General features: G+C 73.3%; 58 protein-coding genes (1 of these 58 running past the window's edge). 23 read left to right on the top strand and 35 right to left on the bottom strand.

What is annotated here, in order from left to right; translation table 11 throughout:
• Window positions 1–101: 101 nt before the first annotated feature.
• The 3 genes from gcvH to ACZ55U_RS16675 all read left to right on the top strand — a co-directional run bounded on the left by gcvH (window position 102) and on the right by ACZ55U_RS16675 (window position 1584).
• Window positions 102–491, top strand: a complete 390-nt coding sequence (gene gcvH / locus ACZ55U_RS16665) for a glycine cleavage system protein GcvH (protein ID WP_465526850.1) — start codon at window positions 102–104, stop codon at window positions 489–491.
• Between the two features lie 63 nt (window positions 492–554).
• A complete protein-coding gene (locus ACZ55U_RS16670; protein ID WP_465526851.1) occupies window positions 555–1310 on the top strand; it encodes an alpha/beta fold hydrolase in 756 nt (251 codons plus the stop codon).
• 16 nt (window positions 1311–1326) lie between these two features.
• The gene (locus ACZ55U_RS16675) at window positions 1327–1584 is read left to right on the top strand and encodes a hypothetical protein (RefSeq protein WP_465526852.1); all 258 of its coding nucleotides are present in this window, start codon (window positions 1327–1329) and stop codon (window positions 1582–1584) included.
• Between the two features lie 226 nt (window positions 1585–1810).
• Here the strand turns inward: ACZ55U_RS16675 and ACZ55U_RS16680 are convergent, their stop codons facing one another.
• Window positions 1811–2674 (bottom strand): hypothetical protein, encoded by an 864-nt coding sequence (locus tag ACZ55U_RS16680; protein ID WP_465526853.1) that lies wholly within the window; start codon window positions 2672–2674, stop codon window positions 1811–1813.
• Window positions 2675–2920: 246 nt separating this feature from the next.
• Here ACZ55U_RS16680 and ACZ55U_RS16685 point away from each other — a divergent pair, with 246 nt between their 5' ends.
• Complete coding sequence (locus tag ACZ55U_RS16685) at window positions 2921–3715, top strand: Rossmann-fold NAD(P)-binding domain-containing protein (protein WP_465526854.1); 795 nt, start codon at window positions 2921–2923, stop codon at window positions 3713–3715.
• Window positions 3716–3868: 153 nt separating this feature from the next.
• Here the strand turns inward: ACZ55U_RS16685 and ACZ55U_RS16690 are convergent, their stop codons facing one another.
• The 3 genes from ACZ55U_RS16690 to ACZ55U_RS16700 all read right to left on the bottom strand — a co-directional run bounded on the left by ACZ55U_RS16690 (window position 3869) and on the right by ACZ55U_RS16700 (window position 6857).
• Window positions 3869–4240, bottom strand: a complete 372-nt coding sequence (locus ACZ55U_RS16690; protein ID WP_465526855.1) for a hypothetical protein — start codon at window positions 4238–4240, stop codon at window positions 3869–3871.
• 263 nt (window positions 4241–4503) lie between these two features.
• Window positions 4504–5403 carry a menaquinone biosynthesis prenyltransferase MqnP gene (gene mqnP / locus ACZ55U_RS16695; RefSeq protein ID WP_465526856.1) on the bottom strand — a complete coding sequence of 300 codons (900 nt, stop codon included), beginning with the start codon at window positions 5401–5403 and terminating at the stop codon, window positions 4504–4506.
• Window positions 5400–6857, bottom strand: coding sequence for a menaquinone biosynthesis decarboxylase (locus tag ACZ55U_RS16700; RefSeq protein ID WP_465526857.1), 1458 nt, complete (start codon window positions 6855–6857; stop codon window positions 5400–5402). Before ACZ55U_RS16700 ends, mqnP begins: the two co-directional genes overlap by 4 nt.
• Window positions 6858–6949: 92 nt before the next feature.
• Here ACZ55U_RS16700 and ACZ55U_RS16705 point away from each other — a divergent pair, with 92 nt between their 5' ends.
• The 4 genes from ACZ55U_RS16705 (at window position 6950) to ACZ55U_RS16720 (ending at window position 10568) form a co-directional block, all read left to right on the top strand.
• Complete coding sequence (locus ACZ55U_RS16705; RefSeq protein WP_465526858.1) at window positions 6950–7372, top strand: PLD nuclease N-terminal domain-containing protein; 423 nt, start codon at window positions 6950–6952, stop codon at window positions 7370–7372.
• 452 nt (window positions 7373–7824) lie between these two features.
• Window positions 7825–9426: an acyl-CoA carboxylase subunit beta gene (locus ACZ55U_RS16710; RefSeq protein ID WP_465526859.1), complete on the top strand. Its 1602-nt coding sequence runs from the start codon at window positions 7825–7827 to the stop codon at window positions 9424–9426.
• A gap of 73 nt (window positions 9427–9499) precedes the next feature.
• Window positions 9500–9709, top strand: coding sequence for an acyl-CoA carboxylase epsilon subunit (locus ACZ55U_RS16715; RefSeq protein ID WP_465526860.1), 210 nt, complete (start codon window positions 9500–9502; stop codon window positions 9707–9709).
• A gap of 244 nt (window positions 9710–9953) precedes the next feature.
• Window positions 9954–10568, top strand: a complete 615-nt coding sequence (locus ACZ55U_RS16720; protein ID WP_465526861.1) for a ScbR family autoregulator-binding transcription factor — start codon at window positions 9954–9956, stop codon at window positions 10566–10568.
• A gap of 146 nt (window positions 10569–10714) precedes the next feature.
• On the opposite strand, the gene ACZ55U_RS16725 is transcribed toward ACZ55U_RS16720, so the two are convergent.
• Window positions 10715–11356, bottom strand: a complete 642-nt coding sequence (locus tag ACZ55U_RS16725) for a ScbR family autoregulator-binding transcription factor (protein ID WP_465526862.1) — start codon at window positions 11354–11356, stop codon at window positions 10715–10717.
• Window positions 11357–11702: 346 nt separating this feature from the next.
• On the opposite strand from ACZ55U_RS16725, the gene ACZ55U_RS16730 reads away from it, so the two are divergent.
• Window positions 11703–12869 (top strand): ScbA/BarX family gamma-butyrolactone biosynthesis protein, encoded by a 1167-nt coding sequence (locus tag ACZ55U_RS16730; protein WP_465526863.1) that lies wholly within the window; start codon window positions 11703–11705, stop codon window positions 12867–12869.
• 6 nt (window positions 12870–12875) lie between these two features.
• Here ACZ55U_RS16730 and ACZ55U_RS16735 read toward each other — a convergent pair whose 3' ends face one another.
• The 7 genes from ACZ55U_RS16735 to hemL all read right to left on the bottom strand — a co-directional run bounded on the left by ACZ55U_RS16735 (window position 12876) and on the right by hemL (window position 20006).
• On the bottom strand, window positions 12876–13280 hold the full coding sequence (locus ACZ55U_RS16735) for a hypothetical protein (RefSeq protein ID WP_380730499.1): 405 nt from the start codon (window positions 13278–13280) through the stop codon (window positions 12876–12878).
• Window positions 13281–13404: 124 nt separating this feature from the next.
• Entirely contained in the window at window positions 13405–14595 is a 1191-nt protein-coding gene (gene ccsB / locus ACZ55U_RS16740) for a c-type cytochrome biogenesis protein CcsB (protein ID WP_465526864.1), read from the bottom strand.
• Between the two features lie 3 nt (window positions 14596–14598).
• Window positions 14599–16350, bottom strand: coding sequence for a cytochrome c biogenesis protein ResB (gene resB / locus ACZ55U_RS16745; protein WP_465526865.1), 1752 nt, complete (start codon window positions 16348–16350; stop codon window positions 14599–14601).
• A gap of 2 nt (window positions 16351–16352) precedes the next feature.
• Window positions 16353–17129: a cytochrome c biogenesis CcdA family protein gene (locus tag ACZ55U_RS16750; RefSeq protein ID WP_465526866.1), complete on the bottom strand. Its 777-nt coding sequence runs from the start codon at window positions 17127–17129 to the stop codon at window positions 16353–16355.
• Window positions 17126–17731, bottom strand: a complete 606-nt coding sequence (locus ACZ55U_RS16755; protein WP_465526867.1) for a TlpA family protein disulfide reductase — start codon at window positions 17729–17731, stop codon at window positions 17126–17128. Before ACZ55U_RS16755 ends, ACZ55U_RS16750 begins: the two co-directional genes overlap by 4 nt.
• Before the next feature lie 216 nt (window positions 17732–17947).
• Complete coding sequence (locus ACZ55U_RS16760; RefSeq protein WP_465526948.1) at window positions 17948–18598, bottom strand: histidine phosphatase family protein; 651 nt, start codon at window positions 18596–18598, stop codon at window positions 17948–17950.
• A 79-nt stretch (window positions 18599–18677) separates the two neighbouring features.
• Window positions 18678–20006 carry a glutamate-1-semialdehyde 2,1-aminomutase gene (gene hemL, locus ACZ55U_RS16765; protein WP_465526868.1) on the bottom strand — a complete coding sequence of 443 codons (1329 nt, stop codon included), beginning with the start codon at window positions 20004–20006 and terminating at the stop codon, window positions 18678–18680.
• Window positions 20007–20445: 439 nt separating this feature from the next.
• On the opposite strand from hemL, the gene ACZ55U_RS16770 reads away from it, so the two are divergent.
• Entirely contained in the window at window positions 20446–20928 is a 483-nt protein-coding gene (locus ACZ55U_RS16770) for a hypothetical protein (protein ID WP_074004012.1), read from the top strand.
• A gap of 338 nt (window positions 20929–21266) precedes the next feature.
• On the opposite strand, the gene ACZ55U_RS16775 is transcribed toward ACZ55U_RS16770, so the two are convergent.
• The 3 genes from ACZ55U_RS16775 to ACZ55U_RS16785 all read right to left on the bottom strand — a co-directional run bounded on the left by ACZ55U_RS16775 (window position 21267) and on the right by ACZ55U_RS16785 (window position 25209).
• The gene (locus ACZ55U_RS16775) at window positions 21267–22931 is read right to left on the bottom strand and encodes a hypothetical protein (RefSeq protein WP_465526869.1); all 1665 of its coding nucleotides are present in this window, start codon (window positions 22929–22931) and stop codon (window positions 21267–21269) included.
• Window positions 22928–23830, bottom strand: a complete 903-nt coding sequence (locus ACZ55U_RS16780) for an ABC transporter ATP-binding protein (RefSeq protein WP_465526870.1) — start codon at window positions 23828–23830, stop codon at window positions 22928–22930. The genes ACZ55U_RS16775 and ACZ55U_RS16780 overlap by 4 nt, the downstream gene beginning before the upstream one ends.
• Window positions 23831–24546: 716 nt before the next feature.
• Window positions 24547–25209, bottom strand: a complete 663-nt coding sequence (locus tag ACZ55U_RS16785; RefSeq protein ID WP_465526871.1) for a response regulator — start codon at window positions 25207–25209, stop codon at window positions 24547–24549.
• A gap of 176 nt (window positions 25210–25385) precedes the next feature.
• On the opposite strand from ACZ55U_RS16785, the gene ACZ55U_RS16790 reads away from it, so the two are divergent.
• Complete coding sequence (locus ACZ55U_RS16790) at window positions 25386–25565, top strand: hypothetical protein (protein WP_465526872.1); 180 nt, start codon at window positions 25386–25388, stop codon at window positions 25563–25565.
• 36 nt (window positions 25566–25601) lie between these two features.
• On the opposite strand, the gene ACZ55U_RS16795 is transcribed toward ACZ55U_RS16790, so the two are convergent.
• Both ACZ55U_RS16795 and ACZ55U_RS16800 read right to left on the bottom strand, forming a co-directional pair.
• On the bottom strand, window positions 25602–26096 hold the full coding sequence (locus tag ACZ55U_RS16795; protein ID WP_465526873.1) for a MarR family winged helix-turn-helix transcriptional regulator: 495 nt from the start codon (window positions 26094–26096) through the stop codon (window positions 25602–25604).
• Between the two features lie 64 nt (window positions 26097–26160).
• Window positions 26161–27441, bottom strand: a complete 1281-nt coding sequence (locus tag ACZ55U_RS16800) for a hypothetical protein (RefSeq protein ID WP_465526874.1) — start codon at window positions 27439–27441, stop codon at window positions 26161–26163.
• 133 nt (window positions 27442–27574) lie between these two features.
• Between ACZ55U_RS16800 and ACZ55U_RS16805 the strand changes: the two genes are divergently transcribed.
• Entirely contained in the window at window positions 27575–28165 is a 591-nt protein-coding gene (locus ACZ55U_RS16805; protein WP_465526875.1) for a DUF4291 domain-containing protein, read from the top strand.
• 17 nt (window positions 28166–28182) lie between these two features.
• Here ACZ55U_RS16805 and ACZ55U_RS16810 read toward each other — a convergent pair whose 3' ends face one another.
• Both ACZ55U_RS16810 and ACZ55U_RS16815 read right to left on the bottom strand, forming a co-directional pair.
• Window positions 28183–29859 (bottom strand): RICIN domain-containing protein, encoded by a 1677-nt coding sequence (locus ACZ55U_RS16810; protein ID WP_465526876.1) that lies wholly within the window; start codon window positions 29857–29859, stop codon window positions 28183–28185.
• 249 nt (window positions 29860–30108) lie between these two features.
• Window positions 30109–30348 (bottom strand): chaplin, encoded by a 240-nt coding sequence (locus ACZ55U_RS16815; protein ID WP_465526877.1) that lies wholly within the window; start codon window positions 30346–30348, stop codon window positions 30109–30111.
• A gap of 497 nt (window positions 30349–30845) precedes the next feature.
• On the opposite strand from ACZ55U_RS16815, the gene ACZ55U_RS16820 reads away from it, so the two are divergent.
• From ACZ55U_RS16820 to ACZ55U_RS16830, 3 genes are all read left to right on the top strand, one after another.
• Entirely contained in the window at window positions 30846–31088 is a 243-nt protein-coding gene (locus ACZ55U_RS16820) for a chaplin (RefSeq protein WP_465526878.1), read from the top strand.
• Between the two features lie 110 nt (window positions 31089–31198).
• Window positions 31199–31471: a chaplin gene (locus tag ACZ55U_RS16825; protein ID WP_465526879.1), complete on the top strand. Its 273-nt coding sequence runs from the start codon at window positions 31199–31201 to the stop codon at window positions 31469–31471.
• A gap of 111 nt (window positions 31472–31582) precedes the next feature.
• Entirely contained in the window at window positions 31583–31960 is a 378-nt protein-coding gene (locus ACZ55U_RS16830) for a hypothetical protein (RefSeq protein WP_465526880.1), read from the top strand.
• 74 nt (window positions 31961–32034) lie between these two features.
• Here the strand turns inward: ACZ55U_RS16830 and ACZ55U_RS16835 are convergent, their stop codons facing one another.
• Window positions 32035–32703 (bottom strand): hypothetical protein, encoded by a 669-nt coding sequence (locus ACZ55U_RS16835; protein WP_465526881.1) that lies wholly within the window; start codon window positions 32701–32703, stop codon window positions 32035–32037.
• Window positions 32704–33001: 298 nt separating this feature from the next.
• Between ACZ55U_RS16835 and ACZ55U_RS16840 the strand changes: the two genes are divergently transcribed.
• The 3 genes from ACZ55U_RS16840 to ACZ55U_RS16850 all read left to right on the top strand — a co-directional run bounded on the left by ACZ55U_RS16840 (window position 33002) and on the right by ACZ55U_RS16850 (window position 34262).
• Window positions 33002–33346 carry a rodlet layer protein gene (locus ACZ55U_RS16840; RefSeq protein WP_465526882.1) on the top strand — a complete coding sequence of 115 codons (345 nt, stop codon included), beginning with the start codon at window positions 33002–33004 and terminating at the stop codon, window positions 33344–33346.
• A gap of 74 nt (window positions 33347–33420) precedes the next feature.
• Window positions 33421–33765: a rodlet layer protein gene (locus ACZ55U_RS16845; protein ID WP_465526883.1), complete on the top strand. Its 345-nt coding sequence runs from the start codon at window positions 33421–33423 to the stop codon at window positions 33763–33765.
• A 227-nt stretch (window positions 33766–33992) separates the two neighbouring features.
• Window positions 33993–34262: a hypothetical protein gene (locus ACZ55U_RS16850; protein WP_465526884.1), complete on the top strand. Its 270-nt coding sequence runs from the start codon at window positions 33993–33995 to the stop codon at window positions 34260–34262.
• Between the two features lie 79 nt (window positions 34263–34341).
• Here ACZ55U_RS16850 and hemB read toward each other — a convergent pair whose 3' ends face one another.
• The 7 genes from hemB to ACZ55U_RS16885 all read right to left on the bottom strand — a co-directional run bounded on the left by hemB (window position 34342) and on the right by ACZ55U_RS16885 (window position 41732).
• Window positions 34342–35322, bottom strand: coding sequence for a porphobilinogen synthase (gene hemB, locus ACZ55U_RS16855; protein ID WP_465526885.1), 981 nt, complete (start codon window positions 35320–35322; stop codon window positions 34342–34344).
• Between the two features lie 68 nt (window positions 35323–35390).
• Window positions 35391–37037, bottom strand: coding sequence for a bifunctional uroporphyrinogen-III C-methyltransferase/uroporphyrinogen-III synthase (locus tag ACZ55U_RS16860; RefSeq protein WP_465526886.1), 1647 nt, complete (start codon window positions 37035–37037; stop codon window positions 35391–35393).
• A 73-nt stretch (window positions 37038–37110) separates the two neighbouring features.
• On the bottom strand, window positions 37111–38118 hold the full coding sequence (hemC, locus tag ACZ55U_RS16865; RefSeq protein WP_465526887.1) for a hydroxymethylbilane synthase: 1008 nt from the start codon (window positions 38116–38118) through the stop codon (window positions 37111–37113).
• 41 nt (window positions 38119–38159) lie between these two features.
• Window positions 38160–39503 (bottom strand): glutamyl-tRNA reductase, encoded by a 1344-nt coding sequence (locus ACZ55U_RS16870; RefSeq protein ID WP_465526888.1) that lies wholly within the window; start codon window positions 39501–39503, stop codon window positions 38160–38162.
• A 25-nt stretch (window positions 39504–39528) separates the two neighbouring features.
• Window positions 39529–40434: a redox-sensing transcriptional repressor Rex gene (locus tag ACZ55U_RS16875; protein WP_465526889.1), complete on the bottom strand. Its 906-nt coding sequence runs from the start codon at window positions 40432–40434 to the stop codon at window positions 39529–39531.
• Between the two features lie 112 nt (window positions 40435–40546).
• A complete protein-coding gene (locus tag ACZ55U_RS16880) occupies window positions 40547–41293 on the bottom strand; it encodes a 3'-5' exonuclease (protein WP_465526890.1) in 747 nt (248 codons plus the stop codon).
• Between the two features lie 163 nt (window positions 41294–41456).
• A complete protein-coding gene (locus tag ACZ55U_RS16885; protein WP_465526891.1) occupies window positions 41457–41732 on the bottom strand; it encodes a glutaredoxin family protein in 276 nt (91 codons plus the stop codon).
• Window positions 41733–41861: 129 nt separating this feature from the next.
• On the opposite strand from ACZ55U_RS16885, the gene ACZ55U_RS16890 reads away from it, so the two are divergent.
• The 3 genes from ACZ55U_RS16890 (at window position 41862) to ACZ55U_RS16900 (ending at window position 45791) form a co-directional block, all read left to right on the top strand.
• Window positions 41862–42863 (top strand): HAD family hydrolase, encoded by a 1002-nt coding sequence (locus tag ACZ55U_RS16890; protein ID WP_465526892.1) that lies wholly within the window; start codon window positions 41862–41864, stop codon window positions 42861–42863.
• 536 nt (window positions 42864–43399) lie between these two features.
• A complete protein-coding gene (locus tag ACZ55U_RS16895) occupies window positions 43400–44239 on the top strand; it encodes an ECF subfamily RNA polymerase sigma factor, BldN family (RefSeq protein ID WP_465526949.1) in 840 nt (279 codons plus the stop codon).
• A 265-nt stretch (window positions 44240–44504) separates the two neighbouring features.
• The gene (locus tag ACZ55U_RS16900) at window positions 44505–45791 is read left to right on the top strand and encodes a DUF5667 domain-containing protein (RefSeq protein ID WP_465526893.1); all 1287 of its coding nucleotides are present in this window, start codon (window positions 44505–44507) and stop codon (window positions 45789–45791) included.
• Between the two features lie 168 nt (window positions 45792–45959).
• On the opposite strand, the gene ACZ55U_RS16905 is transcribed toward ACZ55U_RS16900, so the two are convergent.
• The 5 genes from ACZ55U_RS16905 to ACZ55U_RS16925 all read right to left on the bottom strand — a co-directional run bounded on the left by ACZ55U_RS16905 (window position 45960) and on the right by ACZ55U_RS16925 (window position 50155).
• Window positions 45960–46967: a lysophospholipid acyltransferase family protein gene (locus ACZ55U_RS16905; RefSeq protein WP_465526894.1), complete on the bottom strand. Its 1008-nt coding sequence runs from the start codon at window positions 46965–46967 to the stop codon at window positions 45960–45962.
• Between the two features lie 7 nt (window positions 46968–46974).
• Window positions 46975–48084, bottom strand: coding sequence for an NAD-dependent epimerase/dehydratase family protein (locus ACZ55U_RS16910; protein WP_465526895.1), 1110 nt, complete (start codon window positions 48082–48084; stop codon window positions 46975–46977).
• Window positions 48085–48233: 149 nt separating this feature from the next.
• On the bottom strand, window positions 48234–48350 hold the full coding sequence (locus ACZ55U_RS16915; RefSeq protein ID WP_425311139.1) for a 30S ribosomal protein bS22: 117 nt from the start codon (window positions 48348–48350) through the stop codon (window positions 48234–48236).
• A gap of 173 nt (window positions 48351–48523) precedes the next feature.
• Window positions 48524–48733, bottom strand: coding sequence for a helix-turn-helix domain-containing protein (locus tag ACZ55U_RS16920; protein ID WP_045699258.1), 210 nt, complete (start codon window positions 48731–48733; stop codon window positions 48524–48526).
• A gap of 225 nt (window positions 48734–48958) precedes the next feature.
• Complete coding sequence (locus ACZ55U_RS16925) at window positions 48959–50155, bottom strand: acetoin utilization protein AcuC (RefSeq protein ID WP_465526896.1); 1197 nt, start codon at window positions 50153–50155, stop codon at window positions 48959–48961.
• 245 nt (window positions 50156–50400) lie between these two features.
• Between ACZ55U_RS16925 and ACZ55U_RS16930 the strand changes: the two genes are divergently transcribed.
• Window positions 50401–50925 carry a hypothetical protein gene (locus tag ACZ55U_RS16930; protein WP_465526897.1) on the top strand — a complete coding sequence of 175 codons (525 nt, stop codon included), beginning with the start codon at window positions 50401–50403 and terminating at the stop codon, window positions 50923–50925.
• Here ACZ55U_RS16930 and ACZ55U_RS16935 read toward each other — a convergent pair.
• On the bottom strand, window positions 50918–52138 hold the full coding sequence (locus tag ACZ55U_RS16935; protein ID WP_465526898.1) for an MFS transporter: 1221 nt from the start codon (window positions 52136–52138) through the stop codon (window positions 50918–50920). The genes ACZ55U_RS16930 and ACZ55U_RS16935 overlap by 8 nt on opposite strands.
• A gap of 94 nt (window positions 52139–52232) precedes the next feature.
• Window positions 52233–53060: a pyrroline-5-carboxylate reductase gene (proC, locus tag ACZ55U_RS16940; protein WP_465526899.1), complete on the bottom strand. Its 828-nt coding sequence runs from the start codon at window positions 53058–53060 to the stop codon at window positions 52233–52235.
• 174 nt (window positions 53061–53234) lie between these two features.
• On the opposite strand from proC, the gene ACZ55U_RS16945 reads away from it, so the two are divergent.
• On the top strand, window positions 53235–53684 hold the full coding sequence (locus tag ACZ55U_RS16945; protein WP_465526900.1) for a hypothetical protein: 450 nt from the start codon (window positions 53235–53237) through the stop codon (window positions 53682–53684).
• 127 nt (window positions 53685–53811) lie between these two features.
• Here ACZ55U_RS16945 and ACZ55U_RS16950 read toward each other — a convergent pair whose 3' ends face one another.
• Window positions 53812–54335 carry the 3' portion of a hypothetical protein gene (locus ACZ55U_RS16950; protein ID WP_465526901.1) on the bottom strand. The gene runs 7 nt beyond the window's last position, so 524 of the gene's 531 nt are visible here — the last part of the coding sequence; its start codon lies off the right edge, out of view — the gene reads right to left on this strand; the stop codon is at window positions 53812–53814.

Consider the following 54335-nt stretch of genomic DNA (forward strand, 5'->3'; position numbering starts at 1 on the left):
TCCCGGAGGACCGGGCGGCCATTCTCCTTGAGCCATCAACGGCAAACCGTCATCAGCCACACCCGGTCCTCCCGGACCGCCTCACATTCTTAGGGCCCGTCATGACGCACATCCCGCCGAACCTCAGGTACACCAGGGACCACGAGTGGGTGGAGACGATCGGGAAGGACCGGGTCCGCATCGGCATCACCGACTACGCGCAGAAGCAGCTCGGCGACGTCGTCTTCGTCGAACTCCCCAAACCGGGCCAGACGTTCGACGCCGGTCGGCCGTTCGGCACGGTGGAGTCGGTGAAGTCGGTGAGCGACCTCTTCGCGCCGCTCTCCGGGACGGTGGCCGCGGTGAACGAGACGCTGAACGACGAACCGGAGGAGGTCAACTCGGACCCGTACGGCGACGGCTGGTTCATCGAACTCACGCCGAGCAAGGCCACCGAGTCGAAGGAGCTGCTCTCGGCCGCCGAGTACGAGGCACTCCTCGCCGAGGAATAGCGGCCGGAGGTTCGCCGCGGACCGTCCGTTCGGGCGGGCGGTCCGCGGGGAACGACCGAGGGCATGACGACCCCCCACCACCTGATCGGCACCGGCGACCACCACGTCCTGGTCCTCCACGACTGGTTCGGCACCAGCGCCGGCTGGGGCCCGTTCCTCGACTACCTCGACGGCGGCGCCTTCAGCTACGCCTTCCTCGACTACCGCGGCTACGGGCGGCGCAAGGACGTCCCCGGCGCCTACACCCTCGCCGAGATCGCCTCCGACGCGCTCGCCCTGGCCGACCAGCTCGGCTGGGAGCGCTTCTCCCTGGTCGGCCACTCGATGGGTGGCAAGGCCGCCCAGCAGGTGCTCGCCGAGGCTCCGCTGCGGGTGCGCAAGCTGGTCGGCCTGGCCCCGGTGCCCGCCGGGGCGTACCCGCTGGACGAGGCGGGCGAGGCGCTGTTCTACGGCGCCGCCGAGGACCGGGAGAAGCGCTTCGCGATCCTCGACCTGGTCACCGGGCAGCGGGCGGGCCGGGTCTGGCTGGACCGGATGGTCGACCAGTCCCTCCGGCTGTCCACCCCCGAGGCCTTCGGCGGCTACGTCCGCGACTGGACGACGGCCGACCTGGAGCGCCGGATCAGCGGCAACCCGGTGCCGGTCAAGGTGATCGTCGGCGAACACGACCTGGCCCTCACCGCCGAGGTGATGCGCGGCACCTTCCTCTCCCACTACCCCAACGCCGAGCTGGAGGAGCTGGGCGGCAGCGGGCACTACCCGATGTACGAGACCCCGGTGGCCCTGGCGGCGTCGCTGGAGGGGTTCCTCCACAACTGATCGAGACGGCGCCGAGGTGACGGGCGGCTCCCGGCTCGGCGACGGCGCCCAGGTCCTCGGCCCGATCTCCGCCCGCGCGGTCGAGCTGGCCGCCGGGCGCCCGTACACCCACCCGGACCCGGACGGCCGCGGCGGCGTCCTCAAGGGCCACGGCCGCGCCCGGGGCGTCCGGGTCGGCGTCGGCGAAGTCCTCAACGGCAACGGCGACTTCGCCACGGCCCCGCTCGAACGCCAGCGGACCTACCACCCGGACGCACCCCGGCTGGGCGGCTGACCGCCCGCACGAGAAGTCGGACCGGCCGACTTCCCGCGCACCGCCCCTCGCGGGCACCGCCCCTCGCGCCCGCCGCTGACGGGCCCCGCAGCCCCGCCAGCGCCAGAAGTCGGACCCGCCGACTTCCTGTGGCCCCACCCCCACCCTCACCACCGGCCAGACCTCACAGCCCCCGCCGCACGAGAAGTCGACCAGGCCGACTTCCCGCGCACCGCCCCCCACAGCCTCAGGTGGCGGCGGGCCGCAGGGCGAGCCTGCGGGTGGCGAGGAGGGCCGTGCGGGCCCTGGCGGCGCCGGTGCGGGCGACGGCCGGGTCCGACACGGGTCGGCGTGGGACGAGGCCCGCGCAGGCGCGACAGATGCCCGGGCGGGGCACCGGGTCGCGGCACTCCGGGCATTCGGCGCGCGGGGCCGGGGCCACGGTCGGCTCGCAGAGCGGCGGCAGCTTGCGCCGCAGGCGGTCACGGAGGATGCCGACCGACGAGATCACGGGGTACGGGAGGCCCTGGAGCAGGGCGACGGAGAGGTCCGCTTCGCTACTGCCCCGGGCCAGCCAGTCGGCGACCAGGGGCGCGAGGGCGAGCGCCTCGCGCTCCCCGAGGCGCAGCCGGGGCTCCGGGCGGATCACCCGGAAGAGCACGGCGACGGCTTCCGCGATCTGCGGGTCGAGGGGCGTCAACTCCTCGGCGGGCGGCGCGGGTACTTCGTCCGGGTTCTCTCCGGAAGGGGCGTCGAGCGGCTCGGCCTCCGGCCCGTCGCCCTTGGCCGGGGGCTCGCTCGGCGGCGCGTCGAACCAGGGCCGGTCGAAGACGTGCGCCTCGGAGCGGAGCGTGCCGTCGGGCATCCGGATCGTGTCGACGCGGTAGTACCCGGCCGCCGCGAGCTCCTTGAGCGCCTTGCGGACGGCGGTGCGGCCGATCCCCAGGGTCCTGTCCGCGATCTGCTGCCCGGTCTCGCTCCAGCCGTCGGGGCGGGAGAGGAGGTCCAGCAGGATGATCCGGGCGATGGCACTGAGGCGGACGCCGCCCTGGACGATGTCGTTGGGAAGAAGCGCGAAACCGCGCGTGAGGACGCTACGATGAATCTGCATTTGGGAGTTGCTGCTCCTGGTGCCAGACCCCGGGGTGTTGCGAGCACCGCTGGGGTCTTCTCTTTCCGCTTACGGTGCGGAACGTAACACGACGGTTGCGTTGGGTGTTAACCGGATTGACGGTTGGTCAGAGCGCGGGGTCACTTAGGGGCGCGCGCCAACTCCCGCGCGCCCCCTAGACGCTGGCGCATGGACCGGAGACCCACGCACATTGGGCGTCTCATGCTTCTCGTTTACGTTCGAGGCATGACAGAAAAGCGAGTTGACGGTCCGTCGCCGGTGCTGGTGGTCGGCGCTTCCGGAGCGGTCGGGCGGCACGTCGGGCTCCAGCTCGCGGCCGCGGGCGTACGGGTGCGGACGCGGGCGCCACGGGACCTGCTCGATCCCGCGTCGCTGGAGGCGGTGGTGCAGGGCACGAACGCCGTGCTGCTGGGATGGCCGTACTCGACGGCGGACGGCGCCGCCGAGGTGGTGGGGGTGCTGGCCCGGGAGGTCGGGCGGGTGGTGTTCCTGTCCTCGGCCGTCCCCGGCCGGCCGGAGGGCCGGATCGAGGCGCTGCTCGCCCGCAGCGGAGTGCGGCACACCGTGCTGCGGGCGCACGGCTTCGCCGCCGCGCTGCGGTGGGTCGAGGACATCAAGGCAGGCCGCCCGGTGCGGGGCTACGGCGGCGCGGCCCGGCTGAACCCGGTGGACGAACGGGACGTCGCGGCGGTCGCCGTCCGGGCCCTGGTCGAGGAGGGCCACGACGGCGCCCGGTACGTGCTGACCGGCCCGGAGTCGCCCACCCGGGCCCAGCAGGTGGAGATCATCGGCGCGGCCACCGGCCGGCCGCTGAGCTGGGAGGAGGTCCCCCGCGAGACCGCCCGCCGGCACCTGCTGACCACCGGCCGCTCCCCCGCCGACGCCGACGCCGCCCTGGACTTCCTCCACTCCCGCACCATCGCCCCGCAGCCCGCCACGACGACCGTCCAGGACCTCACCGGCCACCCCGCCCGCAGCTTCCGCGCCTGGGCGAAGGAGCACGCCGCCCTGTTCCGCTGAACCGGCCGGAGCCCGGGCAAGGACCTCGATGCCGCCGCGTACCGCGTCGCCACCCGGCTCGAACCCGTCGCACCACCGTGACGCGCGCCGATCCCCGGCGCCACGGAGCCGCGAGCGGGCGGAGGGTGGGGAGGGGGGTTCTTTCCCCCGGTCTTACAGGGGAGCGACAGGGCGGCCGATATCCGCCGGGCCGGCACCCGGTCGGGGCGGCAGGAGCGGCTGCGCGGACTCGAAGACGCGTACGCGGGGGCGGGGGGTGCCGTCGGGCGCGCGCTCCAGGACGACGCGGTAGAGCCCGGCTTCCGTCAGCTCGCCGATCGCCCGCAGGATCTCCTCCAGGTCCGGCGCGCAGCTGGGGTCGGTGAGGGGCCAGTCCGCCTCGATCCACTCGTCCGGGCGGCCGAGGAGGTCGAGGAGGTCGAGCAGGACGGTCAGGGCCGCGTAGCCGAGGCGGCCGTCCATCAGCTCGGTCGGGACGGTGGTGACGGGGCCCGGGTTGTCGCTGCGGTGAACGATGATGCGCACGGTGTCGCTGCTCCTGGTGGCGTGGCCCGGGCCGGTGGCGCCGCCGGGGCGTTCCCTCGATCGCGCCGCGGAACGCAGCACGCGTGCGGGGCCCGCCGTCCGGCCGAGCGGCCGATTGCCGGAGCGTGGGGCGGCCCGGCGGCGCGCGAACGCCGACGCGCGCCGGGTCCGACGCCTTCGGGGCATCGGTCGGCGCGCGCGGGTCGGAGGGTGCCGGGTCGGAGGGTGCCGGGTCGGAGCGTGGCGGGTCGGAGGGCGTCGGGTCAGACCCCGAGGCCTCGGACGACGAGGTCCACCAGGGCGAAGAAGAACAGCGAGACGCCCACGAAGCTGTTGGTCTGGAAGAACGCCCGGTTGAGCTTCGACAGGTCGTTCGGCCTGACGATGGTGTGCTCGTACACGAACGCGCCGGCGACGACCGCCAGCCCGATCCAGAACGCCACCCCGGCGTGGGTCAGCAGCCCGAACCAGCCCAGCAGCAGCGTGGTCAGCACGTGGCACACCCGCGCACCGCGGATCGCCGCCGGCACGCCGTACCGGGCCGGCACCGAGCGGACCCCGTGCTCCCGGTCGGACTCGACGTCCTGGCAGGCGTAGATCAGGTCGAACCCGCCGATCCAGATGCCGACGGCCGCGCCCAGCACGACCGCGTCCCAGGACCACCGGCCGGTCACCGCGAGCCAGGCGCCGCCCGGCCCCATCGCCTGGGCCAGGCCCAGGATCACCTGCGGGAAGTCCGTGAACCGCTTGCCGTACGGGTAGACGACCATCGGCACCACGGCCACCGGCGCGAGCACCAGGCAGAGCGGGTTCAGCATCGCGGCGGCGCCGAGGAAGACCACCAGCGCGACGGCCGAGCCGACGTACGCGGTCCTCAGCGACACCGCGCCGGTGACGAGTTCGCGCGAGGCGGTCCGCGGGTTGCGGGCGTCGATCTCGCGGTCGATGATCCGGTTCGCCGCCATGGCGAAGGTCCGCAGCCCGACCATGCAGACGGTGACGATGAACAGCTGTCCCCAGTGCACCCGCTTGTCGGTGAGGAACATGGCCGTCAGGGCGGCGATGTAGGCGAAGGGCAGGGCGAAGACCGAGTGCTCGATCATCACCAGGCGCAGGAAGGCCTTCGCGCGCCCCGGGGTCTCGACCGCAGCGGCGGTGCTCACAGTCCGTACTCCTTCCAGCGGCGCGACACCAGCGCGGCCGTGGCCGGGTCCGAGGACACCATCTCCGGCCAGCCGCCGTCCCGGGTGTACCCCTCCTCCGGCAGCTTGCGGGTGGCGTCGATGCCCGCCTTGCCGCCCCAGAACTGCTGGTACGAGGCGTGGTCCAGGTGGTCCACCGGCCCCTCGACCACCGTGAGGTCACGGCTGTAGTCGACGTTGCCGAAGGCCCGCCACGCCACCTCCTGGTAGTCGTGCACGTCGCAGTCCGAGTCCACCACGATGATCAGCTTGGTGAGCGACATCATGTGGGCGCCCCAGATCGCGTGCATCGTCTTCTGGGCGTGCTTGGGGTACTTCTTGTCGATCGAGACGATCACGCAGTTGTGGAAGCCGCCGGCCTCGGGCAGGTCGTAGTCGACGATGTCCGGGATGATGATCTTCAGCAGCGGCAGGAAGAACCGCTCGGTGAACTTGCCCAGCGGGCCGTCCTCCGTCGGCGGGCGGCCGACCACGATGGACTGGAGGATCGGACGGCGGCGCATCGTCACGCAGTCGATCTTCAGTGCCGGGAACGGCTCCTGCGGGGTGTAGAAGCCGGTGTGGTCGCCGAACGGGCCCTCGGGGAGCATCTCGCCGGGCTCCAGCCAGCCCTCCAGGACCACCTCGGCGTCGGCCGGGACCTGGAGCGGCACCGTCTTGCAGTCGACCATCCGCACCCGCTCCCCGGCGACGAAGCCGGCGAAGAGGTACTCGTCGATGTCCCCGGGCAGCGGTGCGGTGGCCGCGTAGGTGACGGCCGGCGGGCAGCCGAAGGCGATCGCGACCGGGAGGCGCTCGCCGCGCCTGGCCGCCACCGCGTAGTGGTTGCGGCTGTCCTTGTGGATCTGCCAGTGCATGCCGATGGTGCGGCGGTCGTGCCGCTGGAGCCGGTAGAGGCCCAGGTTGCGGACGCCGGTGTCCGGGTCCTTGGTGTGGGTCAGGCCCAGGTTGAAGAAGGAGCCGCCGTCCAGCGGCCAGGTGAAGAGGGCGGGCAGCGCGTCCAGGTCGACGTCGTCGCCGGTGAGCACGACCTCCTGCACCGGGGCGTCGCCGGACTTCACGTTCCGGGGCGGCACGTGCGCGATCGAGGCGAGCTTGCCGAAGGCGTCCCGGAAGCCGGTGAAGCCCTGCGGCAGCTCCGGCTTGAGCAGCCCGGCGATCTTCTCGGAGATGTCGTCCGGCCCCTTGAGGCCGAGCGCCTTGGACAGCCGCCGCTCGGTGCCGAAGACGTTCATCGCCAGCGGCATCGACGAGCCCTTGACGTTCTCGAAGAGCAGTGCGGGGCCCTTGGCCTTCTGCACCCGGTCGACGATCTCGCCGACCTCCAGGTGGGGGTCCACCTCCGCCTTGATGCGCTTGAGGTCGCCTTCGCGGTCGAGGGCCCGGAGAAACGAGCGGAGATCGTCGTATGCCATGCCTGTCAGTATCCGCCACCAGATAGCCTGGCTCGGTCAAGGGCCCCTGCCAGGCGCCCGTCACTACCGCCGTTGCGGGGGAGATCGCGGCCATGTTGCGGATTCTGCTGACCATCGTCCTTCCGCTCGCGCTCTGGGTCTGGGCGTTCGTGGACTGCCTGACCACGCCCGAGGACGAGGTGAAGCACCTGCCGAAGGTGGTCTGGGTGCTGATCGTGCTGCTCTTCCCGCCTCTGGGCCCGATCGCCTGGCTGATCGCCGGCAAGCAGCGCGGCTTCCTGCCGGCCGCGTCCGCCGGGGCCCGCCCGGGGCACCCGGCCGACGACCGCGCGGGCCGTCCGGCTCCGCGCGGCGGGCGCCCGCTGGCGCCGGACGACGACCCCGAGTTCCTCGCCTCGTTGAAGAAGAACAACAAAGAGCACGAGGACATGCTGAAGCAGTGGGAGGCCGACCTGCGCCGTCGCGAGCGGGAGCTGCGCGACCGCGACGAGCCCGAGGAGGGCAGGAAGCCCTGATCGGAGCCGGTCCGCCCGCTCGCTCGGACAGCCCACCCCCACGGTTCGGGGTGGGCTTCGGCGTTTTTGGCGCTTCCCTACGAGAATCCGCGCTTCGAGCCGGACGGGGGCCGGACGGCCACACCGCTTGAGCGGCCCTTGAGCGCCACCCCAGACTGCCGCCTTACCTTACTGGAAGACGGTCCTGACCTGCGCTTTTGTTAACGCTCAGATCATCGGACCATCACCCGTCCGACAACCCCCGGTACCCGTGTGAACACCGAGCGCTCAGGAACCGAACGGACCGCTTCTGTACAGGCCTGACAGCTAAACGAACTCGACCTTGTACGGAATCGACGCCGAAACCAGCGCACGGCCCCTCGTACAGTCATAAGTGAAGAAAGTGATTCGCAGCCGGGGGCACAGTAGACGTTGGCTGTCGGACAGTTCCCTCACCCTTGGAGTGGTTCGAGATGACGGTTGTGCATGAGGCGCCGGTCGACGGCGAGGTCCACGAGGTCCCGGCCGACGCCCGGGGGCGGGTCGCCGAGCTGCACGAGCTGCGCGAGAAGGTCCGCCGGGGCCCCAGCGACAAGGCCACCGAGGCCCAGCACGCCAAGGGCAAGCTGACCGCCCGCGAGCGCATCGAGCTGCTGCTGGACGAGGGCTCCTTCCACGAGGTCGAGCCGCTGCGCCGGCACCGCGCCCAGGGCTTCGGCCTGGAGGCCAAGAAGCCGCACACCGACGGCGTGATCGTCGGCTGGGGCACCGTGCACGGCCGCACCGTCTTCACCTACGCGCACGACTTCCGGATCTTCGGCGGCGCGCTGGGCGAGGCCCACGCCCAGAAGATCCACAAGATCATGGACATGGCCATCGCGGCCGGTGCCCCGCTGGTCTCCCTCAACGACGGCGCCGGCGCCCGCATTCAGGAGGGCGTCACCGCACTCGCCGGCTACGGCGGCATCTTCCAGCGCAACACCAAGGCCTCCGGCGTCATCCCGCAGATCTCGGTGATGCTGGGCCCGTGCGCCGGCGGCGCCGCGTACTCGCCCGCGCTGACCGACTTCGTCTTCATGGTCCGCGAGACCTCCCAGATGTTCATCACCGGCCCTGACGTCGTCCAGGCCGTCACCGGCGAGAAGATCACCCAGAACGGACTCGGCGGCGCCGACGTCCACGCCGGCGTCTCCGGCGTCTCCCACTTCGTCTACGACGACGAGCAGTCCTGCATCGAGGAGGTCCGCTACCTCCTCTCCCTGCTCCCGCAGAACAACCGCGAGATGCCGCCCTCCGTCGTCACCGAGGACCCGGTCGAGCGCCGCAACGACAGCCTCCTGGACCTCGTCCCCGCCGACGGCAACCGCCCCTACGACATGCGCAAGGTCATCGAGGAGATCGTCGACCACGGCGAGTACCTCGAAGTCCACGAGCGCTGGGCCACCAACGTCCTGTGTGTCCTCGCCCGTGTCGACGGCCACGTCACCGGCATCATCGCCAACCAGCCCCAGTCCCTGGCCGGCGTCCTGGACATCAACGCCAGCGAGAAGGCCGCGCGCTTCGTCCAGATGTGCGACGCCTTCAACATCCCGCTGCTCACCCTCCTCGACGTCCCCGGCTTCCTGCCCGGCGTCGACCAGGAGCACGGCGGCATCATCCGCCACGGCGCCAAGCTCCTGTACGCCTACTGCAACGCCACCGTCCCGCGGATCTCGCTGATCCTGCGCAAGGCCTACGGCGGCGCCTACATCGTCATGGACTCCCGCTCCATCGGCGCCGACCTCTCCTACGCCTGGCCCACCAACGAGATCGCCGTCATGGGCGCCGAGGGTGCCGCCAACGTGATCTTCCGGCGCGAGATCAACGCCGCCGAGGACCCGGACGCCATGCGCGCCCAGAAGATCAAGGAATACAAGAACGAGCTGATGCACCCGTACTACGCGGCCGAACGCGGCCTCGTGGACGACGTCATCGACCCCGCCGAGACCCGCCAGGTCATCGCCTCCGCCCTGGCCATGCTCCGCACCAAGCACGCCGACCTGCCCAGCCGCAAGCACGGCAACCCGCCGATGTAGTAGCGACACGCTCCACCGCGCAGCCCGTACCGGCAACCACCTCAGACCTAGCAACCGGGGGAGAAACCAGGACATGACCGCTTCCGCCGAACCCCTCGTCCGCATCGTCCGCGGCAGTCTCACCGACGAGGAACTCGCCGCCCTGACCGCCGTCCTCGCCGCGCGCGCCGCCGCCGCGCAGCAGGCCGCCGCCAACGCGCCGCTGGAGCCGATCGCCAGCTGGCGTCGTCTGGAGCGCCGCCCGGCGTACTACTCGCCGGTCAGCTGGCAGCAGGCCGCCTGACGGCCCAGGCCCGCGCCGACGGCCGGTCACCCCACCCGGGTGACCGGCCGTCGCGCGTTCCCGGTCCGGGGGCGCTCCGGCCCTGCTCAGACGCGTGCGCCGTGGGTGTGCGCGGGCTTCCACGCCGTCCGGGGGAGCGCGAAGCGGCTCGGTAGAATACCTACTGGACGGTATGCGTCCGCCGCCCAGTCCGCCCCCGTAGGATCGGCCGCTGCCGTTACCAGAACTTTCCAGGGAGGCTGCGATGGCCAGGCAGGCCCGCGCGCTGGCGACCCGCCAGGCGGTACTCATCGCGGCGGCCGAGGTGTTCGACGAGCGGGGCTACGCCGCCGCCACGATGTCCGGAATCCTGGACCGCGCCGGCGTCACCAAGGGCGCGCTGTACTTCCACTTCCCCTCCAAGGAGGAGCTGGCTCTCGCCGTCATCATCGAGGGCCAGGGCGCCTGGATCTCCGGCTGGAAGCCGACCTCGGACAGCGCGGTGCAGAACCTGATCGACCTCGGCTACGCCTTCGCCCGCGCGCTCCAGACCGACCCGCTGGTGCGCGGCAGCATCCGGCTGACGATCGAGCACGGCAGCTTCACCCAGCCGCAGACCGCGGCCTACCAGGGCTGGATGGACACCACCCGTGCGCTGCTGGAGCAGGCCCGGGAGGCCGGCGACCTCCACCCGGGGATCGACCTGACCGCGGCCGCCGGGGTGATCACCGGAGCCGTCACCGGCATCCAGCTGAGCTCCCAGGTGCTGGCCGACCGGAAGGACCTGATCCAGCGGATGTCCGACCTCTGGACGCTGGTGCTGCCCGGTCTCGTCCAGCCGCACGCGCTCGCCCGGCTGAGCGTCGCCGAGCGGACCTGAGGCCTCGCACGCGCCCGCCGCGGACGACGACGCGGGCCGTGATGTCGACGCGGGGCCGTGACGTCGGCACGGGGCCGTGACGACGACGCGAGTGCTGTGACGACGACCCGCGCAGCGCCCTGACACCCGACCGCCGCCGGGGCGGCTCAGACCCGGTAGTCGACCCGGCTCTCGGCCGCCACCAGGGCCGGCAGCGCGGCCGTCCAGAGCCGGCTCACCGCCTCCGGCCCGGGCCGGCCGACCCCCTCCCCCGCGATCAGCACCTGACCGGCCGCCGCCGCGGTGAGCAGTTCGGCGGCGGCCCGCCGGTCCACCTCGGGGCACAGCTCGCCGGCCTCGGCGGCCCGGTCCAGCAGCCGGTGGACGACCGCGGTGAGGCTGCGCCAGGCGATCTCCGGGCCCGTCGGGGGCACGCCGGGCGGGCCGTCCGGGGCGCCGTCCCGGCGCGCTCCCTGGCAGCCGAGCCGGACGCCGGCCCGCACCACCAGGTCCTCGCGCAGCATCCGGGCCAGCTCGTGCGAGAAGTCGATCAGGCCCTGGAGCGCCGGGCCGTCGGCCCGCAGGGCCCGGAGCGCGGACGAGCCGATCTGCCGCCCGGCGGCGCGCCGCACCCCGTCGGCGAGGGCCTGCTTGGACACGAAGTGGAAGTAGAGGGCCCCCTTGCTCACCCCGGCCCGGCGACTGATGTCGACCAGGCTCGCGGCCTCGAAGCCCACCTGCGCGAAGGTCTCCGCGGCGGCGAGCAGTACGGCCTGCCGGGTCCGCCCAGCCCTTTCCTGCTTGACCACTGGCCCCTCCGGACTCCGCCGGGCGCGATCCCCGCCCCACCCGGCTGCTGTCGGCGCGCCCTGCGGGGCGGCGCTCGCATGCGGACGGGACGCCCCGAAACCGCATGGTTGGTATCTAATCTAGCGCCTGCCCGGTTTCGGCCGTCCAGCAGGGACGGCACCGCCGCCCACGGCCCGAGTCGGCCCGAACGGGCATTCGCCCAGTCCACGAGAAGGGTGGCGGGAACGGGCCGCGGAGCCCGGCCGAGGGGCACCCCAGTCAGATAAGCAAACCGGGTGGTCTGTATGTTTTCCCGGGACGGCCGTGGCGGCCGCTCCGACCGACACCCTGAAGCGGGGGCCAGTCATGCCATCGATCGTAGAGCCGGGCCCCCACGGCCTGTACTCCCACCCCGGCCCGGGCAGCGGCCGCGGCGGCGGCTTCGACTTCGGAGGCTTCGACTTCCACGACGGGCCCGCGACCGGCTACGACTTCCACGACCGGACCGTCTCCCGGCACCTGGTGCACCGCGCCTCCGTCTCCGAGGTGTTCATCACCGGCTGGCAGGCCACCGGCCCGTACGACTTCCTGCTCGGTGCCCAGTGGCCCCGGCTGCACGGCTTCTACCGGCTGCCCGGGGACCGCTACCACGACCCGGTGCTGATGGCGGAGACCATCCGGCAGGCCGGGCTGCTGATCGGCCACGCCGGGTTCGGGGTGCCGCGCGGCCACCACTTCGCCATGGAGGACCTCTCCTACGCGCTCGGCGAGCCTGGGCTGCCGGGCCTGGCCGTCACCGCCGGCCCCGCCTCGCTGATGCTGGCCGTCGACTGCGAGGACGTCCGGATGCGGGGCGGCGAGCTGTCCTCGCTGCGGGTGCGCGTCGAGGTCACCCGGGACGGCGCGCCGATCGGCCACGGCTCCGGCCGGCTGCGGGTGATCTCCCCCGCGTCGTACGCCCGGCTGCGCGGCCCGGTGCGGCGCACCGCCGCACCGCGGCCTCCGGCGCCCGCCGCGCCCGAGCTGGTCGGCCGGGCACAGCCCGCGGACGTGGTGCTCAGCCCGACCCTGGCGCCGGACACCTGGCTGCTGCGCGCCGACGCCACCCACCCGGTGCTGTTCGACCACGAGCTGGACCACGTGCCCGGCATGCTCGTGCTGGAGGCCGCCCGGCAGGCCGCCCAGCGGCTGCGCCACCCCGAACCGGTCGTGCCGGTCGAGCTGGTGACCTCCTTCGACCGCTACATCGAGCTGGACCGGCCCTGCTTCGTCCGGGCCGTCCCCGAACCGGCCTCGGGCCCGGGCACCGGGCCGGGCACGGCGGCCGACCGGCGGCCGGTGCGGGTCCGGCTGGTCCAGGACGGCCGGACGGCGGCCGAGTGCCGGGTGCTCACCGCACCGGTGGACGGCCCGGCCGAGAGCCCGGCCGAGAGCCCGGCCGAGAGCCCGGCCGCACCGGACCGGCGGGACGCCCACGACGGCCGCCCCGCCGCGCCGGGCCTCGGCGGCAGCCGGCTGCCGCTGGCCAGCTGACCCCGGTCAGGCGGCCATCAGGGCGGCCGGACGGCCCGCGTGCATCACGCTCAGGTTGGTCGCCAGCCGGACCTCGTCCTGGGCCAGCCAGAGCCGCAGCGCCGCGCCCAGGGCCGCGCTGGCCGACTCGATCCGGACGTCGGTGATCTGGGCGATCCGGGCCGCGCCGGGCACCAGCAGGTCGGCCAGCGGGGTCGGCAGCCAGACCGTCAGGGCGCACGGCGCGGGCACCGCCAGGGCCCCCAGCAGCCGGTAGGCGTCCCCCGGCGCGCTGAGCGTCGGGATGATGTCCAGCAAGGCGTCCGACACCACCTCGGACACGTCGCTCCGGTGTCCCTGGGCGAGCCGGCGGAGCAGCATGCGCTCGGCGGCGGTGATTCGGACGGTCAGCATGACCTCGTCGCACTCCATCGCGCGATTTCCTCCTCAGTTCCCTCTCGCACCGGCCGGCGGCCGGCGCGCACTACCCCTGTTCGCACCTCGGCCCGGCTACCTGTGGGAGAGAGCCGGGCCGGTGGGTGATCGTGTGCCCCGGTCAGATCCCCGCGTAGGAGTGCTTTCCGGTGACGAAGATGTTCACGCCGTAGTAGTTGAAGAGCCAGCAGGCGAACGCCGCCAGCGCCAGGTAGGCGGCCTTGCGGCCCTTCCAGCCGGCCGTCGCGCGGGCGTGCAGGTAGCAGGCGTAGGCGACCCAGGTGATGAACGACCAGGTCTCCTTCGGGTCCCACTCCCAGTACTTGCCCCAGGCCGCCTCGGCCCAGATCGCGCCCGCGATGATGGTGAACGTCCACAGCGGGAAGACCAGGGCGTTGATCCGGTAGGACAGCTTGTCGAAGGTCGCCGCGGCGGGCAGGCGGTTGCCGACGGACACCCGGACGCGGGCCAGCAGGATCCGGGCCCGGGAGTACTTCTGCCCGTCGAGCGAGCGCACCGCCCCCGGACGCAGGAAGTCGTACGCACCGGCCTCGACCCGCTTGTGGTACGAGTCCTGCCACAGGTACAGCAGGGTGGCGATGAACGCCGCGTAGAAGGCGCCGCCGCAGAAGATCGCGGTGGAGACGTGGATCGCCAGCCACGGCGAGTGCAGCGCCGGGACGAGCTGCTCGGAGTCGGTGTACAGCACCGTGGTGGCGATGCCGAGGGTCAGCAGCACCGCGAGCACGACCGGCAGGCCGAGCCAGCGGACCCTCTTCCTGGCGGCCAGCAGCACCAGGTACGCGGCCGTCATCGCGAAGGCGAAGGCGCAGGAGAACTCGTACATGTTGCCCCACGGCCAGCGGGACACCGACAGGCCGCGGGTGACGATCCCGCCCGCGTGCAGCAGCGCCGCCAGCACGGTGAGCGAGATGGCGATCCGGCCGGCCAGGTCGGCCTTCTCGCTGGTGCCGGCCGCGCCCGGGCCGTCCTGCTCGTCGGTGCCCCGGCCGGTGGTGACCACCGTCGCGCCCTCGCCCGCGACCGCGGTGCGGGTGAGCGTGGTGGTGCCGCCGCCGGCCCCCGCCACGGTGACGGTGACCTTCTTCGCGCCCTTCGGCGCCGCCGTCGCGACGGTCTCGCCCAGGCTGCCGGACTGCTCCTTCGAGCGGACCGCGACGGCGCCCCTGCTGCCGAAGGTCCACTCGATCATGTGGGCGAACATGGCGAGGGTGTAGACCACCATCGCCGAATAGATCAGCTTGTTGGAGAGGTCGGCCAGCTGGGGGTCGACCGCCGAGGCGAGTTGCACCGTCTACTCCTTGGAGTTCTGGTCGGCAGGGACTGCGGGGGCTGAGGCCTCGGCCTCGGGGTCGCCGGGTGCCGGGCCGGGGTCCTCGGCGTTGGCGTCCTCGGAGCCGTCCTCCTCGGAGGCCGGGGCGTCGTCCTGGAGGTCGACCGCGAGCTCCGCCAGCTCCTCGGCGATCTTCGCCGACTCGCTGCGGGCCAGACCGGCCAGCTCCACCTGGGTGCCGCCGCCCGGCAGGGCGACCGCGCGCACCCAGATCCGGCGGCGCTGGATGAACAGCGAGCCGACGAGGCCGAGGATCGCCAGCACGGCGCCGGTCAGGGCGATCTCGTTGCCGGGGCGGTGCGTGATGTTGAAGCTGGCCCACTGCTTGTAGCCCTCGAAGGTGACGGTGCCGTAGCCGTCGGGCAGGGTCCAGCCCTGGCCGGGCTTGAGCCGGGCCTTGGCCGGCTGGCCGTCCTGGGTCAGCTGGGTGAGCTTGCGGGTGTTGAGCTGGTAGACGTTCTGCGGCAGGCCGGAGTCGGTGCCGAGGTCGCCCGCGAAGGCGTTCAGCACCAGTTCGGGAGCGGCGTCGCCGGGGAACAGCGAGATCGGGCCGGTGCCCTCGAAGCTCAGCGGGGCGGTCGGCAGGAAGAAGCCGGAGAAGCCCAGCTGGGTCCTGTCGCCGGAGGGGCCGACGCCGTAGTCGGAGACCTTGACGACACCGGTGGAGGTCAGGTTGCCGTCCTGCGGCAGGAACGGGACGGCGCCCTGGTAGACGACGTCGCCCTTGCCGTTCCGGACGGTCACCATCGGGGCGTAGCCGTGGCCGATCAGGTAGACCTTGCTGCCGCCGACCTCCAGCGGGTGGTTGACCTCGATCGTCGACTTCTTCAGCTTCGACTCGTCGCTGCCCTCGTAGTACGAGACGTTCGCGGTGAACTGCCGGGCGGCCCCGATCTGGTCGCCCTTGTCCTGGAACTTCGAGGTGAAGCCGTCCAGCTTCAGGTAGAAGGGGTCGAGGTCCTGGCTGCCGTAGAACCGCGTACCGGTGAAGTCGTCGAGCTGGGTGATGGTGTTGGAGTAGCCCTCGCCCTCGACGATCAGCTTGCCGCCCGTGCCGGCGGCCAGGCTGGACCAGGCGAAGCCGCCGAGCAGGGCGAACAGCGACAGGTGGAACAGCAGGTTGCCGACCTCGCGCAGGTAGCCCTTCTCCGCGGACACCGCGCCGCCGGACAGGTGGGCGCGGAAGCCGCGCTTGCGCAGCAGCCGGTGCGCGGCGGCGTTCACCTTCCCGGCGTCCGCCTCGGTGCGCCAGGCCGCGTGCACCGGCATCCGGGTCAGGTTGCGCGGGGCGGCCGGCGGCTGGGAGCGCAGCACGCCGACGAACTGCCAGGTGCGCGGGACGATGCAGCCGGCCAGCGAGACGAACAGCAGGATGTAGATCGCGGAGAACCAGACCGAGCTGTAGACGTCGAACAGCTGGAGCTTCTCGTAGATCGGCGCGACCGTGGTGTGCTGCGCCTTCCAGGTCTGCACCTTGAACTGGTTCTGGCCGTTCTGCGGGATCAGCGAGCCCGGGATGGCGGCCAGCGACAGCAGGAACAGCAGGATCAGGGCGACCCGCATCGAGGTCAGCTGGCGCCACATCCAGCGGGCCCAGCCGAACGCGCCTATGCCGGTCGGTCCGTCCGACTCGACCGGCGCGGTGCTGAGCCGCTCGGCGGCGGTGTCGTCCGGTGCCGGGGCCTGCTCGGTCTCGGTCGTGGTCTTGCTCACGGTCAGATTCCGATCTGGAAGTCGGCGGTCCAGGACTGCAACTGGCTCATCATCGAGTCCCAGATCCCGGTGACGAGCAGCAGACCGACCACGACGAGCATGCCGCCGCCGATCCGCATGACGAGCGGGTAGTGCCGCTTGACCCAGCCGAAGGCGCCCAGCGCCCTGCGGAAGGCCACGGCGGCCAGGATGAACGGTACGCCGAGGCCCAGGCAGTAGAAGGTGGTCAGCAGCGCGCCACGCTGGGCGTCGGCCTGGTTGAGGGCCAGGTTCTGCACGGCGGTCAGGGTCGGGCCCATGCACGGGGTCCAGCCGACGCCGAAGACGACCCCGAGCATCGGGGCGCCCAGCAGGCCGACCGCCGGGCGGCGGTGCGAGCGGACCTCGCGCATGCTCAGCCCGGGCACCAGGCCCATGAACGCCAGGCCCATCACCACGGTGAGCGAGCCCAGCACGATGCTGATGATCCGCTTGTAGTCCTGGAGCTCCTGGCCGAAGTAGCCGAACAGGGCCCCGGTGGAGACGAACACCGCGGTGAAGCCGAGGATGAACAGCACCACGCCGAGCAGCATCCGGCCGCGCCGCGAGCCGCGGGCGTCCGCGAGGTCGGCGGCGGAGAAGCCGGTCACGTACGAGAGGTAGCCGGGGACCAGCGGCAGCACGCACGGCGAGAAGAAGGACGCCAGCCCGGCCACCAGCGCGACCGGGGCGGCGGCCAGCAGCGCGCCGCTCTGGACGGTCGAGGTGGTGTCGGCGAGGTACTGGGAGGGCAGGCTCACTGCTTCTGCTCCGCGACCACCGGCTGGAGGATCGACTCCAGCGCCTCCTCGGTGGTGCCGCCGACGGCACGGGCGGCCAGATTGCCGTCCCGGTCGACGATCAGGGTGGTCGGGATGGACTGCGGGTTGAGGCTGCCCTTGGCGAACTTCAGCAGCTGGGTGCCGGCCGGGTCGAAGATGCTCGGGTAGGTGACGCCCTGCTCCTGCTCGAAGCGGACGGCGTTCTGCTTCTCGGTGTCCCGGGTGTTGATGCCGAGGAACTGGACGCCCTGGTCCTTGTACTTCTCCGAGACGGTCTGCAGGCTCTTGGCCTCGGCCCGGCACGGGCCGCACCAGGAGCCCCAGACGTTCAGCACGACGACCTTGCCCCGGTAGTCGGAGAGCTTGGCCGGGGTGCCCTCCAGGGTGTCCCCGGTGATGTCCGGCGCTTCCCCGCGCCGGCCGGCCTCCGCCTTCGACAGGTTGGTGCCCTTGACCGTGACGAAGCCGACCTGGCCCTCGCCGCTCGACGAGCCCGAGGAGGAGCAGCCGGTGAGGGCGAGCGCGGCGGCGGCGACGGTGGCGGCGGCTGCGGCGGCGACACGGGGACGGGGGCGCGTCATGGCAGACATGTGAAAAGTTTCGCATGGAGTTCCGGGCGGGTTCGCCGGGGTCCTGCCTTGCGCGTCACACCCCATCTGACCTGCGACGAAACCGGGTCACCCGGCGCTCGCCAGGTGACCCGGAGTCATACTTACGCACCGCTTACGCGACGTGCGCGCGGGCGCCGCGGGGCGCGCGCGGGCGGCGTGCCGCCGCTTGCGCGCCCCGGGCGGGGGCTACGCGCCGAAGCTCTTGCCCACCGGCTTGTCGCCCTTGCGGCCCTTGCCCACCAGGTGGGCGGGCAGCAGGTCGCGGGCCGGCTCGCGGTAGCCGACCGAGACGATCTTGTCGCCCTCGAAGGTGAAGCTGGTGAGCGAGGCCAGCGAGCACTGCCGGCGGCGCGGGTCGTGCCACAGCCGGCGGCGCTCCACGAAGGAGCGGACGATCCAGATCGGCAGCTGGTGGCTGACGCAGACCGCCTCGTGCCCGCGCGCGGCGTCCCGGGCGGCACCGAGCGCGCCCATCATCCGCACCACCTGGTCCAGGTACGGCTCGCCCCAGGAGGGCTTGAACGGGTTGGTGAGGTACTTCCAGTAGCCCGGGTTCCTCAGCGAACCGTCGCCGACGCCGAAGGTCTTGCCCTCGAAGACGTTCTCCGCCTCGATCAGCCGCTCGTCCGCCGCGACGTCCAGGCCGTGCGCCTCGGCGATCGGCGCGGCGGTCTCCTGCGCCCGCTCCAGCGGGGAGGCCACCACGTGGGCGATGTCCCGGTCGGCCAGGTCCTCGGCGACCCGCTCGGCCATCTTCCGGCCCAGCTCGGACAGGTGGTAGTCCGGCAGGCGCCCGTACAGGACGCCCTCCGGGTTGTGCACCTCGCCGTGGCGCATCAGGTGGACGACGGTGATCTCTTTGGCGCTCACTTCTCGACTACTCCTGGGATCGGATTTCGGGCCGGTACGGGCCGGTTCAGGCCGTGGCGGCGGCAGCGGCGCGCGCGGCGGCCGGCAGGGCGGCGGCGATCCGCTCGATCGCCCGCTCGTCGTGGGACGCCGAGACGAACCAGGACTCGAAGGCGGACGGCGGCAGGTAGACGCCCTCGGCCAGCATCGCGTGGAAGAAGGCGGTGAAACGGTACGCCTCCTGGGTCCTGGCCTGGTCGTAGTCGGTGACCGGGGCCTCGGTGAAGAACACCGAGAACATGTTCCCGGCGGTCTGGAGCCGGTGCGCCACGCCCTCCTTGGCGAGCGCGTCGGAGACCAGGCCGGAGACCTCGGCGGCGACCTTGTCCACCGTCGCGTACACCTCGTCGGTGCAGCCGCGCAGCTGGGCCAGGCCGGCGGCGGTGGCGATCGGGTTCCCGGACAGGGTGCCCGCCTGGTAGACCGGACCGGCCGGGGCCAGGTGGGCCATCACGTCGGCACGGCCGCCGAAGGCCGCGGCCGGGAAGCCGCCGCCCATGACCTTGCCGAAGGTCAGCAGGTCCGGCGCCCAGCCCTCGTTCGCCGCCTCCAGGCCGTACCAGCCGGCCCTGGAGACGCGGAAGCCGGTCATCACCTCGTCGGAGATGAACAGCGCGCCGTTCTCCCGGCAGAGCCGGGCCAGGCCGCCGTTGAAGCCGGGCAGCGGCGGGACGACGCCCATGTTGCCGGGCGAGGCCTCGGTGATCACGCAGGCGATCTCGCCCGGGTGGGCGGCGAAGGCCTGTTCGACGGCGGCCAGGTCGTTGTACGGCAGCACGATGGTGTCGCCGGCCTGGGCGCCGGTGACGCCCGGGGTGTCCGGCAGGCCGAAGGTGGCCACGCCGGAACCGGCGGCGGCCAGCAGGGCGTCCACGTGGCCGTGGTAGCAGCCGGCGAACTTCACCACCTTGGCCCGGCCGGTGAAGCCGCGGGCGAGCCGGATCGCGGACATGGTGGCCTCGGTGCCGGAGGAGACCAGGCGGACCTGCTCGACCGGGGCGACCCGGGCGACGATCTCCTCGGCCAGCTCGACCTCGCCCTGGCCGGGGGTGCCGAAGGAGGTGCCGCGGGAGACGGCCTGCTGGACGGCGTCGAGGACCGCGGGGTGCGCGTGGCCGAGGATCATCGGACCCCACGAGCACACCAGGTCGACGTACTCGCGGCCGTCGGCGTCGGTGAGGTAGGGACCGCTGCCGGACACCATGAAGCGCGGCGTGCCGCCGACCGCGCGGAAGGCGCGCACCGGGGAGTTCACGCCGCCGGGCGTCACCACGGAGGCGCGGTCGAACAGCGACTGGGACTGGGGGGCTTCGTAGGGGTAGCTCACAAAGGACATGGTCTCAAATCGTGTCCTCGCGCTCTGCATGTCCGACCCGATCATCTGGAACGATGATCCGGGCACCGTTGTCTGTACGGTTGTCCGTACAGCGGGGGCCGCTGACTGCACCGGACCGGGGACCAGTCAGACTGTGTACACAGAGTGCGCAGGCGTTCCGGTTGTGTGCAGGGGTGTGGAGAGGACTGCCGCGTACCGCGAGTGGGTACGGCGGCGCATGACGGGTAAGGAGCACGGCCGGTGGGACGCCGGGCGTGCGGGGGTCTGTCGATTCCGGCGAATTCCGGTGAGGATGGTCCGAGTGTCCGAGGCGCAGGACGGCTACGACGAGGCCGCGGGGGGCTCCCGCCGACCCGCCGAGGCCCCACGCGGGGGAACGGGAGCGGGTACCGGCCGTGGTCGTCGCGGCGGTGAGAGGCGGGGTGAGGGACGCGTGGGGGTGACGTACAAGTACTTCGGCGCCCCCGACCGCGCCACCGCCGCCAGGGTCCCCACCGCCCTCGGCCCGGGCGGGCTCGGCCTGGAGGCCGGCGAGCTCGGCGCGCTGGGGCGGCTCGGGGACCTGATGGAGACCAGCGGCTCCCCCACCGGCCACCTCTCCACCAAGATCAAGCCGGAGACCATGAGCGCCATGGTGCTCACCGGCATCCAGGGCGTCCCGCTGCACCAGGTGCCGCCGCTGGAACTGGTCGTGCTGCACCCCGACTACGCCGTCGTCCAGCTCCCCCACAACGTCGTCGAGCCGCTGCGCAAGGCCGACGAGACCGAGCTCGGCGCCGCCGCCTTCATCTGGTCCACCGTCCCGGACCGGCGCGGCCCGCGGGACGCGTTCGTGATCTACAGCATGCTGCACGAGTGGCAGGACTTCGCCAACCGGCTGCACGAGGCGGGGCACCAGCTGTACTGCCTGGTCTGGCCGTAGCGCCGGCGGGCCGCTCCCCGGCCTCCCACCGGTCGCCCGGGGGAGGCCGTTCGTGCGCTCGGCGGCCTCCGGGCGGAACGGGACGGACCGGTACGGGAACGGGCCGCCGCCCTCGCGCGGAGGTTCGCGAGGGCGGCGGCCCGACCGGTCGGGGCCCGCGGTCGGCGGGTGCCACCGGTGGTACCTGGCGGTCCGTCAGCCTCGGCCTCCTCAGCACGTCGGCGGCCGGGCGGAGTTCCTCGCTCCCGGACTCCCGCCGGGCGATCCGCCGGGCGCGGGCCCCGCACGTGCCGTCCTCCTCCGGCTCGGGCCTCGCTTCCGCGGTTGCCCCTGGACAGCTATCCCTTGACGTTCCGCCGGGCCGACCCGACCAGGAACACCACCGCGAGCATCACCGCGGACAGCGCCACGACCAGCAGCGGGCTGGGACCGGCCGGCCTGCCGTGCACCCGCACCGCGCCCATGAAGTCCAGCGCCGCGACGTTGTTGACGAGGACGTACCAGATCGGCAGGTAGACCGCCTGGAAGACCCGGTGGGTGCGGCTCAGCACGCCCGACGACATGGCCAGCGAGGGGATGAACAGCACGCCGCCGGCCCAGCAGGCCACGCCCGGGCCGTCACCCGCCGCCAGCATCCGCGCCAGCGGGGCGACGCCCGTCACCGCGGTGAGCACCAGCCCGGACGCCCACTCGGCCAGCAGCCTGCGCCGGGCCGCCGGGTAGGCGCCCAGCAGCACCTCCAGGCCGTTCTCGACCTGCTGGCTGCCCAGCCTCGACCAGATCAGCACCGGCCAGAGCCAGACACCGGGCAGCAGCAGGCCGGTCACCGTCTCCATCGGCAGTGCGAAGCCGGCCGCGGTGAGCGCGCCGGCCACCGCCCACCACCAGGGCGAGACGCCCTGGAGCAGGATCCGGACCTCGCCGGCCAGCAGGCGCCCGAAGGCTCCGGCCCGCGTCGGCGCGGTCCGCGGGAGCTCGCCCGGGGCGGCGGCGGCCGGGACGGTGCACCAGGCGGCGGCCGGGGCGGTGGACCGGGCGGCGGCCGGGGCCGGCTCCGGCCCGGTGGCGGTGCCGAAGGGATCGGCCGCCGGAGCGGCGGGCTCGCCGTCCGCCGACGCCTGAGCCGGGAGCAGCGAGCCGGCCGCGCGGGCCGGGTCGAAGCGGCCGAACCACAGGGCCGGCAGCAGGGCGACGGCGCAGGCCAGCAGGACCAGCGCCACCCGGCCGAGGACGAAGCCGCCGGACGGGTCGAAGCCGTCCCAGAGGAAGGTGCCCAACGGCTCGGTGACCTTGGTCAGGCCGAGGCTGAACCCGCCCTCGCCGGACCGCAGCCGCCGGCTCTCCATCGCCGCGTTCATCGACTGCGCGACCTCGTGCACACCGAGGCCGCCGAGCGGCGCGGAGCCGGACTGGCCGACGATCGAGATCGCCAGGGCCAGTACGAACCAGACCACGTTCCCGAAGCCCGCCCGCAGCAGCGGCACCGTCTCGAAGAGGATCGCGACCGCGGCGGTCAGCGTCATCACCGGCAGCGAGAGCAGCACGAACGGCTCGACCAGGGCGACCACGTCGACGGAGCGGTTCTCGCCCCGGGCCAGCTGCATCACCAGCGCGGTGACGGCGAGCACGCCGAGCATCGAGGCGAGCACCAGCAGGTTGCTCAGGAACTTGGCGAACAGGTAGCTCGACGTCCGCAGCGGGGTGGCCGCGAGGATCTGGCCGACCCGGCTGGTCCCGTCCCGCGCGATGCCGGCGCGCACCACGTAGAAGCCGCCGAAGGTGAGCCAGAGCGCCCCGGCCAGGGAGGTGACCGCGCCGACGTAGGCGCTGTTGTAGATGCCGCGGTTGCCGCCGACGTCCATGATCACCCAGGTGCTGTCCACGTCCGGGACGGCCAGGTAGCCGAGGCCGATCGCGGCCAGCAGGGTCACCGCGTACGCCGGTCGGCGCACCCGGTCCCGGAAGTCGCCGACCGCCAGCCCGGCGAGCGCGCGCCCGTTCACCGCCGCACCGCCGGCTGCTCGGCCGGGGTGCGCCCGGCGGACCCGTGGACGATGCCCAGGTAGGCGTCCTCCAGGTCGGGCGCGACCCGGACCGCGTCCTGGGTCGGCGGGACGGCGGCGAGCAGCCGCAGCCGCACCCCGTTCGCGGTCCGCACCATGCGGCTGACCACGTGCCGGGCCTGCACCGCCGGCACCTCGGCGGGGGCGACCACGGCCTCCCAGACCTGTCCGTCGATCTCCCGGAGCAGCTCGTCGGGGGCGCCCCGGCGCAGCAGGCGGCCCCGGGCGACCACCGCGATGTCGGAGGCGACCGACTCGACGTCGGAGACGATGTGGGTGGAGAGCATGACCACCCGGTCGGCCGCGAGGTCGCTGAGCAGGTTGCGGAAGCGGACGCGCTCCTCCGGGTCGAGGCCGGCCGTCGGCTCGTCGACCACGATCACCCTGGGGTCGGCGAGCAGCGCCTGGGCGATGCCGACCCGGCGGAGCATGCCGCCGGAGTACTTGCCGAGCGGGCGCTTGACCGCCTCGGTGAGGTTCACCAGCTGGATCAGCTCGTCGATCCGGGCCCGGGCCGAGCGCGCGGAGAGGCCCTTGGCAGCCGCCAGGCAGGACAGGAACTCCCGCGAGGTCAGGTTCGGGTAGACCCCGAAGTCCTGTGGAAGGTAGCCGAGTTCGCGGCGCAGCCGGTCCGGGGCGGCGACCACGTCGGTCCCCTCGTACCGGACCTGGCCGCTGGTGGGCTTGGTGACCGTGGACACGATCCGCATCAGCGAGGACTTGCCGGCGCCGTTGGGCCCCAGCAGGCCCAGCATGCCGGGGTTCAGGTGCATCGTCATGCCGTCGACGGCGCGCTTGCCGCCCTTGTACACCTTGGTGATGTCGATCAGTTCGAGCATTGTCGTCGTCTTCTTCCCTGTCGGACCGGTCGGCCTCAGCCCTTCGGATCCGCCCCTCCGCCGTCGCGCGTCACGGCGACGCCGCGCGGCCTCCACCCGGAACCCGGCGTCGCGGTCGGCGAAACCGGTGCGCTGCGCCCCCGGCCTCGGCGCATTCGGCCAGCGGCACGAGGGCCGCGGCGGCGAGGGCGGGCGGGCCTGGTGCGGCTTCCCCGCACGAGGCCACCGGTTCCTCCGGAGAGCCGGGATCGGGCACGTCGAAAGCCTGGCCGGTCCGCGCTCCGCTGCCATCTGCCGTTCGGCAGATATCGCCGGTGTCACCGGCCCGGCCGGCCGGCCCCGCCGGGTCGGGGCACAGCGGGTCGGGGCGCAGCGGGTCGGGGCGCAGCGGCAGTACGCCGCGGACGCGCCAGCGCCCACCGCGGGGGGCCGGAGGGCGAAGCGCGGCGGGAGCGCCATCAGCGCCGCTCGCCAGGTACGTGACGGCTCGTCAGGCATTTGGCGTTCGGCAGATCTTTCGAGCGCCCCCGGACGGCACGATGGCCGCACGGGCGGTCACACCGCCCCGTCCACCGGGGCCGGCGCACCGGCGGTCGCCCGGACCGGCGCTGGACGGCCGGCCGTCCCACCAGGACGTTCATCACCCAGGCCGGCGAATCCGCACCGGACCGGCCTCCTTGCCACCGGGTCCCTGCGCACCCGGCGCCGGGGATCCCTCAGTCCGCCGACCGGCCGGTCGCATATCCCATCTCGAATGCGCGCACGGCGATTCCGACCCGGTTCCTGACGCCCAGCTTCCGCTGGATGCTGGCCACGTGCGTCTTCACCGTGCCGACCGAGATGAACAGTTCACCGGCGATGTCGGAGTTGGTCTTTCCCTCGGCCACCTTTCCGGCGACCTCCGCCTCCCGGCCGGTGAGCGACTCGACCATGGCCGGGCCGCCCGGACGGCCGCCGGTGACGTGCTTGAGCAGCCGGACCGTGACGGAGGGGCTGATCAGGCTGTCGCCCGCCACCGCGGCCCGGACCGCCTCGACCAGCAGCGTCGGGCCCGAGCGTTTGAGCAGGAATCCGGAGGCGCCGTGGCGCAGCGCCGGGTACACGTATTCGTCGAGGTCGAAGGTGGTGACGACGACGACCTTGACCGGTGGCGCCGCCGAGGGGCCGGCGAGCCGGCGGACGACCTCCAGACCGTCCATGCGCGGCATCCGGATGTCCACCAGTGCCACGTCGGGCCGCAGCAGGCGCGCCGCTCGCACCGCGGCGACGCCGTCCTCGGCTTCGCCGACCACCTCCATGTCCGGCTGGCTCTCAAGGATCCGCCGCATGCCTCGGCGGACCATCTCCTGGTCGTCCGCGAGCAGTAATCGAATGGTCACGGCCGGGGATTCTGTCACACGCCCATCAACCGGAGGGCTTCCGTCCGACGGCCGGGGCCGGTTCCGGTCGGCCCCGCCGGGCCGGCGCTTGACGAGTTCACCTCCACCCTCTGGTTGATGCCGCATCAGACTTCCGGCGGACCCGGGCACCGGGCACGGCTGCCTAGCCTGAAGAGGTGGATCGACTCGACGTCCGGTTGCGCACCCGCCCGATGACGGTCGATGCCGGTTGGGCCGGGCTGCTGCTGGTCGCCGGCCTGCTGCACGCGGCACAGTCCGGCGGCCCGCAACCGGCCTGGCGGGCGGCGCGCTGGCCGGCCCGCTGGCGACCTGGTGCTTCGCCCCCGACGGGCTGACGGACCGCTGGACGACGGCCGCCCCGCTGACCCCGGTCACCGCCCCCGGGGGCGGCGGGCGCGGCGCACGGTGCGCTCGACCTCGACGGGCTCCGCGAGGTGGCCCTCGACCAGGTTCGTCAGGGCGGTCAGGAACACCTCGCGCTCGGGCTGCGGCAGCGTCTCCAGCAGCTCGCGGTGCACCCGGTCGGCGATCGCGGTGCCCCGCACCACGGCCCGGGCGCCCGCCTCGGTGACGGAGACGATCCGGGCCCGCCGGTCGGTCGCGGACGGGCGGCGCTCGGCCAGCCCCGCCTTCTCCAGCTCGTCGACGGTGACCACCATGGTCGTCTTGTCCAGGTCCGCCAGCTCGGCCAGCTGGATCTGGGTGCGCTCGGCCTCCTGCGCGTGGAACAGCACGCAGTAGGCGCGCGGGGTGATCCCCAGCTCGCTGAAGGCGGCCGCCATCCGGGTCGCCAGCACGTGGCTCGCGTGGTCCATCAGCCCGGAGATGTCGCGGATCTGGCGCACGGGCGGCGGGGGCGTCGTCATGCTTCCGAGGTTAGCAACGACCCGTCTGCTCCCGGATGATCCCGTTGCCAACGAATCGCGCGGTCTACGGGATGCCCAACTCGAACAGCGCGTACCCGGCGTACCAGCCGGCCGCGAGGACCGGCATCGCCAGCAGCCCGGCCAGCGAGGAGGTCCGCACCCGGCGCAGCGCGATCGCCAGGCCGATGCAGAGCGGGAAGGCGGGCAGCAGGTAGCGCGAGATGTTGCCGAAGATCTGGTTGCTGCTCAGCGCGGTGAAGACGGTGAGCGCGGTGTAGACCCAGAGCACCAGCGGCGGCCGGGTGCGCCAGAGCAGCACCAGCAGACCGGGCAGGGCGATCAGCAGCGCGATCGCGATGAGGTCCGGGACGGGGTTGGACTGCCAGAAGTCCCAGTGCCCGGTGATCACGTCCATGATCGTGCGCAGGGTCGAGGCGCCGCCGTCGAAGTAGCGGTTCCAGGCGCCCGACTGGAGCTTGAAGTAGCCGCCCCAGTCGCCCATCTTCCAGCCGACCCAGGCGACGTAGCCGAGCAGGCCCCAGGGGGTGATCAGCATCGCGGTCAGCGGGCGGGCCACCCCGTCGGTGCGGCGGACCAGCGCGACCAGCGCGGCGATCGAGACGGCGGCGATCAGCGCGGCGGCGGTCGGCCGGTTGAGGCCCGCCACCAGCGCCAGCAGGCCGGCCGCGAGCCAGCGGCGGGTCATCACGCAGTAGCAGGCCCAGGCGGACAGCGCGACGAACAGCGAGTCCGAGTAGACCGCCCACTCCACCCCGGAGCCCGGGAACAGGCCCCAGAGCACCGCGGCGATCACGCCCGCCCGGAAGCCGCCGAGCCGCTCGGCGACGGCGAAGATGCCGGCCGCGGCGACCAGCGAGGCGAGCACCGAGACGGCGATCCCGGAGCCGTACGGGCCGAGCCCGGTGACCGCGCCGACCAGCCGCATCAGCCAGGGGTAGAGCGGGAAGAAGGCGGCCGAGTTCTCGTAGTAGGTGGCCAGCGGGAAGCCGTGCAGCGGGATCAGCTGCGGGTCGTACCCGTTCTCGGCGATCCGCTGGTACCAGACGCCGTCCCAGGTGCCCAGCACGTCCCAGGCGTGGGCGCCGCCGCCGCGGCCCGGCTGCTTCTTCAGGTAGTCGCCGGTGTGCGAGAGCAGCAGCAGGAAAACGGTCAGCCCGATCGCCTTGACCACCGCGTAGGCGCCCAGCGCGGGCCCGAAGCGGTCCACCAGCGCCCCGAACCGCCCGGGCGCCCGGCCCGTACGCTCCTCGACTGCCTCCGCCGGCGCCGCCTCGGGCGCTCCCGGCTCGGTGCTGGACGACTCGGTGCTCGGTGCCGTGCTCATCTGCTCTGGGTACTCCCCGCCCCGCTCGTGGTCCGCGCGGCTTCGGCGCAATGATGTTCACGTGAGCCTACGGCACGCCCCGGAACCGAAAACCCCTGGCGCCCCCGGCACCCCTCCCAGCACCATGCCGCCCATGCCGAACACCCCGCCGCCCCCACGCCACCTCCGCGCCGCCTGGACGCCGGAGACCATCACCGTCTACCAGGCCTTCCGCCCGGAGATCGCCGACCACGCGGCGGCGGACGGGCGCTTCCCGGAGGCGTTCCGGCGCGACCGGATGACCTGGGTCAAGCCCTCGTTCCTGTGGATGATGCACCGCAGCGACTGGGGCCGCGCGCCGGGGCAGGAGCGGGTGCTCGCGCTGGAGATCAGCCGGGAGGGCTTCGACTGGGCGCTGGAGCGGGCCGTGCTGAGCGCCTACAGCGGGCGGGTGCACGCCTCGCGAGCCGAGTGGAAGCGGGAGCTGCGGTGGAGCCCGGTGCGGGTGCAGTGGGATCCGGACCGCGATCTGCGCTTGCGGCCGCTGCCCCACCGGGCGATTCAGGTCGGGCTGCGCGGCGAGGCGGTGCGGCGGTACGCGGACGAGTGGATCCGGCGGATCACCGACGTCACCGAGCTGGCCGAGCGGGTGCGGCTGGAGCGGGACCCTGCGCTGTTGCCGGTCGAGGTGCCGTATCCGGTGAGCGCGGCCGTCGCCGCCCGGTTGGGGGCGGCGACGGCCTGAGGGTGGTGCGGGGCGGCTCAGCCGTGGACATAGAGGATGCCGAGCTTGGTGAGCTGCCAGAGCTGGTTGGCGGCGCCGGTGTCGGTGGCCAGCTCGACGTACGGGTTGCCCTTGGCGTCGAGGGTGCTGCCGGCGGCCAGGACCTTCGTCTGGTCCTGGGAGTCGGCGATCTTGTAGCGGCCGTCGCCGGCCGGCTTGAAGACCCAGTGCTGGTTGCCGCCGCCGGTGCAGCGCCACTGCTGGATCCGGGTGCCGGGGGCGGTGGACGCCGCGTTGGCGTCCAGGCACATGTCGCGGTTGCCGCTGAAGTCGACCTCGAAGCTGCCGCCGGCCTTGGCCTCCAGGACGAAGGACTGGTTGAGCCCGCCGCTCGCCGGATAGGTGATCGCGGCCCGCCCGTTGGTGGCGTCGCCGTAGGTGCCGCCGCCGGTGAGGTCGAGCACGTTGCCGCTCGCGGCGTTGGTCAGCTGGTACCAGGAGCCGTCCTCGGGGCCGTCGCCGAACGGCTGTCCGGGGCTGAGCGGCTGGATCGAGGTGGTGTTCTGCTGGTTGAGCGTGCAGTACGCCTGGGGCAGCTCGGGCCGGGCGTAGAACTGGCCGAGGCAGACGCCCTCACCCCGGTAGCCGGCCACCCGCAGGTGGTACGACTGGCGGACCATGTTCATGCACAGCCCGGGGATGCCGATCTGCGAGTCGCAGCCGTTGCGCGTCCACTCGGCGAGGTTGATGACGTCCCCGTTGGTGTACTCGTACGGGGAGGTCGTCCACTCCGCGCAGACCTCGTGCCCGAAGGCGACCCTCCGCTGGTCCAGGTAGCGGACGCCGGGCACCTGCTCGGCCGCCCCGCGCAGCGCGTCGCTGAGCGTCGGCACCACCCAGTTGTGGCCCCAGGCGAGGTCCTCCGGGAAGGCCGGACAGCCGTCGGCGACCTTGCCGACGTAGTCGTTGCGCCGGATGTCCGGGGTGATCGGGTTGAAGTACGACTGGTAGACCAGCTGGTACGCGGAGTCGGCGTAGCCCGCCCTGCGCATGGTCTGCCGGACGTTCTGGAGCGCCGCGACCACCTTGGGCTGGACGCCCTTGGCGCGCCGGCGGATCTCGTCGCTGCCGATGGTGTCCCGGCAGCCCTGGTCCTTGGGGATCGGGAAGTACTGCGAGAGGCAGTGCATCATGATGCCGCTGAAGTCGAAGTCGTCGTTGGCGCCGATGGTGACGACGACCATCTTGACGTCGTACCTGGCCGCCGTGTCGGCCAGTTTGACGTCCTGCTTGGGCTCGCCGAAGTCGCCGCTGCCGGGGCCGGTGATCTTGGCCAGCTCAGGGTCGCTGACCAGGTCCCCGGTCTGGGCGCCGGAGCAGGCCAGGTCGATCGGGGTGACCCCGGGGATGTCGGTGACGAAGATCTCCGACTTGGGGTGCCGGTGGCAGTAGTTGGTGGAGCTGTCCGTCTCCGGGAAGTAGCCGTCGTTGGTGTCGGTGCCGGCGCCCTCCCCGGAGATCGCGCTGTCGCCGAGGGCGACGATCGCGGCCGGACGGGTGGCCGCCGGCGCCGCGGCCGGGGCGGGGTCGGCCAGGGCGACGGGCGCGCCGGCCAGGCCGAGGGTGGCGAGGAGGGTTCCGGTGGCGAGCAGCGCCGCGCAGCGGGAGGACCCGGTGCGCGTTCGCCGTGCCGCCGGCCGTGGGGACCTGGTCACACGCGACTCCTTGCGGGGGTGGGGGAAAGCCGCCCGGGCGGGGGCGCCGAGCGGCGCGGAGCAAGGGAGGAGCAGAAAAGGTGAGCAGGTCTCGCATTCTAGGTACTGACAAGTAACGCAACAAGGCTCTTGACACGCCCCGGATCTGACGACCCGACGGCCGGCGGGCACACGGCGAAGAGCCGCCGCCCCGCGCCCCAGGAGGGAAGCGCGGAGCGGCGGCTCTCACCGGCCGAACCGGGTGCGGGCTCAGCCCACGTTGGCGCACTTGTTGCCGAAGGCCGGGTTCAGCAGGCCGATGATGTCGATGGTGTTGCCGCAGACGTTCACGGGAACGTGCACCGGAATCTGGATCTGGTTGCCCGAAACGACACCGGGGGAGCCGGCGGCGACGCCCTGGGCGCCCGCGCTGGCCATGGCGGTGCCCGCGCCGGTGGCCACGATGCCCACCACGGCCGCGCCGACGGCGGCGGTCTTCTTGATGCTCATAGCGAGCCTCCTGACTGTTCGACGGATGTGCACGGGGAGTGCGACATCAAGAACGAGACCCGTCCGGGGCGGTTGCGACGGCCCGCGCACTGTCACCCATCCGGCGCAACAGCGCGGCCGGACACCGGCATTCGGGTGATGGGCCGACCGGGCCGTTTCCCCTCCCCCGGTGCCTCGTTCTCCCTGACGGAACCCGGTCTCCACCCCGGCCCCCACGCGGCGGGCCTCCAGAAGCCGGCGCCCGGCAACCCGTGCCGGAGCGTCCGACCGGAATTCCACCGGTCGCGCCTTTGTCCAAGCCTTTCCCGGCCGTGCGGGAATTGCCGCGGAAGGCACCGCGACCCGGCGACGCGGCCACGCCCGAGCCATGGGCGGAACACGCCGGAATACGCCGACCGAGTGACAATCACGGCGAACCCTGAAGTCATCGGGTGAGTATTCGTGCTCGCCCGGCTCCCGACATTCCCTTTCCGTCGGGCAGAAATCGGAGGAATGACATGCGTAACCTCAAGAAGGCCGCCGCCCTGGGCCTGGCCGCCAGCGGCCTGGTGCTCGGCTCCGCCGGTGGCGCGTTCGCCAGCGCGGGCGCCGAGGGCGTCGCCGCCGGCTCCCCGGGCGTGCTGTCCGGCAACCAGATCCAGGTGCCGATCCACATCCCGATCAACCTGTGCGGCAACACCATCGACATCATCGCGCTGCTGAACCCGGCGTTCGGCAACGAGTGCGCCAACATCGGCTGAACCCCGCTCTCGCCGCACCGGCGACAGCTGATTCACCGAGCCCGTGCCGCGCCCCGCAGCGCCGGGGCACGGCACGCTCCACCCGTGTGTGATCGAGGAGATCAACCCCCATGCAGAACATGAAGAAGGCCGCCGTCCTCTCCGCCGCCGCTGCCGGTCTGGTGCTCGGCGCCGCCGGTGGCGCCGCCGCCAACTCGACCGCCGAGGGCGTCGCCGCCGGCTCCCCCGGTGTCATCTCCGGCAACCAGATCCAGGTGCCGCTGGACATCCCGATCAACCTGTGCGGCAACTCCATCAACCTCGTCGGCCTGCTGAACCCGGCGTTCGGCAACTCCTGCGCCAACGTGGAGCTGCCCCCGCCGCCGCCCGGCGACGACTGCTGATCCGATCGATACGCGTTCCGACCGTCCTGCCCCCCGACCAGCCGGCCGGGGGGCAGTTCGGCATCCCCGGACGGCCGTCCGGGCCCCCCGATCCACCGAAGGGTGATCACGATGGTTTCGAAGAAGAACGCGGCCGGCCTGGCCGCCGCCGTGGGCGCCGCGGTGCTGCTCGGCGCCGGTTCCGCGCAGGCCGCCACCGTGCCGGGCGAGTCCGTCCCCGGCCAGGCGACGCTGGCCAAGACCGACGTCGGCCAGGCGCTGAACGGGACGACCTCCGGCCTCGGCTACGGCATCGCCCCGATCAAGAGCCTGCGGCTGGACCCGTGGGCCAACTCCTCGGCCGACTTCCTCAACAACGGCGCGGCCCTCCAGCCGGACCAGGGCCTGCCCGAGATCGGCACCGGGACGCTGACCGGCCCGCTGAGCGCCGGCGGCGGCGTCAAGGACCTCCCGCTGGTCGGCGGGCTGACCGGCCTGCTGCCGGGCTGAGCGTCCGAACGCGCGGGAGCCCGGCACCCCGGCCGTACGGCGGGGGTGCCGGGCTCCCGCGCGCCCGGGGTGCGCTAGAGGCGGGTGAGGTCCGTCAGGCCGGTCTGCTGCACCACGCCGGCCGTCATCCCGGCGGTCGTCCCGGTCAGCGCGTTCGCCGCGTCGCTGAGGGAGATCCGGCTGTGCTCCTCGTCGCCCAGGCTGGCCTTGGCGCCGGGGATCACCTGGACCGCGCCGGTGACCAGGCGCGGGTCGATCTCGTCCACCTTCAGCCGGCCGTCGGCGAGCTGGCCGGCGCCGTCCTCGGCGAGCGCCAGCGGCTTGCCGAGGGTGAGCCCGGGGGTCTTGGCGTGCAGCGGCGAGGCCGGGGCGTCCAGCAGCACCTTGCCGACGTCGGCGCTCTGGTCGAGCAGCGGCACCGGCAGCTCGGCGGTGGCGCTGGGGCCGACCTTGCCGGTGCCCAGCTGGGGGACGATCTGCTCCGGGAGCAGCGCGCCGTCGGTGCTGGCCGTCGGGCCGGGCACCGGAGGCATGAGCAGTGAGGTCGGGATGCCGGCCGTGAGATGGCTGCCCAGCGGGGCGAGCGGGATGTCCGCCGGGACCTGCTGGGTGGCCAGCGCGTCCTCCAGGGCGCCGACCTGTTCCGGGCCGATCGGAGCGGCCGCGGAGGCCGCCCCCTGGGAGGCGAGCACACCGGCGCCGACCGCCAGCAGCATCGCGCCGGCCCGCTTGGAGAACTTCATGCTTTTCACCGTTCTGCTGTCCGAACTGGGGTCACTGGGAAGGCTGCGGAAGCCGCAGCCGGAAAGCGATGTGCTCAACGAGTGACCGGGGGCGCGGATTGCGGCGATTAACCGGTTCGGGTTAATAATCCGACCGGAAACCACCCGCCGCCGCGCCTCCGGGACTCTTTTCAAAAATCCCCGTAACCTTCCGTGCCGTCGTTCTTTGATCTGGACGTCAGTGACTGCAGACCGGGTCTGAGCGTTCTCAGCGTTGTACGCACGGAATCCAAAGAGCATTTCAGAGAGGGATCTCGCCATGATCCAGAAGTCCTTCGCCGCCGCCGGCCTGGCCGTCGCCGCGCTGGCCGGTGCCGCCGGGCCCGCCGCCGCCATCGGCGACTCGGATGGCGCGGCCGCCTCGATCGAGGGCAACGGCGGCACCAACTTCACCGGCACGGTCGGGAACAACAGCCCGAACTTCCACTTCCTCGACAACCCGAACATCTGCCTGCCGGAGATCCACAACATCGCCGTCGGCGTGCTCGGCGTGGCCGTCCCGGTCGAGGTCCCGATCGCCAACAGCGGTGGCAAGCAGTACTGCACCATCGGCCAGGGCACCCAGACCACGGGTGACGGAGGCATCTCCCACCTGGTCGGCTGACCGTTCCCCGCGCTGCTCTCCCTGTACCACCCGTCTGATCCACCCCTGATTCACCCCCGAGAGGAAAACCGGAAATGATCAAGAAGTCCTTCGCCGCCGCCGGCCTGGCCGTCGCCGCGCTCGCGATGTCGGCCGGCTCGGCCTCCGCCATCGTCGACTCGGACGGCTCCGCCACCTCCGTCCAGGGCAACGGCGGCACCAACCACACCGGCACCCTGGGCAACGACAGCCCGAACAGCCACGTTCTGGACAACCCGAACATCTGCCTGCCGGAGATCCACAACATCGCCGTCGCCGTCATCGGCGTCGCGGTTCCGGTCGAGGTCCCGGTCCTGAACAACCAGCCGAAGCAGATCTGCGACGTGGGCCAGAACACCCAGTCCTCGGGCGACTCGGGTGTCTCGCACCTGATCGGCTGATCAAGGGGCACGGCACGGTCGGAGGGCCCGGGGAGGAAGGTCTCCCCGGGCCCTCCGGGCTTGGGCCGGGTCCAGTGGAGGGAAGTGTCCGGCCGGCCGCCGCCGCAGCGCGGTCCGGCCGGGTGACCGGCGGTCCGGTCCGGCGCGTGGGGCGCCCGGCCGGGCCACCGGGTGTGATCACGTGTCAGAGCGCCCACGGGGGCGCTCCCAGAGAGAGGGGCAGTTCCATGAAGAGCAAGCTGGCCAAGGCCGCCCTGACCGCCGCCGCGGCGCTGGCGCTCGCGGGCGCCGGCACCCCGGCCTTCGCGCACGTCGGCGTGGCGGGCGGCGGCGAGTTCGCCGCCTCCGCCTCCGAGCCGTTCGCGGCCGCCGCCGGCTTCGGCGTCGCCCACGCCGGTGACACCGCCGCCGGCGGCTTCGGCGGCGGCGCGGCCACCTCCACCGACCTGATCGGCGGCGGCGCGGGCTTCGCGCACGCCGGCGACGTGGGCATCTAGGCGCCGAGCGCCCGCGGAAACCGGAAGGCCGGGCCGCTCCCGTTCGGGGGCGGCCCGGCCTTCCGCCGTGCGGTGTCCGCTACTTGAGCATCGCGGCGGCCTCGACGGCCCAGTAGGTGAGGATCTGCTCGGCGCCCGCGCGGCGGATCGAGGTGAGCGTCTCCATGATCATCCGCTCCCGATCGATCCAGCCGTTCGCGGCGGCCGCCTCGACCATCGCGTACTCGCCGGACACCTGGTACGCGGAGACCGGCACCGGGGAGGCGTCGGCGACCTGGCGCAGGATGTCCAGGTACGCCATGGCGGGCTTCACCATCACCATGTCCGCGCCCTCGGCGAGGTCCTGCTCCAGCTCGCGCAGCGACTCCCGGGCGTTGGCCGGGTCCTGCTGGTAGGTCTTGCGGTCGCCCTTGAGCGAGGAGCCGACGGCCTCGCGGAACGGGCCGAAGAAGGCCGAGGCGTACTTGGCGGTGTAGGCGAGGATGCCCACGTCCTGGTGCCCGGCCTCGTCCAGCGCCCGGCGGATCACGCCGATCTGGCCGTCCATCATGCCGGACGGGCCGACCAGGTGGACGCCGGCGTCGGCCTGCACCCTGGCCATCTCGGCGTAGCGCTCCAGGGTGGCGTCGTTGTCGACGCTGCCGTCGGCGGCCAGCACGCCGCAGTGGCCGTGGTCGGTGTACTCGTCCAGGCAGAGGTCCGACATGACCACCAGGGAGTCGCCGACCTCGGAGACCACGTCCCGGATCGCCTGCTGGAGGATGCCGTCCGGGTTGGTGCCCTCGCTGCCGACCGCGTCCTGCACCTCGGGGACGCCGAACAGCATCAGACCGCCGAGGCCGGCCTCGGCCGCCTCCACCGCGGCCTTGCGCAGGCTGTCCCGGCTGTGCTGGACGACACCCGGCATCGACGTCACCGGGACGGGCTCGCTGACGCCCTCCCGGACGAACACCGGCAGGATCAGCTCCGCCGGGTGCAGCCGGGTCTCGGCCACCAGGCGGCGCATCGCCGGGCTCCGGCGCAGCCGCCGGGGGCGTACGTACGGGAATTCAGCGGTCACGGCTTCTCTCTCCGAACGGTTGTGCAGTGCCGGGGGCGACGGTCGGCCGCCCCCGGCCATGAGGGGTTTCAGCGGGCCTTGCGGCGCGAACCGGGACGGCGCTCGCTGGGCCGGTAGACCGGCTCACCGGCGGCCGTCGCGGTGTCGCGGCGCTTGGCCCCGAAGTCTGCCAGCGCCTGGGCCAGCGCGGTCGCCGACGGCGCCGGGGCCATCACGTCGACCCGCAGGCCGTGCTCCTCGGCGGTCTTGGCGGTGGCCGGTCCGATGCAGGCGATGACCGTCACGTTGTGCGGCTTGCCCGCGATGCCGACCAGGTTCCGGACGGTCGAGGACGAGGTGAACAGCACCGCGTCGAAGCCGCCGCCCTTGATCGCCTCGCGGGTCTCGGCCGGCGGCGGCGAGGCGCGCACCGTCCGGTACGCCGTCACGTCGTCGACCTCCCAGCCCAGCTCGACCAGGCCGGCCACCAGGGTCTCGGTGGCGATGTCGGCGCGCGGCAGCAGCACCCGGTCGATCGGGTCGAAGACCGGGTCGTACGGCGGCCAGTCCTCCAGCAGACCGGCCGCGGACTGCTCCCCGGAGGGCACCAGGTCCGGCTTCACGCCGAAGTCCACCAAGGCCTGGGCGGTGGTCTCGCCGACCGCCGCGACCTTGATCCCGGCGAACGCCCGGGCGTCCAGGCCGTACTCCTCGAACTTCTCCCGGACGGCGCGCACCGCGTTCACCGAGGTGAAGGCGATCCACTCGTACCGGCCGGTGACCAGGCCCTTGATGGCCCGCTCCATCTGCTGCGGGGTGCGCGGCGGCTCGACCGCGATGGTCGGCACCTCCTGCGGCACCGCGCCGTACGAGCGCAGCTGCTCGGACAGGCCGGTGGCCTGCTCCTTGGTGCGCGGCACCAGGACGTTCCAGCCGAACAGCGGCTTGGTCTCGAACCACGAGTGCGAGGCGCGGTGGGCGACCTGCTCGCCCACCACGGCTATCACCGAGGTGGCCGGGTCGACCGGGGCGGAGACCGGCGAGGGCAGCACCCGGGCGGCCTTCAGGTCGGCCGCGATGCCCGACAGGGTGGAGGTGAAGGTCCGCTGGCGGGTGGTGGTGCCGGAGAGCGTGGCGCTGAGCGCCGACTCCGGCTTGCGGCCGCCCGCGACCAGGGCCGCGGCGGTGGCCGGCAGCTGGCCCAGGGTGGTGCGCACCACCAGGGTGGTCTCCGGCGCGCCCAGGTCCACCGGGCCGCCGGCCAGCAGCGCGGCGCCGTCCACGAAGCGCACGTCGGTGCCGGCGCCGGCCCGCAGCGGGACACCCGCGTACGCCGGGACGCCGACCGACTGGGCGACGCCCGGGATCACCTCGAACGGGATGCCGTCGCCCGCGCAGCTGAGCATCTCCTCGGCGGCGCAGCCGTCCAGGCCGGGGTCCCCGTCGACGGTGCGGACCACGTGCTTGCCCGAGCGGACGGCCTCGGCGACCAGCTTGGCCAGGTCGAAAGCGGCGCCCTCGGCGGCGGGGGTGTGCACCTGCACGGCGGCCGGGCAGTGGCTGCGCACGGCGGCGGCCGTCAGCGGGTCGGCGACCAGCACGTCGGCGGTGGACAGCACCTCGACCGCGCGCAGGGTCAGCAGCCCCGGATCCCCGGGGCCCGCGCCCAGGAAGGTGCACCGTCCGGTGGCGGGCTGACCCGGGAACAGGGCGTCGGTGGCGGCGGTGGGGCTCATGCGCGCACCTCGCTGCGCTCGGCGGTCTCTTCGCGAAACGCGCAGCTCTTCATGATTCGCTCGCTTCGCTCGCTCATCGGGCTCGCTCCCCCATCAGGGTGGCCGCGCCCGCGGCGAGCAGCCGGTCGGCCAGCGCGCGGCCGAGGGCCACCGCCTGCCGCTCGGCGGTCTCGTCGAGGACGATCGGACCGTTGGCGGACATCTTCAGCAGGGCGGATCCGTCGGGGTCGCCGACCACGCCGTCCAGCCGCAGTTCGTTCTCCCGGCCCCAGGTGGCCAGCGCGGCCACCGGCGCCGAGCAGCCGGCCTCCAGGGTGGCCAGCAGGGCGCGCTCGGCGGCCACGGCGACCCGGGTGGGGGCGTGGTCCAGCGCGGCGAGCGCGGCGGTCAGCTCCGTGTTCGCGGAGGTGCACTCGACCGCCAGCGCGCCCTGGCCGGGGGCCGGGATCATCAGCTCGGTGTCGAGGTGCTGGGAGATCTCGGCGCTGCGGCCGAGCCGGTTCAGACCGGCCGTCGCCAGCACCACCGCGTCCAGTTCGCCGCTGGTCACGAAGCCGATCCGGGTGTCCACGTTGCCGCGGATCGCGACCGTCTCCAGCTGGGCGCCGCGGGCGGCGGCCCAGGCGTTCAGCTGCGCCATCCGGCGGGGCGAGCCGGTGCCGACCCGGGCCGGGCGGCCGGCGCCGGCCAGCTTCTCCACCAGTTCGTCCAGCGTCAGGCCCTCGGCCGAGACCAGGGCGTCGCGGACGTCCTCGCGCACCGGGACGGCGGCCAGCGCCAGGCCCTCGGGGGCGGCGGTGGGCAGGTCCTTGAGCGAGTGCACGGCGAAGTCGATCCGGCCCTCCAGCAGCGCGTCGCGCAGCGCGGAGACGAACACGCCGGTGCCGCCGATCTGCGCCAGCGACTCCCGGGAGGTGTCGCCGTAGGTGGTGATCTCCACCAGCTCGACGGGGCGCCCGGTGACCCTGGTCACCTCGCGGGCCACCATGCCCGACTGCGCCATGGCGAGGGCGCTGCGCCGGGTTCCGAGCCGCAGGGCCGCGGTGGCCGAGGGCTGCTCCGTGATCGCTTGACCATTCATGAGGTGATCGTCCCGGTGGTACTCGTGGGATGGCTGACGGTTCATCTGGGGCCCCCGGCGGAGGGCTGGGGCGCACCGCCGACGGGCGTGCCCGACACGGCGTGCACGGCCGCCGGGTCGAGGTCGAACAGTTCGCGCAGCGCCTCCGCGTAGGAGGCGCCGCCGGGCTCGGCGGCCAGCTGCTTCACCCGGACGGTCGGGGCGTGCAGCAGCTTGTCGACGACGCGGCGGACGGTCTGGGTGATCTCGGCGCGCGAGCGCTCGTCCAGGTCGGGCAGCCGGGAGTCCAGCCGGCCGAGCTCGGCGGCGACCACGTCGGAGGCCATCGAGCGCAGCGCGACCACGGTCGGCGCGATCCGGGCGGCCCGCTGGGCGGCGCCGAAGGCCGTCACCTCGTCGGCGACGATCCGGGTGACCTCGTCGACGTCGCCGGCGCCGGGGCTGGCGGCGTGCGCGTGGGAGAGGCTCTCCAGGTCGACCAGCAGGGCGCCGTCCAGCTCGTGCACGGCGTGGTCGACGTCGCGCGGCATGGCGAGGTCGAGCAGGGCCAGCGGCGGGGCGGACGGCGCACGGGTGGCGACGGCGGCGGCCACGTCCTCGGCCTTGATCACCACGCCGGACGCGCCGGTGCAGGAGATCACCAGGTCCACGTCGGCCAGCGACTCCGGCACCTTCTCCAGGTCCAGGGTGCGGGCCACGTCCGGGCCGAGGATCTCGACCAGCCGCTCGGCCCGGGCCGGGGTCCGGTTGGCGATCAGCAGGTCGGTCACGCCGGCGCGGACCAGGGTGGCGGCGGCCAGCGAGCTCATCGAGCCGGCGCCGACCACCAGCGCGCGCTTGCCGGCGATCTCGCCCGCGCCCGCCGCGACCTGCTCCAGGCCGAAGGTGACCAGCGACTGCCCGGCCTTGTCGATGCCGGTCTCGCTGTGCGCCCGCTTGCCGACCCGCAGCGCCTGCTGGAACAGCTCGTTCAGGCCTCGCCCGGCGGTGTGCTCGTCCTGGGCCTTGGCCAGCGCGTCGCGCAGCTGGCCGAGGATCTGGCCCTCGCCGACGACCATCGAGTCCAGGCCGCAGGCCACCGAGAAGATGTGGTGGACGGCGCGGTCCTCGTAGTGGACGTACAGGTGGGAGGTCAGCTCCTCCAGGTCCACCCCGCTGTGGTGGGCCAGCAGCAGCGACAGCTCGGCGACGCCGGCGTGGAACTTGTCCACGTCCGCGTACAGCTCGATCCGGTTGCAGGTGTTCAGCAGCGCGGCTTCGGCGACGGTCGCGGTGGCGGCCGCGTCGTGCAGCAGCCGGGTCGGTACGTCACCCGTCAGCGCGGCGCGCTCCAGCACCCCGACCGGGGCCGTGCGATGACTCAGCCCTACGACGAGAAGGCTCATGCCCGCCCCTCACAGCTCTCGGTGTTCATGCGGGCATCACCGCGGAGAGATCCCCGTCGCCGCCCTTGGCGGACTTTCCCTTGGCCTGCTCGGCCTGGTCCTTGGCCGCCGTCTCGGCGGTGCCCCGGACGGACTTGCCGCTGCCGCCGGCCGCGCGGCGCAGCTTGGCGGCGGCCGCCCGGACCGGCCCGGGGGCGCGGTCGAGCACCGACTCGGCGCGGTCGTCCGGCTCCTCGCCGGCCTTGCGCTGCTCGTGGAAGGCGAGGATCTGGAGCTCGATGGAGAGGTCCACCTTGCGCACGTCCACGCCGTCCGGGACGGTCAGCACGGTGGGGGCGAAGTTCAGGATGCTGGTCACGCCGGCCTCCACCAGCCGGTCGCAGACCTGCTGGGCGGCGCCGGGCGGGGTGGTGATCACGCCGATGGAGACGTGCTGGCTCTCGACGATCGACTCCAGCTCGTCCATGTGCCGCACCGGAAGTCCGGCGGCGGTGGAACCGACCACGTTCGGGTCGGCGTCCAACAGGGCGGCCACCCGGAAACCCCGGGAGGCGAATCCGCCGTAGTTGGCGAGCGCGTGGCCGAGGTTGCCGATGCCGACGATGACGACCGGCCAGTCCTGGGTCAGGCCGAGCTCGCGGGAGATCTGGTAGACGAGGTACTCGACGTCGTAGCCGACACCGCGGGTGCCGTAGGAGCCGAGGTAGGAGAAGTCCTTGCGCAGCTTCGCCGAGTTCACCCCGGCCGCCGCGGCCAGCTCCTCGGAGGAGACGGTCGGCACCGAGCGCTCGGAGAGCGCGGTGAGGGCACGCAGGTAGAGGGGCAGGCGGGCGACCGTCGCCTCCGGGATGCCCCGGGCACGCGAGGGTCGGCGCGCGGCGCCCTGGTCGGGCGTCTGCGAACTGCTCTGTGGTGGGCGGCCGATTGCCACGGTGCTCCTGTGGGTGAAGCTGGGCTTTGGCAGCCAGGCTATGCGTTTGTGAACGTGTGCACAAAGATGGTGTCCGTTTTGTCCCTGCACAGTGACGCGCATCACGCCACCGTCAGGCCCTCGGACCCATAGCACCGGAGTGCGTCAGCACGACCTCCGGGGCCTGGGATCCGGGGAGCCAGGGGCCGTACGGCGCCTCCCTGCGCAGCAGCGGGACGCCGGTGCCGCAGGGGCGGGAGCGGGCCCGGCCGAGGCGGGGCCAGGGCACCCCGGCGGCCTCGCGCAGCGGCCCCGCCCAGTCGTCCGGCGGGCAGGACGGGGCGCCCACGCAGTGCCGCAGCAGCTCGGCGGTCACCCGGGCGTCGCCCAGCGCGGTGTGCGCCGGGAACCAGCCGAGGTCCGCCGCCTCCGCGCAGGCCGCCAGGCCGTGGCTCCGGGCCTCCGGCAGGTGGGCGCGGGCCAGCCGCATCGTGCACAGCAGCGGGACGGGCGGCAGCGGCACCCCGATCCGGGCGAACTCCCGATCGAGGAAGGCGTGGTCACAGCTGACGTGGTGACCGACCAGCACCCGGCCGGCCAGCAGCTCCAGCAGCCTCGGGGCGATCTCGCGGAAGCGCGGGGCGCCCTCGACGTCGCACTGGCGTATCCGGTGCACGTGGGTCGGGCCGACCGGGCCGAGCGGGTCCAGCAGGGTGGCGAACTCCCCCTCGGGGCAGAGCCGCTCGTCGAGCAGCACCACCGCGACCTCGACCACCCGGTGCCGCCACGGACTGCGGCCGGTCGCCTCCACGTCCACCACGGCGAAGCCCCGGGCCCCTTCCGGGGTCGCGGGCGTCCCAGGGGTGGGGCCGGGAAGCATGGCGGCACTCCTCGCGTGCTCAGCCCCCCACGGGCGCAAACGTGTTCGATCGTAAGCCGACCGACCCGTCGCGCCCCAAGCCGAAACGGAGTGTCTTTGGCAACGATTCGGCGAACCGCCCCCGCCGGATGACGGGGGCGGGGGTGTACGGACGGAGGCCCCCTCAGGCCTCCAGGGCCCTGCGCAGACGGCTCTCGTCGACCCGCCAGAAGTCGTGCTGGCGCCCGTCGATCAGGGTGACCGGGATCTGCTCCCAGTAGCGGCGGTACAGCTCCTCGTCCTGGGTGATGTCCCTCTCCTCGAAGGACGCCCCCAGCTCGCCCGTCACCCGGACGATCACCTCGCGGGCCTCGTCGCACAGGTGGCAGCCGGGCTTGGCGACCAGGGTCACGGTCCGGTCCGCGGGCTTGGGGCTCTTACGTCGCAGCAGTGGGCTCACCGCCCCATTCTGCGCCACCCGCCCGCTCGCCCACCGGCCCCCGGTCCCGTGGGGGCCGGACGAGCTGTTCACCCGGCGGGCACGGCTCCGTCACGGTCGGCGCGCGCCGGGCTGGCTATCCTCGATGACATGGCCGTGCTCAGAAGGCTCACCCAGGCAAGGCGTTCCAGCAGCGAGCGGAGCGCCCTGGCCGGCGAAGCCGCGGCCGAGGCGGCCGAGGCCGCGCTGCGGGCCGCCCCCGAGCCGGAGCGCCCCGGCGGGCCGGACGGCGCCGGCACCCCGGAGAGCCCGGACGCGGCCAAGCCCGGCAAGGCCCCCAAGGCCCCGGCCGAGAACCACACCCCGGACCCGGACGACCCCCGCGCCGCCGCCTTCTTCGACTGCGACAACACCATCCTGCGCGGCGCCGCCATCTTCTACCTCGGCGTCGGCCTCTACCGCCGGGGCTTCCTCACCCGCCGCGACATCGCCCGCTTCGCCTGGCAGCAGGCCTGGTTCCGGCTGCACGGCACCGAGGACCCGGACCACATCTCGGACGCCAAGCAGTCCGCCCTCGGCATCGTCGCCGGCAAGCGCACCGCCGACCTGGAGGCGATCTGCGAGGAGATCTTCGAGCCGGTCGTGGCGGACAAGATCTGGCCGGGCACCCGCGCCCTGGTCCAGATGCACCTGGACGCGGGCCAGCGGGTCTGGCTGGTCACCGCCGCCCCGCTGGAGGTGGCCCGGATCATCGCCCGGCGGCTCGGCATGACCGGCGCGCTCGGCACCGTCGCCGAGGCCCGGAACGGCCTCTACACCGGGCGGCTGGTCGGCGACCTGCTGCACGGCCCGGCCAAGGCCGCCGCCGTCCGCGCGCTGGCCCGGCGCGAACGCCTCGACCTCGACCGCTGCGCCGCCTACAGCGACTCGGCCAACGACATCCCGATGCTCTCGTTGGTCGGCCACCCGTACGTGGTGAACCCGGACGGCGCGCTGCGCCGCCACGCCCGGGCCCAGGGCTGGCGGGTGCGGGACTTCCGGACCGGGCGCAAGGCGGCCCGGGTGGGGCTGCCGGCGGCGGCCGCGCTCGGGGTGCTGGCCGGCGCGGCGGCGGCCGGGGTGGCGCTGAACCGGCGCCGGCGCACCGCCTGAGGACCGCGCCCCGGCCCGTTCCGGCGCGCTCGCCCGGGAGGGTGAGCACACGTCAACCATGCCTCTGACCTGGCCCCTCGTACGGGCGAACTGCCTTGCAGTACACGGCAGTCCGGGCCTCCTGCACGAACTTGGCACCCGGCGACCGGTTCTGATCGTTCGCCAGACCGGGAAAGTCGGGGATTGTCGAGCCCCAAGGCTGGGAAACCGCCCCCCGGGCCGCCGAATTGGTCACCCTGGGCGCCCGTTCGATCACGTTGAGCCGGATGAACGATGACATGTCCGGTCACTATCAGCCGAACATGCACAGCAAATGGATCCCAAACGACCACTTCGACCACACGGTGTAGCTGTCATTGCACAAAGCGTTATTCTCTCCTGGATGCACGTCACCACGCGTCCGCTCGAACGGACGCCTCCGGGCGTGCTCTCCGCGCAGGCGGAGGTGATCCGTCCACAGTTCTGCCTCTGGGAGTCCCGTGTACCCACCCGTCCGGAACGACGCGCCTGCACCCTCCCGCCCGTCGTCCGCGCCCCTGCGCCCCCGCACCGGCCTCCGCGACCGCCCCACCGTCGAGCGGCAGATCTCCACCGGCCTGGACCTGCTCCGCAGCCTGCTCCGCAGCCAGTTCGACGGCCAGTTCGGCGGCCAGTTCGGCGGCACGCCCCGACTCGCGCTCGCCGGAGGAACGTTCGGCCAGCCCCAGGGCCCGGGGCCGGTGCTGCGCACCACCGCCGCCGGCTCGACCGGCACCGGCGCGCGCGGCCGCACCGCCGGCGTCGGCCGGGGCCGCGCCCGGACGGCCCCCAACCCCGGCTACGAGACCGAGCACAACCCGGTCATGGAGCTGGTCGAACGGGCCCAGGCCGGCGAGAGCGAGGCCTTCGGCCGGCTCTACGACCACTACGCGGACACCGTGTACCGCTACATCTACTACCGGGTCGGCAGCCGGGCCACGGCCGAGGACCTCACCAGCGAGACCTTCCTGCGCGCCCTGCGCCGGATCGGCACCTTCACCTGGCAGGGCCGGGACTTCGGCGCCTGGCTGGTCACCATCGCCCGCAACCTGGTCGCCGACCACTTCAAGTCCAGCCGCTTCCGGCTGGAGGTCACCACCGGCGAGATGCTCGACTCCAACGAGTGCGAGCGCAGCCCGGAGGAGTCGGTGCTGGAGTCGCTCTCCAACGCCGCCCTGCTGGAGGCGGTGCGCCGGCTCAACCCCCAGCAGCAGGAGTGCGTCACCCTGCGTTTCCTCCAGGGGCTCTCGGTGGCCGAGACGGCCCGAATCATGGGCAAGAACGAGGGCGCCATCAAGACCCTCCAGTACCGCGCCGTCCGCACCCTGGCCCGGCTGCTGCCGCCCGACGCGAGGTGAGGGGCGCGGCGGACGGCTCGACCGGGGTGCGGGCCGGCCGACCGTCACCGTCGACGCCCGGCCGACACGACAGGGTGAACGGTCGGTCCGATGATCAGCCGTGCGTAACCGACCGCCGGTACCGCTCGTTGGCCAGCGTGCAAGCCCCCACCGGGCGTACGGTCAAGTCGAATTGCGGCCTATCACCCGATGGAGTGTCTTTGGCCAGCCTGGGCAACCGTCCGGCGGGCCGGGGTGTCGACAACGACGAAGGGAGGTGTGGCCCGTGACGGCAAACGTGCTGGAGCACCGGCGGGCGAAGGCCTTCGCCGAGGCGCTGGAGGCCCACCAGGCGGAGCAACGCGCTACGGCCACCGCCGGATCGGACAACACCGCTGCCACCGGCGCCGGTTCGGCCGCGATGGCCGAACTGGTCGGTCTGGCCGACGCGCTGGGGGCACTGCCCGGCCCGGCCCTGGGTCAGGAGGCCCGGACGGTCCAACGCGCCCAGCTGATGGCCGCGTTCGAGCAGGCCTTCGCCGGCGGGACGGGCGCCTCGGTGCCCCGCCAGCGCCGCCACCGGGCGATCCGGACGGCGCCGCGCGGCCGTTGGAGCCGCCGGTTCGCCATCGGCGGACTGGTCGCCGGGCTCGCCGTCGGCAGCCTGGCCGGCGCCGCCGCGGCCAGCTCCAACGCCCTCCCCGGGGACTCCCTGTACGGCCTGAAGCGCGGACTGGAGGGCCTGCGGCTCGACCTCGCGGACTCCGACTCCGAGCGCGGCGAGATGCTCCTGGACAACGCGGCCACCCGGCTCGGCGAGGCCAAGACCCTCGTCGGCCGCACCGGTCCGGCCGGCGCGCTCAGCGACGCCACCGTCGAACGGGTCCGCCGCGCGCTGGACGACATGCACGCCGACGCCCTCAAGGGCCGCGAACTGCTGCGCTCGGTCTACCGCAGCAACGGCTCGCTCGACCCGATGCGGGCGCTGGCCGGATTCGCCCACGACGAGGACGGCCGCTGGAGCGAGCTCCAGGGCAAGCTGCCCGCCCAACTCACCCGGCAGGCCCACCTGGTGAACCAGCTCTTCGACGACATAAGCGAGGACGTCGCGCCCCTGCGCCTGGCCCTGCCCCCCGCCGTCGGCGGTGGCGCGGCCGGCTCCGGAGCGGGCGACGGCTCCTCCGCGTCGACCGGCGGTTCCCCGGCCGGCTCCCCGGCGAACGGCTCCGCCGGCACCGCCGGCACCGGGCAGGTCCCGGGCGCCCCGGCCGGAAGCCACCCCGGCGCCACCGAGCACGCCCCGGCCAACCCCGGTGCCGGTGCGTCCGGCAGCGGCGGCAAGGGCGGCATCCTGCCGGACAGCCTGCCCACCGGCGCGCCGGACGCGGTCAACGGCCTGGTCGGCGGCCTCACCAACGGGCTCACCGGCACCAAGCCCTCGCCCAGCGCCGACGCGGCACCCCAGGCACCGCAGCCGGGCGCGCCCAGCGCCTCCGCGGCCCAGCCGCAGGGGGTCGAGGTGCCGCCGCTGCTTCCGGACCTGCTGCCGGGGCTGCGCATCCTGGGCGGCTGACGGAGCGGCCGGCGGCGGGGCGGCTGCCGACGGAAGGACGGCGAGGGCCCGGCGGAGTGCGATATCCGCCGGGCCCTCGCACGTCGTGGCGGCTCCGGGCCTCCCCCAGGACCGTCCCGGGAGCACATCTCGGGAGCACATCTCGGAGGAACGCCGCGGAGGAACGCCTCAGAAGAACACCGAACGCCGCTGCACCAGCAGCTGGTAGAGGGTGTGCTGGATGGTCTCCCGCACCTCGTCGGCCAGGTCGAAGACCAGCATCGGGTCGTCCGCCGCGTCCGCCGGGTAGGTGTCGGTGGCGATCGGCTCGCCGAAGCGGATCGTCCACTTGGTCGGCAGCGGCAGCACCCCGAGCGGGCCCAGCCACGGGAAGGTCGGCGTGATCGGCACGTACGGCAGGCCCAGCAGCCGGGCCAGCGTCTTCACGTTGCCGATCATCGGGTACGTCTCCTCGGCCCCGACGATCGAGCAGGGCACGATCGGCACCCGCGCCCGCAGCGCCGAGGAGACGAAGCCGCCCCGGCCGAAGCGCTGGAGCTTGTAGCGCTCGGAGAACGGCTTGCCGATCCCCTTGAAGCCCTCCGGCCAGACCCCGACCACCTCGCCGCGCTCCAGCAGGGCCTGGGCGTCCTCGTTGCAGGCCAGCGTGTGGCCGGCCTTGCGGGCCAGCTCGTTGACGCCGGGCAGCACGAAGACCAGGTCGGCGGCGAGCATCCGCAGGTGCCGCCGGGCGGGGTGGTGGTCGTGGATGACCACCTGGGTCATCAGGGCGTCCAGCGGGATAGTCCCGGAGTGGTTGGCGACGATCAGCGCGCCGCCCTCGGCCGGGATGTGCTCCACGCCCTGGACGTCGATCCGGAAGTACTTCTCGGCCAGCGGGCGCAGCAGCGAGAGCAGCACCTCCTCGGTGAGCTCCCGGTCGAAGCCGAACTCGTCCACCTCGTAGTCGCCGGTCAGCCGGCGGCGCAGGAAGGCCAGGCCCTCGGCCGCGCGGCCCTCCCAGCCCTTGCCGAACAGCCGGGTGGCGGCCGGGCCCAGCGGGCCGGAGAGCGCCCCGCCGACGGCCCCGGCGAGCCGGTCGGCCAGATTCGGCCCCTCGGGCGAGGTCCAGCTGGGTGCGGACTCGATCGGGATGACCTTGGCCTCGCCCGGCGCGTTCTCGGCGGTGGCACTCATCGCGGGTTCAGCTCCTCGGTCGGCGGGGGAGGTTCGGTACGGCGCCCGGTCCGGCGGGGGCGGCCCGTTCGGGGCCGAGCAGGGCCGTCAGCCGGTCGGCGGCGGCGGCCAGCCGCTCGGGCGGCAGCAGCCCCGGGCCCGCGGCGGCGGCGAAGTCGGCGAAGGCTTCCGGAGTGCTGAACGCCGGACGGTAGCCGAAGGTGTCCCGCAGCCGCGCGGTGTCCACCACCCGGCCGTGGGTGAGCAGCCGCAGCTGCTCGGGCGAGACGTCCACCAGCCTGGTCCGACGGGCCAGCACGGCCGTCCAGCTGACGGCGGGCAGCAGCAGCGGCAGCGTGGGCCGGCCGAGTCGGCGGGCGCACTGGGACAGCAGCAGCACGCCCTCCCCCGCCACGTTGAAGGTGCCGGTGTTGACGGTGCCCGGCACGGGCTCGTCGGCGGCGCGGCAGAGCACGGCGACGGCGTCGTCCTCGTGCACGAACTGCAACCTGGGGTCGTAGCCGAGGACGGTCGGCAGCACCGGCAGCGCGAAGTACTCGCTGAGCGGGGTGTCCGCGCCGGGGCCGACGATGTTGGCGAAGCGGAGCACCGTCACGGCGACGTCCGGGCGCCGGCGGGCGAAGCCGCGCACGTAGCCCTCGACCTCCGCCGCGTCCTTGGCGAAGCCGCCGCCGGGCGGGTCCTTGGGCTGCATCCGCTCGCTGAACACCGCCGGATCGCGGGGCGCGGAGCCGTAGACCCCGGTGGTGGACTTCACCACCAGCCGGCGCACCCCGGGGGCCTTCTGGCAGGCGCCGAGCAGCTGCATGGTGCCGATCACGTTGGACTCCTTCACCGCGGAGCGGTTGGTGGAGCCCAGACCGGTGGCGCTGACGCTGAGGTGCACCACGGTGTCCACGCCGTGCTCGGCGAGCACCCGGGAGAGCGCCGGGCGGCGCAGGTCGAGCTGGTGGAAGCGGTACGGGGCGGCCGGGCCGACCGGCTCCTCGGGCGGCTGCCGGGGCGGCTGCACGTCCACGCCGACCACCAGGTCCACGCCCGGGCGGCGGCGGACCTCGGTGGCGAAGCGGGCGCCGAGATGGCGTGCCACGCCGGTGACGAGCACGACCACACCCACGGTGCTGCACCCCACTCCCCAGGCTCGGGCGGCCTGCGTGCACCGTACCGTGCCGCCCCGGGGGGCCGTGAAACGACACCGCCCGCCCAGGCCACGAGGGCATGGGCGGGCGGTGGAAGCGCTGGGCGCGCCGAGCGCGGCCGGGCCGCTTACTTCTTGTTGCGACGCTGAACTCGAGTCCTCTTCAGAAGCTTGCGGTGCTTCTTCTTGGCCATACGCTTGCGACGCTTCTTGATGACAGAGCCCACGGAACAACCCTCGCTCACTGAGACTCTCGCCCGTGAGAGACGGAGTCCATACGACTGACGTGAGGGCCTAGCCTACCGTCCATGGTGCGAAGGCCGTAATCGTGCTCCCCGGCACCGGGAAAACCCGGGGGAAATCCAGGGCGAACGGGCGCGGGGCCCACCGCTGTGGACCCCGCGCCCGCGCGCCCCCGCTACGCGCTTTCGAGCCGCACGTAGGACTCCTTGAGGTACTCGTGCACCGCCTGCTGGGGCACCCGGAAGGACCGCCCGACCCGGATGGCCGGCAGCTCTCCGCTGTGCACCAGGCGGTACACCGTCATCTTGGACACCCGCATGACCGCGGCGACCTCCGCCACGGTCAGGAAGACGACTTCCTGAAGGGGGCGCTCGACGGAACTCATGACCATCACCCGACCCTTACCCGTGTGCAAGGCACCGGCTTCCCCTCCGGTGACTCCACCGGCACACGTGTATCCCCAGAGTAGTTATGGGTGGTACCAGTGGGAAGAGGGGAAGTGCGGTCCTCGTACGGTGAGAGATAGGACCGTTGCAGTACGTAGCGACCCGGCGGATGGCACCACCCGAGGTACGCATCACCCCTCCCGGGCCCGGTGGGGAGGGCGGGATCAGGCCAGCAGGCCGTGCTGGGGGAACACCGCCCGACGGGTCGCCAGGATGGCCTGATCGAGCCGGTCGGCCGGATCGTAGCCCGCGTCGAAGTCGCGCCAGGCCGGGCGGGCGCCGTCGGTCATCCGCAGCGGGGCCGGGCGGCGGGTGCGGCGGTAGACCTCGGCGCGCCAGGACTCGGGGGTCTCGGTGGCCGGGTCGACGGGGCGGGCGGCGGCGGTGGCGACCAGGTGGGTCCAGGTGCGCGGCACCACGTCCACCACGGCGTAGCCGCCCCCGCCGGTGGCCACCCAGCGGCCCCCGGCGTACTGGTGGGCGAGGTCGTGCAACGCCTCGGCGATCAGCCGCTGGGCGTCCACGGTGACGGCCAGGTGGGCGAGCGGGTCCTCCAGGTGGGTGTCCGCGCCGTGCTGGGTGACCAGCACCTGCGGCCGGAACGCGTCGAGCAGTTCGGGCACCACGGCGTGGAAGGCGCGCAGCCAGCCGGCGTCGCCGGTGCCCGCGGGCAGCGGCAGGTTGGCGGCGGAGCCGGGGGCGTCCTCGCCGCCGGTCTCGACCGACCAGCCGGTCTGCGGGAAGAGCGTGGCGGGGTGCTCGTGCAGCGAGACGGTGAGCACCCGGGGGTCGTTCCAGAAGGCCGCCTGGACGCCGTCGCCGTGGTGGACGTCCACGTCGACGTAGGCGACCCGCTCGGCGCCGAGTTCGAGCAGCCGGGCGATGGCCAGCGCCGGGTCGTTGTAGACGCAGAAGCCGGAGGCCTTGCCGGGCATCGCGTGGTGCAGCCCGCCGGTGAAGTTGACGGCGTGCGGGGTCTCGCCGCGCCAGACCGCCTCGGCGGCGGCCACGGACTGACCGGCGATCAGCGCGGAGGCCGAGTGGATCGCCGGGAAGGACCAGTTGTCGTCGGTGCCGAGTCCGTGCACCGCGTCGGTGCGCTCGGGGTGGGCGGCGGCGGCACGGACCGCCTCGACGTACTCCCGGGTGTGCACCAGCCGGAGGGTGGACTCGCCGGCGGGCGGCGCCGAGCGGACGGTCACCCCGGGACCGGTGCTCAGCCCGAGGTCCTCGACCAGCCGCATGGTGAGGGCCAGCCGGGTGGGGTCCATCGGGTGGCCCGGGCCGAAGTCGTACGCGGTGACGGCCTCGTCCCAGAAGAGGTGCAGGCCGCAGGGGGTGTCACGCTCGGCTTCGGGCATGGCCTCCACCGTAGCGGGTGCGGGTGGCCGGGCTTCGGCCAGGGCGCGCCGGGCGGGTGTCGCCGGGGCGACGGGCGGCGGTGGCGGGGGCGGACGGGCGGCGCGGTCGGGGCGGGGCGGACGACGGCGCTGGGGAGGGACGGGCGTCAGGTGCGCGATGAAACTACGGAAGTTGTGGGGCAGCTGTGGAGGCGCGTGTTGAGGCGGTACAGACAAAAGCTTTGCGACTCCATATCCTCTCCGCCATGAAGCCATTCAGCGTGCAACGCCTTGGGGTAATTCTCGCTGCAATACTGGGATTTGGCGTCTTCTTCGCCGCCCAGCCGGCCTCCGCCGCGGTCAGCGGCACCGCCTTCGCGGTCGACAAGCCGACGGCCAAGGCGGGAGACCAGCTGACCCTGACCCTGTCCCTCACCAACAGTGAGAACAGCCCGATCTACTTCGCCTACGAGGCCGTCCAGCCCACCTGGCCGGCCAACACCCAGGCCGGAGCGTTCACCATCACCGGCTGCACCGGCGACACCTCGGACTGTGCGACCAACGGGAACAGCGCCAACTTCCACTTCAACGCGCCGATCGCGCCGGGGGCGACCAAGAAGGTCACGCTCACCGTCAAGATCACCGACACCCCCGCCTGGGGCACCGCGCCGTACACCCTGAACTGGGCGCCGTACGTCTACTACGAGTTCGGCCAGGTCGGCGGCACCACCACCGCCAAGGACCAGACCTGGGCCTACGGGGTGCCCGAGCTCCAGACCGTGATCAGCTGACCCCCGCCCCGTCGACCGCCCCCGCCGCCACGCCGGCGGCGGGGGCCGGGGCGAAGCGGTCGGCGAGCGGCAGGACGGCGAGCACCAGCAGCATCGGGGCCAGCAGCGCCCAGCGGTACGACCCGGCGCCCGCGATCGCCCCGACGAGCGGCGAACCCAGCAGGAACCCGACGTAGTTGAACAGGTTGAGCCGGGCCACCGCGGCGTCCGAGTCGGCCGGGAAGAGCCGGCCGCCGGCCGCGAACACCTGCGGGATGATCGCGCAGATGCCGAAGCCCAGCACCGTGAAGCCGGCGATGCCCACCCAGGCGGCGGGCGCGACCGCGGCCACCCCGAAGCCCAGCGCGGCCAGCGCGGCCCCGGTGCGGACCACCGCGACGGCGCCGAAGCGCTGCACCGCGCGGTCGCCCAGGGCCCGGCCGAGCAGCATCGCGACCATGTACCCCAGGTAGGAGAGCTTGGCGAGGTCCTCCCGGCTGCCCAGGCCGTCGGTGAGGTACTTGACGCTGTAGTTGGAGACCGAGGCGTCCGCGATGTACGCGAAGGCCATCGCCAGGCAGAGCGGCAGCAGCGGGCGCCAGGGGACGGACCGGGCGGCGGCCTCGGCGGCCTCCCGTACGGCGTCGCCGAGTTCGGCCGGGCCCGCGAGGAAGGAGCCGGTCAGCACCGCGAGCGGGGCGACCACCGCGGCGGCCGTGCCGAACAGCGCCGGAAGCCCGAGGTCCTCGTGCGAGCCGAGCCCGGCGACCGCCGCGCCGAGGATGCCGCCGAGGCTGAACGCGGCGTGGAAGCCGATCATGATCGAGCGGCCGTAGCGGTGCTGGAGCCCCACCCCGAGCATGTTCATGCTCGCGTCCAGCGCGCCCACCAGCAGGCCGAACGCGCCCAGCGCCAGGGCGAGTTGCCACAGCTCCCCGCCCAGTCCGGCGGCCGCCAGGCTGAGGCAGACGGCCGGCTGGACCACCCGCAGCACGGCCCGGGCGCCGGTGCGCTTCACCAGCCGCTCGGAGAGGATCGAGCCCACCCCGGCCAGGACCGGCACCGCGGCCAGGAAGACCGGCAGCAGCCCGTCGCTCAGCCCGTACCGGTGCTGGATCTCCGGGATGCAGGTGACCAGCAGGGCGAAGACGGTGCCCTGGAGCAGGAAGCTCACGGCGAGCGCGGCCCGCCCGGCGCGCAGGCCGGGCGGGACGGTGGACGGTGCGGCACTCAAGCGGACCTCCAGGCGACCTCGCTACCGGCCGGTAGGCCGATGCTGGCGAGAGCGTAGGGGGTGCGCGGCGATCGCGGGAGGGGTCGCGCAGCGGTCACTTTCCGCCGGAGGCCAGCTCCCGGGAGCGGTCCCGGGCCGCCTCCAGGGCGCCGAGCAGGGCCGCCCGCACCCCGTGGTTCTCCAGCTCGCGGATCGCCGAGATGGTGGTGCCGGCCGGGGAGGTGACCGCCTCGCGCAGCTTCACCGGGTGCTCGCCGGAGTCGCGCAGCATCACCGAGGCGCCGATGGCGGACTGCACGATCAGGTCGTGCGCCACCTGCCGGGGCAGCCCGAGCAGGATGCCGGCGTCGGTCATCGCCTCGACCAGGAAGTAGAAGTAGGCCGGGCCGGAGCCGGACAGCGCGGTGGCCGCGTCCTGCTGGGACTCGGGCAGCCGCAGCGCCTTGCCGACCGAGCTGAAGATCTCCTCCGCACGCGCCAGGTGCTCCTCGGTGGCGTGGGTGCCGGCCGAGATGACGCTCATCCCCTCGTCCACCAGGACCGGGGTGTTGGGCATCACCCGGACCACCGGGGTGCCGGCCGCCAGCCGCTGCTCGAACCAGGTGGTGGGCACGCCGGCCGCGGCCGAGATCACCAGCCGGTCCGGGCTGACGTGCGGGGCCAGCTCCTCCAGCAGGGTGCCCATGTCCTGCGGCTTGACCGCGAGGATCAGGGTGTCGGCGAGCTTGGCGGCCTCGGCGTTGGAGACGGCCACCACGCCGTGGCGGGCGGCGAGTTCGGCCGCGCGCTCGGGGCGGCGGGCGGTCACCAGGACGTCCGCCGGGTCCTTGCCGGCCCGCAGCAGACCGGAGAGCAGGGCCTCGCCGATCTTGCCGGTGCCCAGGAAGGCGATCTTCTGTCCGTGTCCGACGCTGCTGCCCATGGTTCGCTCCTTGCTCCGGTACTGCGGCCATCCTCGCACCGCGGGGCGACGCCCGGGCGGACCGTCCGACCCGTGGTCGCGCACCGGCCGCTGCCGGGCGGCCGGTGCCCCTAGGGATAAAACTCCGGGGTTTCCCCTATGGCTTCCGCCCTCCGGCGGGCGCACCGTGGAGCCATGGCACACGACGAAATGTCCCGACGTGAGAACCGGCAACTCGCCGTCGCCTCGGCGACCGTGGGCCCGTGGCGGACCGCCGCGGGGGTCGGTGCGGTGGTGGGGGCGACCGCCTTGGGGGTCGAGGCGATCACCGGGAACTGGGCGCTCGACATGCTGGCCGGCCCGGCCGGCTGGGGCTTGTTCTTCTTCTTCCTGGTCGGCACCGTCGGCGGGCAGCTGCGCCGCGACACCGCCGACCGGAGGCTGCGCCGCTGGGCCGACGAGCACCCCTGGCAGTCGGCGCTCCCGGCGGCCGGCGGGATGCTGGCGCTGAACACGCTGGCCCAGCTCTTCCTCGGCGACGAGGGCCTGTTCGGCGCCTTCTTCCTCTCGCTGCTGCCGGCCGGCCTGCTGCTGGCGATCGCCGGGGTGGTCGGGTCGGTCAAGCAGGCCCGGCACAAGGGCTGACCGGCCGCCGGGCGGCGCGGGGGTTCAGGGACGGACGGGGGCTCGAACGGGGCCGCCACCTGACGGCGCGTCCGCGGATCGTCACCCGGCGTGCCCCCGCGGTTGCGCCGGCCGTACCTGCCGGGCGTCAGCGCTTGCGCTTGCCCCGGCCCGGCGCCTTCGCGTCGGGCCGGCCGCTGCGGCTCGCCTGGCGCTTCTCGAACTGGACCACGGCCCGCTCGTAGGCGGCCCGCTGGACGGCCTCGCCGGGGGCCTCGACCAGGCTTCGGGCGAAGTAGGCGAGCAGCGAGCCGGCCCCGCCGATCAGCCAGACCGCGCCGAGCGACCTGTCCTCGGCCATCCAGCCCTCCAGCTGGTCCTTGCCCTCGGTGAGCACCTTCCAGGTGCGCCGCACGGCCATCATCGAGCAGACCGCGATGGCGGCGGTCAGCAGCCCGTTGAGGAAGGTGCCGTTGTCGGACAGCGCGATGCCCTCGACGCCGAAGCGCAGCACCAGCACCACGGCGGCGGCCGCGACCAGCGAGCCGATCGACACGGCGACCCGGCGCAGCCAGTAGCCGTTGTCCCGGTTCAGCCAGCTGGTGCCGAACCAGCGCAGGGGCTGCGGCTCGGGGGCGCCGGCGGGAGTGGGGGCGGGGGTGGGGGGCTGCT

The sequence above is a fragment of the Kitasatospora sp. NPDC034533 genome (assembly GCF_055575155.1).

What these genes read in the sequence shown, in the direction of transcription:
- ACZ55U_RS16780 (WP_465526870.1), bottom strand. Translation starts at nt 23,830, where the DNA reads ATGCTCGAACTGATCGACATCACCAAGGTGTACAAGGGCGGCAAGCGC.
- ACZ55U_RS16795 (WP_465526873.1), bottom strand. Translation starts at nt 26,096, where the DNA reads ATGACGACGCCCCCGCCGCCCGTGCGCCAGATCCGCGACATCTCCGGG.
- hemL (WP_465526868.1), bottom strand. Translation starts at nt 20,006, where the DNA reads ATGTCCTTTGTGAGCTACCCCTACGAAGCCCCCCAGTCCCAGTCGCTG.
- ACZ55U_RS16905 (WP_465526894.1), bottom strand. Translation starts at nt 46,967, where the DNA reads ATGAGTGCCACCGCCGAGAACGCGCCGGGCGAGGCCAAGGTCATCCCG.
- ACZ55U_RS16805 (WP_465526875.1), top strand. Translation starts at nt 27,575, where the DNA reads ATGCCGAACACCCCGCCGCCCCCACGCCACCTCCGCGCCGCCTGGACG.
- ACZ55U_RS16925 (WP_465526896.1), bottom strand. Translation starts at nt 50,155, where the DNA reads ATGCCCGAAGCCGAGCGTGACACCCCCTGCGGCCTGCACCTCTTCTGG.
- ACZ55U_RS16710 (WP_465526859.1), top strand. Translation starts at nt 7,825, where the DNA reads ATGACGGTTGTGCATGAGGCGCCGGTCGACGGCGAGGTCCACGAGGTC.
- ACZ55U_RS16840 (WP_465526882.1), top strand. Translation starts at nt 33,002, where the DNA reads ATGATCCAGAAGTCCTTCGCCGCCGCCGGCCTGGCCGTCGCCGCGCTG.
- ACZ55U_RS16680 (WP_465526853.1), bottom strand. Translation starts at nt 2,674, where the DNA reads ATGCAGATTCATCGTAGCGTCCTCACGCGCGGTTTCGCGCTTCTTCCC.
- ACZ55U_RS16820 (WP_465526878.1), top strand. Translation starts at nt 30,846, where the DNA reads ATGCGTAACCTCAAGAAGGCCGCCGCCCTGGGCCTGGCCGCCAGCGGC.
- gcvH (WP_465526850.1), top strand. Translation starts at nt 102, where the DNA reads ATGACGCACATCCCGCCGAACCTCAGGTACACCAGGGACCACGAGTGG.
- ACZ55U_RS16755 (WP_465526867.1), bottom strand. Translation starts at nt 17,731, where the DNA reads ATGACGCGCCCCCGTCCCCGTGTCGCCGCCGCAGCCGCCGCCACCGTC.
- hemC (WP_465526887.1), bottom strand. Translation starts at nt 38,118, where the DNA reads ATGAATGGTCAAGCGATCACGGAGCAGCCCTCGGCCACCGCGGCCCTG.
- ACZ55U_RS16720 (WP_465526861.1), top strand. Translation starts at nt 9,954, where the DNA reads ATGGCCAGGCAGGCCCGCGCGCTGGCGACCCGCCAGGCGGTACTCATC.
- ACZ55U_RS16890 (WP_465526892.1), top strand. Translation starts at nt 41,862, where the DNA reads ATGGCCGTGCTCAGAAGGCTCACCCAGGCAAGGCGTTCCAGCAGCGAG.
- ACZ55U_RS16870 (WP_465526888.1), bottom strand. Translation starts at nt 39,503, where the DNA reads ATGAGCCTTCTCGTCGTAGGGCTGAGTCATCGCACGGCCCCGGTCGGG.
- ACZ55U_RS16850 (WP_465526884.1), top strand. Translation starts at nt 33,993, where the DNA reads ATGAAGAGCAAGCTGGCCAAGGCCGCCCTGACCGCCGCCGCGGCGCTG.
- ACZ55U_RS16845 (WP_465526883.1), top strand. Translation starts at nt 33,421, where the DNA reads ATGATCAAGAAGTCCTTCGCCGCCGCCGGCCTGGCCGTCGCCGCGCTC.
- proC (WP_465526899.1), bottom strand. Translation starts at nt 53,060, where the DNA reads ATGGGCAGCAGCGTCGGACACGGACAGAAGATCGCCTTCCTGGGCACC.
- ACZ55U_RS16685 (WP_465526854.1), top strand. Translation starts at nt 2,921, where the DNA reads ATGACAGAAAAGCGAGTTGACGGTCCGTCGCCGGTGCTGGTGGTCGGC.
- ACZ55U_RS16730 (WP_465526863.1), top strand. Translation starts at nt 11,703, where the DNA reads ATGCCATCGATCGTAGAGCCGGGCCCCCACGGCCTGTACTCCCACCCC.
- ACZ55U_RS16760 (WP_465526948.1), bottom strand. Translation starts at nt 18,598, where the DNA reads ATGCGCCACGGCGAGGTGCACAACCCGGAGGGCGTCCTGTACGGGCGC.
- ACZ55U_RS16700 (WP_465526857.1), bottom strand. Translation starts at nt 6,857, where the DNA reads ATGGCATACGACGATCTCCGCTCGTTTCTCCGGGCCCTCGACCGCGAA.
- ACZ55U_RS16930 (WP_465526897.1), top strand. Translation starts at nt 50,401, where the DNA reads ATGAAGCCATTCAGCGTGCAACGCCTTGGGGTAATTCTCGCTGCAATA.
- ACZ55U_RS16825 (WP_465526879.1), top strand. Translation starts at nt 31,199, where the DNA reads ATGCAGAACATGAAGAAGGCCGCCGTCCTCTCCGCCGCCGCTGCCGGT.
- ACZ55U_RS16920 (WP_045699258.1), bottom strand. Translation starts at nt 48,733, where the DNA reads ATGAGTTCCGTCGAGCGCCCCCTTCAGGAAGTCGTCTTCCTGACCGTG.
- ACZ55U_RS16815 (WP_465526877.1), bottom strand. Translation starts at nt 30,348, where the DNA reads ATGAGCATCAAGAAGACCGCCGCCGTCGGCGCGGCCGTGGTGGGCATC.
- ACZ55U_RS16735 (WP_380730499.1), bottom strand. Translation starts at nt 13,280, where the DNA reads ATGGAGTGCGACGAGGTCATGCTGACCGTCCGAATCACCGCCGCCGAG.
- ACZ55U_RS16830 (WP_465526880.1), top strand. Translation starts at nt 31,583, where the DNA reads ATGGTTTCGAAGAAGAACGCGGCCGGCCTGGCCGCCGCCGTGGGCGCC.
- ACZ55U_RS16880 (WP_465526890.1), bottom strand. Translation starts at nt 41,293, where the DNA reads ATGCTTCCCGGCCCCACCCCTGGGACGCCCGCGACCCCGGAAGGGGCC.
- ACZ55U_RS16860 (WP_465526886.1), bottom strand. Translation starts at nt 37,037, where the DNA reads ATGAGCCCCACCGCCGCCACCGACGCCCTGTTCCCGGGTCAGCCCGCC.
- ACZ55U_RS16670 (WP_465526851.1), top strand. Translation starts at nt 555, where the DNA reads ATGACGACCCCCCACCACCTGATCGGCACCGGCGACCACCACGTCCTG.
- ACZ55U_RS16835 (WP_465526881.1), bottom strand. Translation starts at nt 32,703, where the DNA reads ATGAAGTTCTCCAAGCGGGCCGGCGCGATGCTGCTGGCGGTCGGCGCC.
- ACZ55U_RS16715 (WP_465526860.1), top strand. Translation starts at nt 9,500, where the DNA reads ATGACCGCTTCCGCCGAACCCCTCGTCCGCATCGTCCGCGGCAGTCTC.
- ACZ55U_RS16800 (WP_465526874.1), bottom strand. Translation starts at nt 27,441, where the DNA reads ATGAGCACGGCACCGAGCACCGAGTCGTCCAGCACCGAGCCGGGAGCG.
- ACZ55U_RS16705 (WP_465526858.1), top strand. Translation starts at nt 6,950, where the DNA reads ATGTTGCGGATTCTGCTGACCATCGTCCTTCCGCTCGCGCTCTGGGTC.
- ACZ55U_RS16945 (WP_465526900.1), top strand. Translation starts at nt 53,235, where the DNA reads ATGGCACACGACGAAATGTCCCGACGTGAGAACCGGCAACTCGCCGTC.